General features: G+C 35.6%; 59 protein-coding genes and 1 pseudogene (1 of these 60 running past the window's edge). 39 read left to right on the top strand and 21 right to left on the bottom strand.

Annotation, left to right across the window (positions count from 1 at the left end):
- The 6 genes from metK to Q0P94_RS03175 form a co-directional block, all read left to right on the top strand.
- Positions 1 to 619 carry the 3' portion of a methionine adenosyltransferase gene (gene metK, locus Q0P94_RS03200; protein WP_295113737.1) on the top strand. It extends 554 nt beyond the left edge of the window, so 619 of the gene's 1,173 nt are visible here — the last part of the coding sequence; its start codon lies off the left edge, out of view; it ends in the stop codon at positions 617 to 619.
- A gap of 200 nt (positions 620 to 819) precedes the next feature.
- Complete coding sequence (locus Q0P94_RS03195) at positions 820 to 2,229, top strand: sodium:alanine symporter family protein (RefSeq protein WP_295113734.1); 1,410 nt, start codon at positions 820 to 822, stop codon at positions 2,227 to 2,229.
- A gap of 129 nt (positions 2,230 to 2,358) precedes the next feature.
- Positions 2,359 to 3,543, top strand: a complete 1,185-nt coding sequence (locus tag Q0P94_RS03190) for a coenzyme F420-0:L-glutamate ligase (protein ID WP_295113732.1) — start codon at positions 2,359 to 2,361, stop codon at positions 3,541 to 3,543.
- A 224-nt stretch (positions 3,544 to 3,767) separates the two neighbouring features.
- Positions 3,768 to 5,090: a UDP-glucose/GDP-mannose dehydrogenase family protein gene (locus tag Q0P94_RS03185; protein WP_295113730.1), complete on the top strand. Its 1,323-nt coding sequence runs from the start codon at positions 3,768 to 3,770 to the stop codon at positions 5,088 to 5,090.
- Positions 5,091 to 5,339: 249 nt separating this feature from the next.
- The gene (locus Q0P94_RS03180) at positions 5,340 to 8,027 is read left to right on the top strand and encodes a CDP-glycerol glycerophosphotransferase family protein (RefSeq protein WP_295113728.1); all 2,688 of its coding nucleotides are present in this window, start codon (positions 5,340 to 5,342) and stop codon (positions 8,025 to 8,027) included.
- A 280-nt stretch (positions 8,028 to 8,307) separates the two neighbouring features.
- Positions 8,308 to 8,598, top strand: a complete 291-nt coding sequence (locus tag Q0P94_RS03175) for a hypothetical protein (RefSeq protein ID WP_295113726.1) — start codon at positions 8,308 to 8,310, stop codon at positions 8,596 to 8,598.
- Here Q0P94_RS03175 and Q0P94_RS03170 read toward each other — a convergent pair.
- Complete coding sequence (locus Q0P94_RS03170) at positions 8,587 to 9,147, bottom strand: phosphatase PAP2 family protein (protein WP_295113724.1); 561 nt, start codon at positions 9,145 to 9,147, stop codon at positions 8,587 to 8,589. The genes Q0P94_RS03175 and Q0P94_RS03170 overlap by 12 nt on opposite strands.
- Positions 9,148 to 9,260: 113 nt before the next feature.
- Between Q0P94_RS03170 and mtrA the strand changes: the two genes are divergently transcribed.
- On the top strand, positions 9,261 to 9,824 hold the full coding sequence (gene mtrA / locus Q0P94_RS03165; protein WP_295113722.1) for a tetrahydromethanopterin S-methyltransferase subunit A: 564 nt from the start codon (positions 9,261 to 9,263) through the stop codon (positions 9,822 to 9,824).
- Between the two features lie 105 nt (positions 9,825 to 9,929).
- Here mtrA and Q0P94_RS03160 read toward each other — a convergent pair whose 3' ends face one another.
- Entirely contained in the window at positions 9,930 to 11,768 is a 1,839-nt protein-coding gene (locus Q0P94_RS03160) for a YhgE/Pip domain-containing protein (RefSeq protein ID WP_295113720.1), read from the bottom strand.
- A gap of 461 nt (positions 11,769 to 12,229) precedes the next feature.
- On the opposite strand from Q0P94_RS03160, the gene Q0P94_RS03155 reads away from it, so the two are divergent.
- From Q0P94_RS03155 to Q0P94_RS03140, 4 genes are read left to right on the top strand one after another with little or no spacing between them, the layout of a single operon-like run.
- Positions 12,230 to 12,592 (top strand): hypothetical protein, encoded by a 363-nt coding sequence (locus Q0P94_RS03155; protein WP_295113718.1) that lies wholly within the window; start codon positions 12,230 to 12,232, stop codon positions 12,590 to 12,592.
- Between the two features lie 21 nt (positions 12,593 to 12,613).
- Positions 12,614 to 13,006, top strand: coding sequence for a hypothetical protein (locus Q0P94_RS03150; RefSeq protein ID WP_295113716.1), 393 nt, complete (start codon positions 12,614 to 12,616; stop codon positions 13,004 to 13,006).
- 38 nt (positions 13,007 to 13,044) lie between these two features.
- Positions 13,045 to 13,611 carry a restriction endonuclease subunit S gene (locus Q0P94_RS03145; protein ID WP_295113715.1) on the top strand — a complete coding sequence of 189 codons (567 nt, stop codon included), beginning with the start codon at positions 13,045 to 13,047 and terminating at the stop codon, positions 13,609 to 13,611.
- Positions 13,604 to 15,262 carry an N-6 DNA methylase gene (locus Q0P94_RS03140; RefSeq protein ID WP_295113713.1) on the top strand — a complete coding sequence of 553 codons (1,659 nt, stop codon included), beginning with the start codon at positions 13,604 to 13,606 and terminating at the stop codon, positions 15,260 to 15,262. Before Q0P94_RS03145 ends, Q0P94_RS03140 begins: the two co-directional genes overlap by 8 nt.
- 3 nt (positions 15,263 to 15,265) lie before the next feature.
- On the opposite strand, the gene Q0P94_RS03135 is transcribed toward Q0P94_RS03140, so the two are convergent.
- The 7 genes from Q0P94_RS03135 to Q0P94_RS03105 form a co-directional block, all read right to left on the bottom strand.
- The gene (locus Q0P94_RS03135) at positions 15,266 to 17,206 is read right to left on the bottom strand and encodes a cation:proton antiporter (RefSeq protein WP_295113711.1); all 1,941 of its coding nucleotides are present in this window, start codon (positions 17,204 to 17,206) and stop codon (positions 15,266 to 15,268) included.
- Between the two features lie 69 nt (positions 17,207 to 17,275).
- Entirely contained in the window at positions 17,276 to 17,887 is a 612-nt protein-coding gene (locus tag Q0P94_RS03130) for an orotate phosphoribosyltransferase-like protein (RefSeq protein ID WP_295113709.1), read from the bottom strand.
- A gap of 9 nt (positions 17,888 to 17,896) precedes the next feature.
- Positions 17,897 to 18,853: a Gfo/Idh/MocA family protein gene (locus Q0P94_RS03125; RefSeq protein ID WP_295113707.1), complete on the bottom strand. Its 957-nt coding sequence runs from the start codon at positions 18,851 to 18,853 to the stop codon at positions 17,897 to 17,899.
- Positions 18,854 to 18,867: 14 nt separating this feature from the next.
- A complete protein-coding gene (hemC, locus tag Q0P94_RS03120) occupies positions 18,868 to 19,737 on the bottom strand; it encodes a hydroxymethylbilane synthase (RefSeq protein ID WP_295113705.1) in 870 nt (289 codons plus the stop codon).
- A gap of 124 nt (positions 19,738 to 19,861) precedes the next feature.
- Positions 19,862 to 21,280 carry a coenzyme F430 synthase gene (gene cfbE / locus Q0P94_RS03115; RefSeq protein WP_295113703.1) on the bottom strand — a complete coding sequence of 473 codons (1,419 nt, stop codon included), beginning with the start codon at positions 21,278 to 21,280 and terminating at the stop codon, positions 19,862 to 19,864.
- A gap of 8 nt (positions 21,281 to 21,288) precedes the next feature.
- A complete protein-coding gene (locus Q0P94_RS03110; protein ID WP_295113701.1) occupies positions 21,289 to 23,109 on the bottom strand; it encodes a bifunctional NADP phosphatase/NAD kinase in 1,821 nt (606 codons plus the stop codon).
- Between the two features lies 1 nt (position 23,110).
- Positions 23,111 to 23,572 carry a pyruvoyl-dependent arginine decarboxylase gene (locus tag Q0P94_RS03105; RefSeq protein ID WP_295113699.1) on the bottom strand — a complete coding sequence of 154 codons (462 nt, stop codon included), beginning with the start codon at positions 23,570 to 23,572 and terminating at the stop codon, positions 23,111 to 23,113.
- Between the two features lie 73 nt (positions 23,573 to 23,645).
- On the opposite strand from Q0P94_RS03105, the gene Q0P94_RS03100 reads away from it, so the two are divergent.
- The 4 genes from Q0P94_RS03100 (at position 23,646) to Q0P94_RS03085 (ending at position 26,246) form a co-directional block, all read left to right on the top strand.
- Positions 23,646 to 23,999, top strand: a complete 354-nt coding sequence (locus Q0P94_RS03100; protein ID WP_295113697.1) for a hypothetical protein — start codon at positions 23,646 to 23,648, stop codon at positions 23,997 to 23,999.
- Between the two features lie 122 nt (positions 24,000 to 24,121).
- Entirely contained in the window at positions 24,122 to 24,520 is a 399-nt protein-coding gene (locus Q0P94_RS03095) for a translation initiation factor IF-5A (RefSeq protein WP_295113695.1), read from the top strand.
- A 36-nt stretch (positions 24,521 to 24,556) separates the two neighbouring features.
- Positions 24,557 to 25,423, top strand: a complete 867-nt coding sequence (gene speB, locus Q0P94_RS03090; RefSeq protein ID WP_295113693.1) for an agmatinase — start codon at positions 24,557 to 24,559, stop codon at positions 25,421 to 25,423.
- A 1-nt stretch (position 25,424) separates the two neighbouring features.
- Entirely contained in the window at positions 25,425 to 26,246 is an 822-nt protein-coding gene (locus tag Q0P94_RS03085) for a 4Fe-4S binding protein (protein ID WP_295113691.1), read from the top strand.
- Positions 26,247 to 26,248: 2 nt separating this feature from the next.
- On the opposite strand, the gene Q0P94_RS03080 is transcribed toward Q0P94_RS03085, so the two are convergent.
- Entirely contained in the window at positions 26,249 to 26,527 is a 279-nt protein-coding gene (locus Q0P94_RS03080) for a winged helix-turn-helix domain-containing protein (protein ID WP_295113689.1), read from the bottom strand.
- Positions 26,528 to 26,731: 204 nt separating this feature from the next.
- On the opposite strand from Q0P94_RS03080, the gene Q0P94_RS03075 reads away from it, so the two are divergent.
- From Q0P94_RS03075 to ade, 6 genes are all read left to right on the top strand, one after another.
- Entirely contained in the window at positions 26,732 to 27,286 is a 555-nt protein-coding gene (locus Q0P94_RS03075; protein ID WP_295113687.1) for a hypothetical protein, read from the top strand.
- A gap of 3 nt (positions 27,287 to 27,289) precedes the next feature.
- Entirely contained in the window at positions 27,290 to 28,249 is a 960-nt protein-coding gene (locus Q0P94_RS03070) for a zinc ribbon domain-containing protein (RefSeq protein ID WP_295113685.1), read from the top strand.
- A gap of 10 nt (positions 28,250 to 28,259) precedes the next feature.
- On the top strand, positions 28,260 to 29,069 hold the full coding sequence (locus Q0P94_RS03065; protein ID WP_295113683.1) for a zinc ribbon domain-containing protein: 810 nt from the start codon (positions 28,260 to 28,262) through the stop codon (positions 29,067 to 29,069).
- Between the two features lie 142 nt (positions 29,070 to 29,211).
- Positions 29,212 to 29,673 carry a hypothetical protein gene (locus Q0P94_RS03060; protein ID WP_295113680.1) on the top strand — a complete coding sequence of 154 codons (462 nt, stop codon included), beginning with the start codon at positions 29,212 to 29,214 and terminating at the stop codon, positions 29,671 to 29,673.
- 99 nt (positions 29,674 to 29,772) lie between these two features.
- Complete coding sequence (locus Q0P94_RS03055) at positions 29,773 to 30,993, top strand: TIGR00300 family protein (RefSeq protein ID WP_295113678.1); 1,221 nt, start codon at positions 29,773 to 29,775, stop codon at positions 30,991 to 30,993.
- A 4-nt stretch (positions 30,994 to 30,997) separates the two neighbouring features.
- Positions 30,998 to 32,713, top strand: a complete 1,716-nt coding sequence (gene ade, locus Q0P94_RS03050) for an adenine deaminase (RefSeq protein WP_295113676.1) — start codon at positions 30,998 to 31,000, stop codon at positions 32,711 to 32,713.
- Here the strand turns inward: ade and Q0P94_RS03045 are convergent.
- Complete coding sequence (locus Q0P94_RS03045) at positions 32,710 to 33,336, bottom strand: DUF447 domain-containing protein (protein WP_295113674.1); 627 nt, start codon at positions 33,334 to 33,336, stop codon at positions 32,710 to 32,712. The two genes, ade and Q0P94_RS03045, sit on opposite strands and share 4 nt — an antisense overlap.
- Before the next feature lie 93 nt (positions 33,337 to 33,429).
- Between Q0P94_RS03045 and Q0P94_RS03040 the strand changes: the two genes are divergently transcribed.
- Together Q0P94_RS03040 and Q0P94_RS03035 are read left to right on the top strand one after the other, a co-directional pair.
- Positions 33,430 to 34,440 carry an SIS domain-containing protein gene (locus Q0P94_RS03040; protein ID WP_295113672.1) on the top strand — a complete coding sequence of 337 codons (1,011 nt, stop codon included), beginning with the start codon at positions 33,430 to 33,432 and terminating at the stop codon, positions 34,438 to 34,440.
- A 96-nt stretch (positions 34,441 to 34,536) separates the two neighbouring features.
- Complete coding sequence (locus Q0P94_RS03035; protein WP_295113670.1) at positions 34,537 to 35,016, top strand: hypothetical protein; 480 nt, start codon at positions 34,537 to 34,539, stop codon at positions 35,014 to 35,016.
- A gap of 31 nt (positions 35,017 to 35,047) precedes the next feature.
- Here Q0P94_RS03035 and Q0P94_RS03030 read toward each other — a convergent pair whose 3' ends face one another.
- A complete protein-coding gene (locus Q0P94_RS03030; protein WP_295113668.1) occupies positions 35,048 to 35,662 on the bottom strand; it encodes an Hsp20/alpha crystallin family protein in 615 nt (204 codons plus the stop codon).
- Between the two features lie 182 nt (positions 35,663 to 35,844).
- On the opposite strand from Q0P94_RS03030, the gene Q0P94_RS03025 reads away from it, so the two are divergent.
- The 4 genes from Q0P94_RS03025 to Q0P94_RS03010 all read left to right on the top strand — a co-directional run bounded on the left by Q0P94_RS03025 (position 35,845) and on the right by Q0P94_RS03010 (position 38,957).
- Positions 35,845 to 36,009 carry a hypothetical protein gene (locus tag Q0P94_RS03025; RefSeq protein WP_295113666.1) on the top strand — a complete coding sequence of 55 codons (165 nt, stop codon included), beginning with the start codon at positions 35,845 to 35,847 and terminating at the stop codon, positions 36,007 to 36,009.
- A gap of 318 nt (positions 36,010 to 36,327) precedes the next feature.
- Positions 36,328 to 37,071, top strand: a complete 744-nt coding sequence (locus Q0P94_RS03020) for a hypothetical protein (protein WP_295113664.1) — start codon at positions 36,328 to 36,330, stop codon at positions 37,069 to 37,071.
- Between the two features lie 29 nt (positions 37,072 to 37,100).
- A complete protein-coding gene (locus Q0P94_RS03015) occupies positions 37,101 to 37,586 on the top strand; it encodes a hypothetical protein (RefSeq protein WP_295113662.1) in 486 nt (161 codons plus the stop codon).
- Positions 37,587 to 37,613: 27 nt separating this feature from the next.
- Entirely contained in the window at positions 37,614 to 38,957 is a 1,344-nt protein-coding gene (locus tag Q0P94_RS03010; protein WP_295113659.1) for a hypothetical protein, read from the top strand.
- A 394-nt stretch (positions 38,958 to 39,351) separates the two neighbouring features.
- On the opposite strand, the gene Q0P94_RS03005 is transcribed toward Q0P94_RS03010, so the two are convergent.
- Positions 39,352 to 40,377 (bottom strand): NOG1 family protein, encoded by a 1,026-nt coding sequence (locus Q0P94_RS03005; RefSeq protein WP_295113657.1) that lies wholly within the window; start codon positions 40,375 to 40,377, stop codon positions 39,352 to 39,354.
- A gap of 176 nt (positions 40,378 to 40,553) precedes the next feature.
- Between Q0P94_RS03005 and Q0P94_RS03000 the strand changes: the two genes are divergently transcribed.
- Positions 40,554 to 40,691: a hypothetical protein gene (locus tag Q0P94_RS03000; protein WP_295113655.1), complete on the top strand. Its 138-nt coding sequence runs from the start codon at positions 40,554 to 40,556 to the stop codon at positions 40,689 to 40,691.
- Between the two features lie 315 nt (positions 40,692 to 41,006).
- Here Q0P94_RS03000 and Q0P94_RS02995 read toward each other — a convergent pair whose 3' ends face one another.
- From Q0P94_RS02995 to Q0P94_RS02985, 3 genes are all read right to left on the bottom strand, one after another.
- Positions 41,007 to 41,564, bottom strand: a complete 558-nt coding sequence (locus Q0P94_RS02995) for a TIGR00296 family protein (RefSeq protein WP_295113653.1) — start codon at positions 41,562 to 41,564, stop codon at positions 41,007 to 41,009.
- Entirely contained in the window at positions 41,564 to 42,934 is a 1,371-nt protein-coding gene (locus Q0P94_RS02990) for a TldD/PmbA family protein (protein WP_295113651.1), read from the bottom strand. The genes Q0P94_RS02995 and Q0P94_RS02990 overlap by 1 nt, the downstream gene beginning before the upstream one ends.
- A 135-nt stretch (positions 42,935 to 43,069) precedes the next feature.
- Positions 43,070 to 43,507: a hypothetical protein gene (locus Q0P94_RS02985; RefSeq protein WP_295113649.1), complete on the bottom strand. Its 438-nt coding sequence runs from the start codon at positions 43,505 to 43,507 to the stop codon at positions 43,070 to 43,072.
- A gap of 125 nt (positions 43,508 to 43,632) precedes the next feature.
- On the opposite strand from Q0P94_RS02985, the gene Q0P94_RS02980 reads away from it, so the two are divergent.
- Entirely contained in the window at positions 43,633 to 44,841 is a 1,209-nt protein-coding gene (locus Q0P94_RS02980) for a GMC family oxidoreductase N-terminal domain-containing protein (RefSeq protein WP_295113647.1), read from the top strand.
- Between the two features lie 4 nt (positions 44,842 to 44,845).
- Here Q0P94_RS02980 and pyrI read toward each other — a convergent pair whose 3' ends face one another.
- Genes pyrI through hisA form a run of 5 tightly spaced genes read right to left on the bottom strand, consistent with a single transcriptional unit; the run spans position 44,846 to position 48,083 of the window.
- On the bottom strand, positions 44,846 to 45,325 hold the full coding sequence (gene pyrI, locus Q0P94_RS02975; RefSeq protein WP_295113645.1) for an aspartate carbamoyltransferase regulatory subunit: 480 nt from the start codon (positions 45,323 to 45,325) through the stop codon (positions 44,846 to 44,848).
- A gap of 6 nt (positions 45,326 to 45,331) precedes the next feature.
- A complete protein-coding gene (locus Q0P94_RS02970; RefSeq protein ID WP_295113642.1) occupies positions 45,332 to 45,826 on the bottom strand; it encodes a flavodoxin in 495 nt (164 codons plus the stop codon).
- 18 nt (positions 45,827 to 45,844) lie between these two features.
- Positions 45,845 to 46,867, bottom strand: coding sequence for an N-acetyl-gamma-glutamyl-phosphate reductase (argC, locus tag Q0P94_RS02965; RefSeq protein ID WP_295113640.1), 1,023 nt, complete (start codon positions 46,865 to 46,867; stop codon positions 45,845 to 45,847).
- A gap of 11 nt (positions 46,868 to 46,878) precedes the next feature.
- Positions 46,879 to 47,340 carry an FAD synthase gene (locus Q0P94_RS02960; protein WP_295113638.1) on the bottom strand — a complete coding sequence of 154 codons (462 nt, stop codon included), beginning with the start codon at positions 47,338 to 47,340 and terminating at the stop codon, positions 46,879 to 46,881.
- Positions 47,337 to 48,083, bottom strand: a complete 747-nt coding sequence (gene hisA / locus Q0P94_RS02955) for a 1-(5-phosphoribosyl)-5-[(5-phosphoribosylamino)methylideneamino]imidazole-4-carboxamide isomerase (RefSeq protein ID WP_295113636.1) — start codon at positions 48,081 to 48,083, stop codon at positions 47,337 to 47,339. The genes Q0P94_RS02960 and hisA overlap by 4 nt, the downstream gene beginning before the upstream one ends.
- 262 nt (positions 48,084 to 48,345) lie before the next feature.
- Here hisA and Q0P94_RS02950 point away from each other — a divergent pair, with 262 nt between their 5' ends.
- The 10 genes and pseudogenes from Q0P94_RS02950 to Q0P94_RS02905 form a co-directional block, all read left to right on the top strand.
- Positions 48,346 to 49,050 (top strand): ABC transporter ATP-binding protein, encoded by a 705-nt coding sequence (locus tag Q0P94_RS02950; RefSeq protein ID WP_295113634.1) that lies wholly within the window; start codon positions 48,346 to 48,348, stop codon positions 49,048 to 49,050.
- Positions 49,051 to 49,054: 4 nt separating this feature from the next.
- On the top strand, positions 49,055 to 51,325 hold the full coding sequence (locus tag Q0P94_RS02945; protein ID WP_295113632.1) for an ABC transporter permease: 2,271 nt from the start codon (positions 49,055 to 49,057) through the stop codon (positions 51,323 to 51,325).
- A 79-nt stretch (positions 51,326 to 51,404) separates the two neighbouring features.
- Positions 51,405 to 51,626, top strand: coding sequence for a hypothetical protein (locus Q0P94_RS02940; RefSeq protein WP_295113630.1), 222 nt, complete (start codon positions 51,405 to 51,407; stop codon positions 51,624 to 51,626).
- A gap of 64 nt (positions 51,627 to 51,690) precedes the next feature.
- Positions 51,691 to 53,949 carry an ABC transporter permease gene (locus Q0P94_RS02935; RefSeq protein ID WP_295113628.1) on the top strand — a complete coding sequence of 753 codons (2,259 nt, stop codon included), beginning with the start codon at positions 51,691 to 51,693 and terminating at the stop codon, positions 53,947 to 53,949.
- A gap of 65 nt (positions 53,950 to 54,014) precedes the next feature.
- Complete coding sequence (locus Q0P94_RS02930; RefSeq protein WP_295113626.1) at positions 54,015 to 54,425, top strand: C-GCAxxG-C-C family protein; 411 nt, start codon at positions 54,015 to 54,017, stop codon at positions 54,423 to 54,425.
- 15 nt (positions 54,426 to 54,440) lie between these two features.
- On the top strand, positions 54,441 to 54,893 hold the full coding sequence (locus Q0P94_RS02925) for a hypothetical protein (protein WP_295113624.1): 453 nt from the start codon (positions 54,441 to 54,443) through the stop codon (positions 54,891 to 54,893).
- A 317-nt stretch (positions 54,894 to 55,210) separates the two neighbouring features.
- Positions 55,211 to 56,134: a hypothetical protein gene (locus Q0P94_RS02920; RefSeq protein WP_295113622.1), complete on the top strand. Its 924-nt coding sequence runs from the start codon at positions 55,211 to 55,213 to the stop codon at positions 56,132 to 56,134.
- Between the two features lie 123 nt (positions 56,135 to 56,257).
- A complete protein-coding gene (locus Q0P94_RS02915; protein ID WP_295113620.1) occupies positions 56,258 to 56,710 on the top strand; it encodes a hypothetical protein in 453 nt (150 codons plus the stop codon).
- A gap of 150 nt (positions 56,711 to 56,860) precedes the next feature.
- Positions 56,861 to 57,235 carry a helix-turn-helix transcriptional regulator gene (locus Q0P94_RS02910; protein ID WP_295113618.1) on the top strand — a complete coding sequence of 125 codons (375 nt, stop codon included), beginning with the start codon at positions 56,861 to 56,863 and terminating at the stop codon, positions 57,233 to 57,235.
- 18 nt (positions 57,236 to 57,253) lie between these two features.
- A pseudogene (locus Q0P94_RS02905) lies at positions 57,254 to 57,671 on the top strand (cation-transporting P-type ATPase); the annotation flags it as partial.

The raw sequence follows: 57,671 nt of genomic DNA, 5'->3' as shown, positions 1-57,671 counted from the left end.
ACTCGATGCAGTCGTACTGTCAACCCAGCATGATGAAAGCGTTTCAGACAATCAGGAAAAACTGAAAGAAGACATCAGAGAAAAACTCTTCAAGGCCGTCATTCCCGAAGGACTGATGACAGAAAACACCAAAGAGCACATCAACCCAACTGGCAAATTCGAAATCGGAGGACCTCATGGGGACGCTGGTCTTACCGGACGTAAAATCATCGTTGATACCTATGGTGGATATGCAAGGCACGGTGGCGGAGCATTTTCCGGAAAAGACTGCACCAAAGTGGACAGAAGTGCATGTTATATGGCAAGATACATTGCTAAAAACATAGTTGCAAGCGGGCTTGCTGAAAAATGTGAAATACAGCTGTCATATGCTATCGGTGTGGCTGAACCTACTTCCGTTATGGTAGATACCTTCGGAACCGGTGCTGATATAGGTGATAAGTCTTTTGAAGAGATTGTACGTGAAAACTTCAAGCTGACTCCTGACGGAATAATAGAAACCTTAAAGTTAAGGGACACACGTTACAAACAGACTGCCAAATACGGCCACTTCGGAATTGATTCACTTCCATGGGAGCAAACCGATAAAGCTGATGATCTGGCAAAATATATTCAATAAGTATTGCTTTTTGGGCAATATTTTTTTACTCTTTTTTTTTTAAACATTTTCTATACATTATTATACTATGAATGACAAATATTTATTCTATGTGTTCATTTTAATTAATTTTTATACTTTAAATCTGTGAAATTAAACATTTTTCAAAAAATATTGATAATACTGCTTATAAATGAACAATTAATTTTAAAGGTAGAATTATGTTGGATATAGTTAATATTTTAAATCAGATTGACGATGTCATGTACTTTCCTATTTTAATCATAGTCATGGTGGTGGCGGGGTTGTATTTCACTGCCCGAACCAGGGGAGTGCAAATCAGACTTTTTCCGGAATCAGTACGACTTCTTTTGGAGCCTTCAGATGACGATTCGGTATCATCGCTTCAGGCTATGCTTGTATCAACCGCTTCACGGGTTGGAACAGGAAACATAATCGGTGTGTCAACTGCATTGTGTATCGGTGGACCTGGAGCATGCTTCTGGATGTGGCTTTTGTGTATAATAGGGGCTTCATCAGCATTCATTGAAAGTACTCTTGCCCAGATTTATAAAAGAAAGGACTCCGATGGCAATTTCTTTGGAGGTCCGGCTCATTATATCGAGCAGGGTCTGAACATGCCGAAGCTTGCCGCATTATTTTCAATATTCCTGATTGCCACATATGCTGTAGGGTTCAACCTTTTGTGTTCATACAACCTCCAGTCAACATTCATGGATTATTCATTCTATAATGCCACAACACCGGTTATCATAGGCGCAATTCTTGCAATTCTCACAGGATACTGCCTGCTTGGAGGGGGCAAAAGAATAGTTAAAATTACAGGTACTGTCGTTCCGTTTATGGGAATATCCTATGTGATCGTGGCTCTTATTGTAATTCTTGTAAACTTCCAGAACATACCTGGAATGTTTGTCCTAATATTCCAGGATGCATTCAATTTCCAGGCAATCCTTGGAGCAGGTGTAGGATCATGTCTGGTTTTAGGAATCAAGAGGGGGCTATTTTCAAATGAGGCGGGTGTAGGTTCAGCACCTAACGCATCAGCATCAGCAAACGTAACACACCCTGCAAAACAGGGGCTTGTACAGACACTGTCAGTATATATTGACACTTTGCTTTTGTGTACTGCAACAGCATTAATGTGTCTTTCAACAGGCGTTGTAAGGGACGTTTCAGTTTCAGGAGCTCCATATGTGCAGAATGCAATCGCAAGCGTTTTCGGCTCAATCGGTCCGATATTCATCACTGTTGCAATGGTTCTTTTTGCATTCACAACACTTATCGGAAATCTCTATTATGTTGACAATGCGCTGATTTATTTGAACCGAAAGAGAAAACCTTCAAAAAGGTTCATGAACATATTCTACATTTGCGCAACAGTAATCGTTTTTGTAGGTGCTATCATACCTATGGATGCCGCATGGGCAATGGCGGACATCACTATGGGAGGAATGACTCTCATTAACCTTCCTGTATGTGTGCTTTTAGGTAAATTTGCCCTTGACTGTCTGAAGGATTATGAACGTCAGAAAAAAGAGGGAAAGAATCCTGAATTCAAGGCAAAAACAGTTGGATTAGCGGAAGGTGAGGTGGACTGCTGGCAATGAGTTTTCCGACAGAATTTTTAAGGATGTATGTTAATCTTAACTTTTATATATGTTGAAAAATATAAAGATAATAGGTTTTTTTGAAGATTATTCAAAAAGATTTTCATTTTTATTTGAGGAGTATCGAATATGAGATGTGTTGGCACAGTTGTGCGTGGTATAAGAACACCAATTATTAAGGAAAATGATGATTTGGCAACTATTGTGGTTGATTCCCTGATGGCTGCAAAGGAAGCTGAAGGATTTGAATTTAAAGACAAGGACGTTGTCGCAATAACTGAAGCTGTTGTCGGAATTTCAGAAGGTAACTATGTAACCGTTGATGATGTGGCTGAAGACTTGCAGAACAAGTTCCCGTCCAAAAGCATCGGAGTTGTAAATCCGATTTTAAGCAGAAACAGATTCTCCATTGTGCTTAAAGGTATTGCAAGAGGAATGGATAAGATTACTCTTTTAACTTCTTTTCCGTCAGATGAGGTTGGAAACGGAATTCTTGATGAAAGAATACTTGATGAAAGCGAGTTCAATCTTGCAAGCGTGATTTCAGAAGAGGAATATAAGGAAACCTTCGGCTCATGGATTCATCCGTTCACCGGAATCAACATGGTCGAATTCTACCGTGAACTGATTGAAAGCGAAGACTGTGAAGTGGAATTTGTATTTTCAAATGACATCAAAACAATTCTTGATTACACAAATGATGTCCTCACCTGTGACATCCACACAAGAGAAAAGTCCACAAAGCTTTTAAAGGATTTGGGCGCAAACGTCTACGGAATGCATCAGGTATTGGCCGAACCTGTTGGCGATTCAGGATACAATCCTGACTACGGACTTTTAGGTTCAAACAAGGCAACCGAAGAGAAATTGAAACTCTTCCCGAAAACAGGAGACAAACTTGTTCGTGAAGTTCAAAAAAGGCTTATTGACATCACAGGAAAACAGATTGAAGTAATGGTTTACGGTGACGGCGCATTCAAGGATCCTGTTGGAAAAATCTGGGAGCTTGCAGACCCTGTGGTTTCACCTGCACACACTGACGGACTTGTCGGAACACCTAATGAAATCAAACTGAAATACGTTTCAGACAACAAGTTTGCCGATTTGAAAGGCGATGAGCTTAAAGAGGCAATCAAGGATGAAATCAAAAACAAGGACAAGGATCTGACCGGTCAGATGATTACCGAAGGAACCACTCCAAGAAGATTAACTGATTTAATCGGATCATTATGCGATTTGACAAGCGGTTCCGGAGATAAGGGAACACCTGTTGTATTTATTCAAGGATACTTTGATAATTTAGCAAATGACTAAATTATCTTAACTTATTTTTTTCATTTATTTTATTTAATACTGTTTTTATTTTGCAATATTGCTTTAAATTTTAAAAAAGAATTTAATAAAATCTTATAAAATGTTAAATCAAAACTTTTTGCAGCTATCTTATAATATTTAATCTTTTTTCTCTGTAAAATTTAATACCTTTAAATATCTTCAAAACCTAATATTAAGTATTATTAAATTATTTTGTGATTATTATGAATATTACTGTTATCGGAACAGGTTATGTTGGACTTGTAACAGGCGCATGCTTTTCCAAAATGGGAAACAGAGTGTACTGCGTAGACATTGACGAGGCAAAAATCGAAGGACTTAAAAAGGGAATCCTTCCAATTTTCGAACCCCATCTGGGCACAATGGTCATAAACGGCCAGGAAAAGGGAGATCTGATTTTCACAACAGATATCCAGGAAGCTCTCGACAATACTGACATTGTTTTTATAGCTGTCGGAACTCCTATGGCTGAAGATGGAAGCGCAAATTTGGAATATATCTTTTCAGCAGCTTCAGACATTGCAAACAACATCACAAAGGATTCACTTGTTGTCATCAAGTCAACAGTTCCAATAGGCACAGGATTCAAGGTAAAGGACCACATCAACAAAATTCTGAAAGAGAAAAATTCAGATGTGCACATAGAAATTGCATCCAATCCCGAATTTTTAAAGGAAGGACGGGCAATTGAAGATTGCATGAGTCCAGATCGGATAGTGCTTGGGGCCGAAAAGGAAGAAGTCTTCGACACTTTAAAGGAACTTTACTCTCCCTTTGTAATCAACAGGGACAGATTTGTTTTGATGGATGTCAAATCATCTGAGATGACAAAATACGTTGCAAACGCAATGCTTGCAACCAAAATTTCATTCATGAACGAAATAGCAAACATTTGCGAGGTCACAGGTGCTGACGTTCAAAAGGTAAGGATGGGAATAGGGTCTGACAAAAGGATAGGATATCATTTCATATATGCAGGATGCGGATATGGGGGAAGCTGCTTTCCAAAGGATGTGCAGGCTTTAATCAATACAGCACAGACACACGGATACGAACCGGAAATACTCTCCCATGTGGAGCTTGTAAACAAAAGGCAGAAACTTGTTCTGGTTGACAAGGTCACAAAAAGATTCGGAGAAGACCTCTCAGGCAGGACATTTGCCATCTGGGGACTTGCATTCAAGCCAGGAACCGACGATGTGAGGGAGGCGACTTCACTGGTTGTTGCAGAGGAGCTGATAAAAAGAGGTGCCAAAATTCAGGCCTATGATTCTCAGGCAACCGAAGAGTTCAAAAGGGCAATTCCAGATGAATGTCTTTCGCAAATCACTTTCACGCAAAACAGGTATGATGCTGTTGAAAAGGCGGATGCACTTATTCTGATAACCGAATGGAAGGAATTCAGAACACCTGACTGGCAGTATCTTTCAGAAAAACTTAATCAGTCCATAATTTTTGATGGAAGAAACATATATGATAAAAAAATCAGGAAGTATGGCTTTGAACTGTATCAGATAGGATGTTAGGAAATATTTTCATTTCCTACCCTCATGATATCAGATTATGATTTTGCCAATTTTAATTTGAAGTGCACAAAATACTTTTAAATTGTACTTTTTTTGTAATTATGTTAAGAATGTGTATAATTTTTCTTGCCCATTTTTATTTTTTTTACAATATAACTCGATTAAAGTTCTTTATTTCATTTATAATTCAAAATGCTATTGATTTATATAATATGTAATACTAACATATAAGTTATAGGAGGCGAAAATTTGGCGTTTAAATTTTGTGTTGTGATGACTGCATACAATAGTGAAAACTATCTTTCAGTAGCTATTGAGTCAATAATCAACCAAAGCCTTGATTTTAAAAGAAACATCCAGATTATCATAATCGATGATGCAAGCAATGACCATACGCCAGATATTGCCCATTATTATCAGAATAAATATCCTGAAAACATTTTTGTTTTAAGCAACACAGAAAACCATGGTCCTGCATATTCAAGAAACCGTGGTCTCGGTCATGTACAGGCAGAATTCGTCAATTTCCTTGACAGTGATGATTTCATAACTGAATATGCATTCAACCAGGCACTGAACCTGTTTAAAAAGCATGATGAAATCGACATCGTTTCCATGCCAATCTATTACTTTGGCGCACGAAGGGGAGGTCATTCCCTAAATTACAAATACGATCAAACTCAGGTAATCAATCTGGATGAAAATCCGGAGTACATCCAGCTTTCGGGAGCATCATCTTTTTTCAGATTTTCAGCATTGAAAAACTACAGTTTCAACGAGGATTTGAGGGTTTCAGAAGATCCCCTTTTGATAAACCAGATGCTTCTGGACAATCCAAACATCGGATTTCTTGACGGCTGCGCATACTATTACAGAAAGCACATTAACCAGAAATCTTTAATAGGCAACTCAACAAACAACAAGTCCTATTTCACCTCAAGGGTTGACAACTACTTTTTAAAGCTTCTTGACTGTGCTCTTAAAAAGCGCGCCGAAGTTCCGAAATTCATCCAGCATGTGCTCATGTATGATCTGCAGTGGATTTTTGAAATCAGGCATGTCAGCCATCTTCTAAACAGCGAGGAAGTCATGGTGCTTTATGCCAAACTGATTAAGATACTTTCATTCATAGACACTGATGTAATCATTTTCCAGAAGTCAATTCCGGGAATATTAAAAACTCACATCCTGCTTTTGAAAAAGTATGACGTCAGATACCTTTCAGATAAAAATGACGTTGGAAACGACAAGTGCACACACATAGAGGAGCTTGATTTGGATAAAATCAACATAGACATCTGCCAAATCGAAAACGACAGGTTATACATTATGGGATACTTCACAACTTTCACTATGGAGCCGAACATTCAGGTGAGAATAAATGACTCAAGGACAATGCCCGTAACTCTCATAAGCTTTCCTCAAAGGGATAATTTTTCCCTCAATTTCAACTACGGTTTCAACCATAACTTTGAGGTATCCATTCCGATTGAGGAGAACATGAAAATAGAGTTCAAAATAGATCATCACAAGCTTATTCCCGAATACTCACACATATCAAGGCTTTCCAAGGTGTCAAAGTACATGCTTTCCGACAGATACATTGTTCAGGACATGGACAATCATATCATGATTCTTCCAAGAAAAACTTCAATCATCTTCAAAAATGAGATAAGGACAATGAGAAGAATTCTAACAAAACGTGAGGAGGGCTGGAGAACAGGTGTGCTTTTAAGATTTTTATATTTCTTCTTCTATCCTGCATACAAGGACCGGCACATATGGATTTTCATGGACCTGCCGTACCGCGCTGATGACAATGCATTCCAGCTTTTCAAATATGCGGTTGAGGCAAACGACAAGGATATAAACAAGTATTTTGCAATCTCAAAGCATGACTATGAAGTGCAGGATGTAGAGATAATGGCAAACAAGTACCGTTCAAGTTCAAAAATGTTTAAAATCAGAAGACTTTTGGGACTTGGAAACCCTAGCAGCGAATACCAGAAGGTTGCGGATATAGGATTTGACATTCCCTACAGATCCATTCGCCACAGACTCTATGCACTATTTGCAGAAGTGATAATTTCATCAAATCCCGACAATAACATAATATATCCGTTCTGGGGAAATTTCCCGTTCCTTTCAGGTCTTGTAAAGTCAAAGACAGTATTCCTTCAGCACGGAGTTACCAAAGATGACACATCATCATGGCTCAACAAGTACGACAAGAACCTTGACATGATTGTGACAGTTTCAGACAAGGAACGCCAGTCATTCATTGATAATGACTATGGATATCCTAAGGATTCCATAGAGGTTTTAGGTTTTCCAAGGTTTGACAAGCTGGAAAAACTGGAAGATGAAAAGGAAATAGTAGTAATGCCGACATGGAGGAGGCACTATACAAACCTGAGCGATGAGAACTTCTCAAAAACCACATTCTTCCATGCATTCAATAATCTCCTCAACGATACTGAGCTTATAGACTTCCTGAATTCCCAGGGATATAAGATGGTGTTCAAGCCCCATCCGAACATCTACAAGTTCATCCACCTGTTTGACAGAAACAGTGATGTGGAATTCATTGAAGATGATTATTCCGAAATTTTCAACCACTCTTCACTTTTGATTACAGATTATTCCAGCGTATTTTTCGATTTCGCATACATCGAAAAGCCGCTCATCTATTATCAGTACGGCAATGATTATCATTTCGATGTTGAGTCCGGATACTTTGATTATGAGACAATGGGATTCGGTCCTGTTGCACACACTCACGAAGAGCTTAAAAACGACATTATATCATATGTCCTCAATGGCTGCGAAATGGAAGACATTTATAAAGAACGTGTAAATGATTTCTTTAAGTTCCGGGACAAAAACAATTCAAAAAGGGTCTATGAAGCCATTCGCGAAATGGAATTCAATCGTTAATTTTGTTAATTAAATAACTTAATTTAGTTTATTTATATGTATATTTTTAGGAAATAATTTTAGCCATGATTTCGTGCCTCTGATTAGAGGAGGATATGTTATCCTTAAATTTGCTGAAGACTATAAGTATCTTGGTTCAGCATTTAAAATTACTTTCTAGGAATTTATTTCTCTGGAATTCTTTTTTTTACTACTTTTAACCCTCATAAAGTTACAAAATATTTAAATATACTTCAAAGATAATTAATATTAACTACTCTATTATGAAGGGGATCAGATTATGTATGTAAAAGAAGTTTTAGATGATTTAGGAATTCGTATAAAAGTACCTCAGCATTGGAATTCAACTGACATCGGACCGGAATTCGAAGAGCCAAAACTTGTCCGCAATGATGATATAATAAAAATAGAAGCCGAAAGCGGAGAAAATACAAAAGTCATTGTAATTGATGTAAATGACGGAATGAGTGTTGTCACAAGATTTGCCGACGGAAAGGTCATAGGCGTCAAGTATCTGGACAACAAGGACGATTTCGAATACATCGGAAAACCGTCAGAATTATACTTTTAAAAACTTCCATGCCAAAACACCACATACCATCCCTATCACCGAACCGGTTAAGACATCTAGCGGGAAGTGCATTCCTATATAGATTCTTGAAAATGCAATCACCACAAAAAACAGAACAGCTATTACATTGACCAGATTATACTTTTTAAAATACTCTTTTGACCTGAGGATTATGACTGATACAACAGCAGCGCTAGTGGCTGAATGGCCGGACGGAAATGAGTTCGGATCTTCAATGGACATGCCTCCAAAGGGTGCCGGCAGATTCACATGGTCAAGAATCATGAAGGGCCTTGGAGCATGGAATGCCAGCTTTAGGCAGGACACTATCATAACCATCAGAATCAGTGCCCCTGCAATTGTTTTGACAAGACCGTAATATCTTTTTGAGCTGAAGATGTCAAAACGTGTGATGATTAACAATGCCGCAATGAAAATGCCCATGAATGTAAACCCTCCAAGATGGGTAAAATTAGGCAGCACTGCATTAAATGCAGGATTTGCAAGGTCATTGTTTATGAAATAGAAAATCTGAGTATTTAAATCCATATATCTATATTCGTCAATCTGGTTAATACTTCTTACCCATTAAAAGTTACAAAACCTTTAAATACATTTTAAAATATATCCATCTTTATAGAATTATATGGAGGAATATCAAGATGGCTGATAAAAAAGCTCCTGCAGATGGTTGGCCAGTAATAAGTGGGGACTATATTGTAGGAGACCCGGAAAGTCCAGTAGCTGTTACAACTCTCGCTTCTCACATTGAAGCCGAATTGAGTGGAGCTGCAATTGCCGGACCATGTAAAACAGAAAACTTAGGAATCGAAAAGGTTGTTGCAAACATCATATCAAATCCAAACATCAGATTTCTGATTTTGGCAGGTGCTGAAGTACAGGGCCACATCACAGGTCAGAGCTTCAAGGCGCTTCATGAAAACGGTGCTGATCCTGACAAAAAGAAAATCATTGGCGCAACTGGTGCTATTCCTTTCGTTGAAAACGTACCTCTTGACGGTGTTGAACGCTTCCAGCAGCAACTGGAAATTGTTGATTTAATCGATACTGAAGACATCGGTGCAATTCAGTCAAAAATCAATGAATGTGTTGAAAAGGATCCTGGTGCGCTAGAAGCTGATCCGATTGTCATGGAAGTCGATGAAGAAAATGAAAAGATGGTTATTGTTGATAAAAAGAAAAAGGATAAAAAAGCTGAAGCTTAAATCTTTTTTTCTTACTTTTTTTATATGATAAACGTTTTCAGATTAAGATTATCATTGCTTCTTCTGTAATTCAAAAAAAAAATAGAATGAAAGCCGAGGCTTTCATTAAAATATTCCAGTTTTTTCTAAACGCTCTTCAATGTAGTGACTTTTATCGTCTGCCTTTTCCTTGATAATAACTGAAACAATGATGGTTGCTATAATCATTGCAGCAAGTATTATCAATGCTGGAAGGTAATTTGCCCAGACCACTCCAAGAAGTGATTCCCTTATAATGTTTATGGCATAGGTCATAGGCAGGTACGGGTAGAGGACTTTGAAAAACGGATCCATAATTTCAATAGGATAAATTCCTCCTGTACCGGATATCTGAAGCACCAGAAGGATTACTCCTATTCCCTTTCCGATCTGACCCAATGAAGATACTAGGGAGTATATCAATAGCATAAATGCTGTTGACACCAGCACGCATGAAAATACGAAGAGTGCAGGATTGTCCACTTTAATTCCAAGCAGGTATATTCCGGTAAGTGTGACTATACACTGCAGTATGCTCATTATCACGAATAGTGACTGTTTTCCGAAATACATCTCCAACGGGGAGTATTTTGTTCCGGAACTGTTTCCCGGTCTGATCATAACGCAGGTAATTACTGCACCTACCCACATTGAAAGGACAATATAGAATGGTGCAACGTTTGATCCGTAGTTTTCAACAGGATAGACTTCCTCTCTGTTTAGCTTGACTGGTGAGAAGAAATAGTCTCCAACCATACTTTCATTTACTCCGGTCACTTCAGACAATGTCCCTGCCGCTCCTGAAAGGGAGCTGGCTGCTGTAATTAATGCCTGTGCTGCGGAGTTGGATAAAAGTTCAGAACCTGCTGCAAGACTTAATGCCCCTTTTGCAAGTTCGTCAGTTCCGCTTGCAAGTTCACTTGCACCTCCTGCAACACCGGATGCTCCGTTTGCAAGTTCGGATGATTTTTTGGCAAGTTCGACAGAACCGTCAGCCAATGCACTTGAACCTCCTGCCAATTTGGAACTTGCATTTGCAAGGCCTTTTGACCCTTCAACAACCTGTTTAACAGGTCCGTCAGGCAATTGGGATGTGTCGACTGCTGAATCAAGCTGTGCAGCTGATTTTTGAACTTGTGATGAACCGGTTTTGATTTCACTTGCAGAGCTTGACACTTGGCTTGCACCACTGTCAATCGCCTGTGCGCCCTGACTTACCTGACTTGCTCCGTCATTCAGTTTGTTTGCACCATTGCTGATGCTTGCGGCTCCTGATGAAAGTTCACTTGCGCCTGCAGATACCTGACCAGCACCGCTTTGCAGCTGTCCTGCTCCTGAACTCATGGCACCGGCACCTGCTGCAAGGCCTGACTGCAATTCTCCAAGCTTGCCGTAAGCTGCAAGGTTAATGAATTCAACAATTTTTGCATTCATTGTATTATACACTGCCTTGGAACCGCTGTCGGTCAACTTATTTGCCACAGGATTGGCTTTGATGTTCACGACATACTGAAGTTCGGCTGAATGAGGATTGTCTGATGTAATTGAGATGACATTTTCACTCATATTTTTGGGTATTATTATTCCTGCATAATATTTTCCCGAATCAACTCCGTCCCGTAGTTCCTTTTCGGTTACAAATACCCAGTTAAAGTCATCATTGTCCTTCAGCTCCTTTACAAGTTCGTTGCCTACATTCAATCTCTGGCCTTCGTAGGATGATCCGTTATCAAGGTTGGCTATTGCAAAGTCAATATCTCCTGTATTTTCATAAGGGTCCCAACAGGCCTGTATATTCAAAAGAGCGTAAAGTGAAGGCAGAATTATAATTGCAATGATTACTATCATCGCAATAGGGCTTTTGCTAATGTTTTTAAAGTCTGTCTTCATTATTTCAAAGATATTTCTGATATCTCTTCCACTCATTTTTTCATCTTTAACTAATTATTTTTATAATGTCAAGGAAGTTCCGGTATATAATGTTTCTGGATAATCTGTTTTGTTTTTCTGATTTGACCAAAAGAATTTCTGACATTTTTAAAAACATTGTTTCAACTTCCTTGATGTAATTTTGTTTATACATGCATTTAAATGATTGTATGATTTTTCACTGAATAATTTTTTTGAACTTTTTTAAAAAAGATAAATTTTATATAATATATCGTATATATTCTTATTTGCACAAGGAATATTTTGTATTTTTAAAAAAAATATTTTACAAAAACAATAACTTTATATATTATGAGAGCATATGTATATGTGCGGATGTGTACTTTTACCAAAAAGTACACGGAAATATTATGTATATTTCCAAAAAAGATATCATCATTGTTCACATGTTTTATCTTTTAAGGTGGACATCAAAAAAATTATAGGATATGATAATTATGTATGAATTAGCAAAAAACTCTCAAATTGTAATCAACTGGTCTGAAAAAGTAAAAAACCTTGATGAGAATATCCGTCGCGAAATCGGAATCGAAGGTGAAAACGAGGCGAAGCACATTTTGATTAAGGTTCAAACCAAATCAGCAGAATCAATCGAACCTGCATTCATTGTCTCAGAGGATGACACATTTCTTGACCTTTTTGTTCTCTCACCTCAGGGCTCAGGCATAACCTCAACAGCCGTTTTGAAATCCAATATTCAAAGTGTGGGTGTAATCGGTGGGGTGTCTGCTGAGAAAATGGATGCCTCTGAAATTTCAGAGGATGCAGAATATGATGATCTTGGAGGTTTATACCAATAAACCCCATTTTTTGAGGATATCATGAAAAGAAGATTCAAACCAGGAAAAAGGCACAGGAATAATGCGTATTATGATAGGGAACTGCTTTTGAACAAGAAAATCAGACAGTTTCAAAACGATTATTACAATCTCTCCAATCCACCTCTTCCTGAGGAATACAGGAAAATGGATATATTGAGAAGGGACATCAAGTACCTTCTTCGATGTCAGGAACATTTGGTGTGGAAAAAATCATTCAACCGCAAGCATGCTTATTTCGACCAGCTCACCCTATTCAAGTCAATGTATATGTTGTGGAAAAGGAAAACCTTTTTCACCTACATCGAAGAATATCATAACGTACCTCACCACATTGCCCTTTGGGCGAAGACAATTGGTGCAACTTTGGTTCCAGAAAGGGTTTTTGGGACCTGATTTTAATATTTACAATCATAACTAACTAGAGGCAAAACATGAACAGGATAAAACTCGCAGACATTGCGGATGTAATCTCCGGAATGTCATATAGGAGATATCGGGATGAAAATGAAATGGAATATAATGTTGTTGTCCAGAGATCCATCAAAAAAGATGGGGTGCTGGATGATTTTGAAAAGATGAGGCTAAAAATGCCACGGCCTCGCTATTTCACAAGGCCAGGAGACATTCTGATGAAGATGCCGTATCCTTATGATGTTGTTTGTGTTAGCCAAAAGAACCTTGTCGTAAGCGACAGGATAGCCATCATCAGACTCACAGAAAACCACAATCCCTCATTCATTGCTCATCTTCTAACTAATGCCCATATAAAAAAACAGCTGTATGAGCTCGGAAGTACAGAAAAAATACCTCACACTTCACTTGGCCAAATCAAGGAACTGGAACTGGTATTGCCAGACAGAAAAACACAGGACATGTGCGCCGAGCTGTTGGATACAATAAACGAAAAGATTTCCAAGGATTTGGAAATGCTTGAATATGACAGAAATCTGAAAGAAGGTGTTCTTAATGAAATCTGGGAGCGTGAAGTAAATGATTAAAACAAAATCCAATAATCGAGCTATTCTTTCAGGGATGATGAGGAAATCCAGAAGGGGAAATTTGCCTTCAAACGTGAACTATCTGTTTTTATATGGATTTCTATACAAGTTCATGTCAGACAGACTCAAAAATTTCATGCTTAAAAAAACAGGTGAAACAGACATCAGACGGGTTTATTCCAATTTGGAGAGAGTATATGAGCTCCGGAAGATGTGCCTGGATGAGATGGGCTATTTCATCGAATCCGATTTTGCATTCATGGATCAGTATATTGACAACAACATAATTGAAGCCCTTGCGGGACCTGAATTTTACAAAATCCTTAAGGACCACATTACATTTTCCGATGGCAATCAGTCTGAAAAATACTTCAACAGGATATTTGAAATTCTCCAGAAGCAATATGGATCATTTTCATTGACCAGAGATGATGAGCTGAATCTCTTTGTAAGTAATTTCATGTATACCATTTCAAAATTGAACATTGATGAAAACAGTTTCACATTCAGACAGGTATATGATGCATTTGCATCTTCAAGACAGATTCATATTCCAAACACTCCGGAATACATCTCAAACATCATAACCTCCATTGTCGAATCCCAATTGCCGTCTGCTTCATCAGTTTATGATCCGTTCATGGGGGATTCATCAATTCTTTTCAATCTTGCGGAAAATATGCATGTTGGAAATATTGTTGGTAAGGAAAGCCGGGGAATAGGTTATTTTTACTCTGTTATAAAGGCTTTCATCCATGAAGTAAATTTAAATCGGATATTTTTCTTCAATGAGGATGCTATCAGCTCAATGTCTGTGAGGGACAGGACATTTGATGTAATAGTATCGAAGATTCCAACCCGCTTTCCAGCAATATCAAAAAGAAGAAAACAAAGCCTTGAAGCACCATCACCTAAAAATGTCAGTAATGAAAGGCTGCTTTCAAATGTTGATATGGACAGAATAAGCGATGACAAGGAAGCAATGGAAGCATTGGAATTTTTGCAAAACCGCATCGTTGAGCTGAAAAAAAGAGAAATGATTCATTTTTCAGGTGAATATGAAAGTCTCAAAGACAGTGAGTTTCTGTTTTTAATCAACATGATTAATTCCCTTGATGGGGATGGGGTGATGGTGGTGTCCCTTTCACAGAACTTCCTTTTCAAGAATTCACTGACCCTTTTGAGAAAGTTCCTGACTTATGAAAACAACTACATAGATGCAATCATTTCACTTCCCGAAGAGCTTGGAAGGTCTGTAAGGCCTGAAGTGATTATAGTATTCAGGAAAAACAAACAAAGTGGTGATATTGTATTTATAGACCTTTCAAAGGAATATGGAACGGTTCCTTCCAGAAATGCAACAGGCGGACTTTTGAGGCGCAATCTGATTTTGGACAATGCCACTACATCCAAGATTATAGATGTTCTTAATAACCGAAAAACCATAGAAAAATTCTCGAATGTGGTTAGGTTAGATGAACTTAAGGGAACAGACTTCAACCTGACGGTTTCAAGATATGTTGATACGTATGAAGGGGAGTTCATAAGGCTTGCAGACCTGAAGATGAGCAAGACAGACATGGAATATGGGATGGCCAAGCTCAACGATAAGATAGATAATCTGCTTCATGAATTGGACATGTATTTTTAGGTTTCAGATTGAGTCAAAGAACTTGTTGATGTTTTCCCTGTGTCCGACAAAAACAATAAGGTCGTCTTCAAGGAATTTGAATCCTTTTGTCACGTCTATGAATGTGTCCTTTCCTCGAATTACTCCTGTTACTGTAAGACTGTTCTGCTTGAACGGAAGGTCTTCGATATGGACATCTTCAGATACTCTCAGAGAGTCAACTTCCAAATCTGTGTATTTGTAGTTTAGATATGTAGATATATCTTCTGAAGTTACGTTACGGAATGCATCATAGTTGTTAGATCGAAGATCGTTAACAGCATTTGTAATGTCATCGACATCCTTGTTATAATAATCCATGATTCTTGTAAACATCATGATACTTGTTTCGAACTCCTTCGGAATTACCTCATCAGCACCTGCCTCTATGACATCATCAATGTTTTTGAGATACTTTGTACGGACAATGATATGAATGTCGGGATTAAGTCTGCGGGCAGCATCGATTGTTTTGATGGTTTCATCATAAGTTGAAGCGGATATGACTATGCACAAAGCAGAGGTAATGCCCAGTTCCTTAAGCACGCTTTCGTTTGATGCCTTACCGTATATGACTGGAAGTCCCAATGCCTGCTGGTTTTCAACGATAACAGGATTCATATCCACGATGCGGTATGGGATGTTGAACTTCTTGCATGCACTTGCCATGTGCTTTCCGTTACGTCCTAGACCGACCAGTATAACATGATCCCTGATTTCCTGCGGGTCCTCTATTTCTTCAGGCAGTGTCAAAAGCTCATCGTCAATGCTGAAGTAGTCGATGCGTGTAAAGAGCTCGGTGATTTTTGGAGTAAGCTTTTCCAGAAATGGTGTTGCAGACATGGTAAGGATGCTCACGCCCAGAAATACGCTGAAAAACTCATTGGTCATAAGGCCATAATTCATACCTTCACTTGCTAAAACAAAGGAAAATTCTCCGATTTGACTTAATAATAATGCAATGCTCACCATTACTTTTGTAGGCAATTTTAAGACTGTTCCAGTAATCATTGTTGCTGCGAAGTTAATTACTAGAATAGCTGCAGTAAGGGCTATGATGATGCCTATATTTGCTAAAAAGAGATGCAGGTTAACCATAAGCCCGATACTTATGAAAAATATGCTCATGAACACGTCCTGGAACGGCTGAATGTATCCGAGAGTCTGGTGGGAGTAGTCAGTATTTGAAATCAGAAGTCCTGCAATGAATGCTCCAAGTTCAGGTCCTATTCCGATAAGGCTGGTTCCGAATGTTGTTCCCATACAGATGAAAAGTGTCAAAAGCAGAAAGAGGTCTCTGTTTTTTGTCTTTGCAGCATCCTTCAGCGCAAGAGGGATGAACCATTTTGCTCCTACATACAGAAGTATTATCAGACCGATTACTTTAACCGCAACTGACGGCAGGCTGTTTAGGGCAAGTTCCTCTCCACCCAAAAGAGGTGTTATCAGTATCACGATAATAACTGCAATGTCCTGAAATATCAGAATACCTAGTGTTACCCTTCCCTGAACTGAGTGGGTGATGTGCCTTTGCTGCATTATCTTCATCACGATAGCGGTACTTGAAAAAGCCACCAGAAATCCGAAAAATAGTGCTGAGTTTAATGGCAATCTCAGTATGAGTCCCAGACATGTTATCAAAACTGTGGTTAGGCATACCTGAAGGAGACCTCCAATCAGTGCGTAATGCCTTATTGCTGAGAACTTCTCTGCGGAAAACTCAAGACCTATGATAAAAAGCAGGAATATTACTCCCAGTTCGGAAACGGTTGAAATCAGGGTTGTGTCATTGATTGCATGACCAATCACTATTCCCGTAATGAAAAGCCCAATCATTGTCGGCAGCTTAAGTTTGTTGAAAATCAGTAATACTATTACTGCAGTAATGAGAATTACTGACATGTTTCCAAGTAGTGCTAAGTCCATATTATTCCTTTTATTGATGGTAAAATTATGTTACTTTAAAAAAATTTTAAAAAAATATAAGTAGACTGGTTAGATTCTACTTACTTTGATTAATGATTCTACAGGAATTCCTTCGATTTCGGAAAGACCTGCTTTGTCAATTAAAACGACTACACAGAGAGGTTCTCCACCTAAATCCTTTACTGTGTGGATAACTTCACGGGCTGTTTTTCCGCTTGTGATGACATCGTCGACAATGACGACCTTCTTGCCTTCGACTGTTCCGAAGTTGGTACTTATGGTTCCTTCGTCATCGCTGTCATCTGTGTCTTTTCTGTGTTTGTGAGGGTGGAAGATTGCAAGTGAAGTGTCAAGGCCTGTCATATCTTCCAATAGGTCAGACATCATTGTAGCAAATGGAATTCCACTCACTGCAATGCCGCAAATAACATCAGCTTCACCATGAGTCAATGTCATGTCACTTAATGCGCTGGAAACATATCTTAAACGTGCCGCATTTCCTCCAATACTTTTCCAGTTGATTGCAAAGTCTGTTGGGGCTTCTGTTTTTACTTCAGCCGCCTTTTGAAGGGTCAGCCATCTTGCAGTATCCATGCTCACATTTAGTTCATCTGCAATTTCACCGGTAGTAAATCCATGCTGTCTGAGTTCTTGAGCTTTTTGAATTAATTTTTGTTTCACGTATCTCACCTATTCAAGTTCATTTAAGCTAATCGGTCTATGTTCTTTGGATGATCTGTTAGCTGCGATAACCATTTTAAGAGCTTTAAGTCCATCTTCACCAGTTATCTCAGGTTCTTTTTCTTCAACAACTGAATTGAGGAATGATTTTAATTCACCTTTTAGAGGTTCTTCATGTTTGATTTCAATATCTTGAGCAAATTTACCGTAAACTTCTATGCTTTGCTGGATGTAGTCTACAGAAATGATTCCTGCTGTTCCGGTAAGTTCCAGTTCTCTACGTTTGTATGGGGTTAACCAGTTCACTTCGATGATTCCTGTTGATTCGTTGTCGAAACTTACCATGATTTCTGCGTGGTCTTCAAATTCGCTGTCATCAAAGCTGCTGTTCATTGTTCCGTAAACTTGGGTAATGTCCTCTTCAAAAAGATAGTTCATAATGTCCAAATCGTGAATAGCTAAGTCGATTGATACACCAACGTCCTTTATTCTTGGTGGTAATGGTCCTACTCTTTTTGCAAAAGCGGATACTATGTCTCCAATTACTCCATCATCAATAAGCTCTTTAGCTTTTTGAACTGCTGGATTAAATCTTTCCACATGTCCTGTTGCAAGTGTTACTCCCGCCTCTTTTGCAGCGGCAATCATTTCTTCAGCTTCGCTCAATGTAAATGCAATTGGCTTTTCAACCAAAACATGTTTCTTGTGTTTTATTGCTTCCATTACAACGGCATGGTGGAATGTGGTTGGTACACAAACACTCACTACTTCAATTTCTGGATTTGAGAGTAATTCACAATAATCGGTGTAACCTTTCGCACCATATTTTTTCTCTATTTTTTTAAGTGCTCTTTCGCTAACATCAGAAACCGCAATTAAATTTGCTTCTTCCATTTTATGGTATACACGAACATGGTTTTCACCCATTGCTCCGACTCCAATTACTCCTACGTTTACAGTTCTCAATTCAATTCCTCCGTTTAAACATAATCCTCGAAAAGTTTTCCGATGCGTTTACCAAGTTCAACAGCATCTTTGATGGAACCCTTTTCGCTTTGCTCTTTAAGGATTTCGCCATCCTTAGCTAATAATATTGAATAAATATTAAATTCTTTATCGTTCATTCGTGCTATCGCTCCGATAGGCCATTGACATCCAACGCCTAACTCTTCAAGCACCATTTTTTCTGAAAGCACTTCCTGCATTGAAACATAATCATTCAGTTTGGAAATCTTGTCCTTAACATCAGAGTCTTTTCTGGTAATTATTGCCAAAGCTCCCTGTCCTGCAGGAGGAGTGATGTAGTTAAGCGGAAATACAGTTTTGATGTATTTTGTCAGGTTTAACCTTTTCAGTCCTGCCTCAGCCATTAGGGTAGCATCAAGGTCGGTTTCAAACACCTTGTTGATTCTGGTTTCAATGTTTCCTCTGATTGGCATAAGTTCAAATTCCTTGTGATAATGGTTGCAGAATGCTTCTCTTCTAAGGCTGCTGGTACCGAGTTTTGAACCTGGTTCCAATTCATCCCAGCCTTTTTCAGAAATTAATGCTTCATGTGGGGATTCACGTTTTGGAACGGCTACAATTTCCAAATCTTCATCAAGTTCTGTAGGTAAATCCTTAAAACTGTGGACAGTAAAATCAACTTCCTCTTCAAGCAGTGCAATATCCAATTCTTTGGTAAAAAGACCTTTTGAATCCATATTGTATAATTGTGAAGATGTGATTTTATCTCCTTTTGTTTTTATGATTTCCACGTCAATAGGTTCTTTGGTTAACTTTGATAAGTCTGCACATACCTGTCTGGTTTGCGCCAAAGCCAATTGACTGCCTCTAGTTCCAACTATCATTTATTATCCCCATTTTAAATTTTTTCATTGCTGTGGCTGATAACCTCAACAAATTTTTACATTTTTAATTTTTATATCTAATAATAATTAAATGTTTCAATTTTTACTGGAATTACTGGAAAAATTATCTTTGGGAAAGTTTTCTGTAATCGGACCTGTAGATAAAAAGAAGGTTTTTATTGTTTTTTATGGCCAAATCGTAGCAGTCGTTGTAATTTTCGATAAACTGTATATTTTCAGACAGTCTTTTTGAAAGGGATTTTCCTACATCTCCGGTCAGTATGATATTGCACTCGGCAGTGCCTAAAAACTGTGATAGTTTTTCCTCGTCAATCTCTTCGCATGTGATTCCGTAGTCTCCGCCAATGGCGATGTAGAAATCTTTGGGATTGGTAATCATATTGATTGATTCCTTTATTGCCTGTGTGTTTATTCCGGGATTAATCTCTTCGATGATGATTGAGTTTTCAATTAGTTTCATATTTGTTCGTCCTGCAATTCCCCTGTAGTTTTCAAGACCATTTATGATTTTTTCATGAGGAATTTCAAGACATAAGCTCGCAAGCACAACACCTAAAACGTTTGACACGTGGTGCGGACCCGGTGCAAAGCATTTGAGTTGAATATCTCCACTTAAGACATTGCCTTCATTAGTCTTCACATCACTATAGCTTATGTCGATGGAGGTCTTGTCAAGGGAATATATGATTCTTTTAGCATAAAGATTTGCCTTGGAATCATTTAAAGAAAATGTATTCAGCCTCTCGTGGCTGATTTGTGAGTAGTATTTGTCATATGCTTCCTTTTGACATGCAACTGTCTTGCATCTGAAAACCTGTGCTTTTGCACTGCTTGCAGAGCTTTTGGCCTTGGCTATTGGATAGTCTTCAGCAATGTTTGTCAAAAGCCCCACATCACCTATTCCAGTAACTCCCAGAGAGCTTTCAAAAATTGCTGAAGAGTATTTTTTGAGGTTTTCGCTTTTGAGCTTACCTTCAGCTATCAGACACACGGGATTTGCAACTTTATATGCAAGATCTATTGTTTCCTTTATGTTTGCAGGGGTTATTGAAATGTCCTTTTTCAGGACAAGTTCTCTTTTATTGTCATAAAGTATTGCTCCCAGGCTTGACAGTATAAGTGGATTTTCATCGATTAAAATCTCTTTCAGCATGAATACTGAACTTGTCTTTCCTTTCACCCCTGTGACTTCAATTTTAGGAATGTCTTCACCCCAATTCTTAAGAATTTTTGCAACTGCTTCATGATGGGTTAAAAATTCGCAGTTCAAATCGGGATTGTACTCCTGGATCTCGTCTGATGTGAGTGGAAAGTGTATAGGAGCTATCACGCAGGCTTTTCCTTTGAAGTTTGAAAGATTTTCCAGGGAAATAAGATTGATGTCATAAACCTCAAGCATTTTTGTGTCTATGACATTCAGCGTATCGTAATAGTCGATTGCATGGACAACCTTTCCCTTTTTGGCAAGGCTTATTGCAATCTTCACTCCTCCGTGTGTTAAATCGATGACAATGTAGTGCATGTTACCATCTAGTTTAACTTGTCCTTTACCTTTTTGTAGAAGTATTTGGTTGAGGTTCTAATCAGATAAACGTTTTTGTCGGATTTCTTGAATTTGATTTCCTCTTCATATTCTGCCTCTTCGTTTCTCTGACCGTCCATTACAAACACTGCAGTCTTACCTTTTTTAAGCAGTTTGACTGTAATTTCACTGTTGTCTGACACAATGAACGGTCTTGCGCTGAGTTTGTAAGGACAAATAGGAATTATTATGAATCCTCCGACTTTAGGATCAACAATAGGTCCTCCTGCAGACATTGCATATGCTGTTGATCCGCTTGGGGTGGAAACGATGAGTCCGTCAGCTCGGACCTCTTCAATGATTTCTCCGTCCACCTTGATTTGGAAGTGCTGCATCTTTGCAGGCTTGTTGGTCATTATAACCACTTCATTCATTGCGGTATACTGGTGGTTTTCGTGTGATACGACAAGCTTTGACCTTTTTTCCTTGTAATAGTTGCCTCTAAGTACTTCATCCAATGCTTTGAACGCATCTTTTGCTTCGATTTCTGTTAAAAATCCGACGGTTCCCATGTTGATACCGAATATTGGTGTTTCAGGTTTCATTTTTCTTTGAGCTCTTAAAAGGGTTCCGTCACCTCCAAGAACGATTGCCATATCGCAGTCAAACTCGTTTATGTCGCAGGCAAGCTGCTTGTAGTCGATTTTGAAGTTGATATATTCAAGAATTTCGGATAATTCAGGGTACTGCTTTATTGTTTTTTTAATGATTTTGTCCAGTTTAGGATTTTCCTTAAGCTCTTGAAGCTTTTGAGCCACCCTGGTTTCAATGACAACTTCCCGTCCGTTTGTAAGAAGAAAATCAACAAGCTGTGCTGTAAAAAGTATTGGGCGGTCCTGGTCGATTCTGCTTGCGATTCCTATTTTTCCGATGAAATCAGTCTGGTTGTCGTTGAGGATATCAATCATCTGCTTGTGGAGAATATTGTTGTTTGCTGCAATAACTATTGTCTTTTCGTGGATGCTTAATTTGTTGTTCAGTTTTTCTCCATACTTGTCGGTGATGATTCCTCCGGCTTCTTCCAGAATCAGTTTGGATGCTGCAATGTCTATTATTCTGCTTCCCCTCAAATCTATGAATGCATCATATCTTCCGCTTGCAACATATGAAATCTCAAGCACTACGCTTCCAAGCACTCGCATTCTTCTTGCATTGTCGACCAGTTTTGAAGCTGCAGAGGTTCCGCTTTTTGTAAATCCTCCAAGGGTTATATCGCTTATGTTCACGGTATTGCTTGGATGAACTTCTTCATTGTTCAACCAGCATCCTTTTCCCTTTTCAGCTTCAAAAAAGTTTCCGTTTCCGAAGTTACTTATGAATCCCAATTCAACATCGTTGAGTGTAGCCACTCTTCCTTCGGGCACGTTGGCGACAGCTATTGAAATTCCGAATGCTGGAATTTCCTTGATTGCGTTGCTTGTTCCGTCAACAGGATCGACAAGGAATATGAATTTTGGCTTTTCGTCTTCATCAATGTCGTCTCTTCTAAGTTCCTGAGTCAGAACAATACTTCTTTTGGTACCTTTACCTAATTTCAATTCTCCAATTTCTTCACTAACAATGTATGAGAGGACTGGAGCGTTTTTCAGTATGTTAATAACTTTTTCTTCTGCTATTATGTCAATCAGTGATGTGGGTGTGCCGTCAGCTCCCATCTTTACCTTTTCGCCGGATTCCGGCTTTCCTACATATGGCCTTATTGCCATTCCCACTTCTCTTATGATTTCATAGCAGAGGTCTGTTGCGATTTTTTTGTCTTTGGCATCCATGTTATCCCTCAATAATTTCATCTTTTAGGTATACAACCGATGCGACAACTGATGCGATATTTTCGACAGTTGCTGAGGATGATTTTATAATCATGTCTTTAATTTCCACATTACGTTTTTCCATCATGTATCGGACCATGTATTTGGCTTCATTTTTCAGGTCTTCCAATTTTTTATTGATTCCTGTTGTTTCAACAACACAGCCCAATTCCTCTCCAATTGCAAGTCCAATCACTGCACTTATTTCATCTCCTGGGTTGTCTGATGTGACGCTTGATAAAACACAGTTCACCATGCTTCCCGCTTTAAGGGGTGGCAGTTCGCAAATCTCTGCATTGCCTGCAAGCATGCTGGATACTTTTATAAGGTTTACATCACCGATTCCGGCATCGCTTAGTGCATTATCGAAGGCATTCAGTTTTGTTGGTCCTTCATCTTTTCCAGTCACAATAGCTATTTTCATTTTATCACTTGCTTTAATATTTATAATAAAATATTTAAATGATTTACTCATAATAATAATTTAGGTGTACCTAATGATTTTGAACAGAAATTTGTCTTTAGTCTTATCACTGTGTTTCATGATTTTGCTGATACTGATTTCATCATCTGCAATAATGATGTTTGTGCCTGGAGGAACCCTTCCCTTTGCAGGAATAATTCTTATTGAGGTATTTTACTTTATCACAAGAGCTTTTTACAATTATTTGAGAAATGATGAATTTTATAAAAATAACAGGGATTATCACAGTGACAAGAAAGGTGAAAGATACCTTTACAAGGGAGCAAAAGATAATAAAAAATTATTCATTGTAATTTGGGTAATTGTCATTTTGGCTCTTGCGGCAGCTTCTATGTGGTTGAATTTGATAAATAAAGGTTTAATTTAATTTTTTTAAAATCCATATAATCGAATAATTTATATAAAATAGAAAATATACTTTATATTAATCTAATAATATTCCTTATTATAAGATTATAAAAACCGGTTTTTATTTATGGAGGAAAATTAATGTCAACAAAAGTTGTAGAAATTAAAACATTAAAAGTTGGAAAATATATCGTTTTAGGCGGAGAAGCTTGTAAAATTATCAGTTATACTACTTCATCACCTGGTAAACACGGTGCAGCAAAAGCAAGAATTGAAGCTGTAGGTGTTTTCGACAATCAAAAAAGAAGTCTCGTTAAACCAGTGGACAACAAAGTAGATATTCCTATTATCGACAAAAGATTAGGTCAGGTTATTTCAATCCAAGGTGACAATGTTCAATTGATGGATATGGAAAACTACGATACCATCGACTTACCAATGCCTGAAGACTTAAAAGATGACATCGTCGAAGGTATTGAAGTTGAATACATCGTCGCTTTAGGAAACATGAAAATAATGAGAACTAGAGGATCTGCTTAAGTCCTCTAAAATTATTTTCATTTTTTTAGATAAATTATGCTTTTAAATACTTATGAACCATGGAAATTCGCGTTTTCAGCGGAAAATGAAAATTTTAAGGAAAATTCATATGGGATAATCGGAGTTCCCTTTGACAGTACTACTTCTTATCACTCCGGTGCACGTTTGGGGCCAATTGTTGTAAGAGAGGCTTCATTTGGTTTTGAAAAATACAACACTGTTTTTAATAAAGATTTGACAACTACTTTTTATGATTTCGGTGATGTCAATGTAGTTCCCGGAAACTGTAAAGAGACCTGCAGGATAGTTGAGGATACAGTAAACGAACTTTTGGATTTGGGTCTAAAGCCAGTTATAATTGGTGGAGAACATTCCGCATCAATAGGAGCCATCAAGGCATTAAGTGAAAGGCTGGAAAAGTTAACCGTAATCCATCTGGACGCTCACAGAGACCTTGCATTTGAATTCATAGGTGAGAAATACTCACACGCAACCGTAATGAGAAGAGCTCATGAGGATGGTGCAAATCTGGTTCAAATAGGAATAAGGTCATCATCTCTTGAAGAGGAGGAATTCGTAAAGTCAACATATAATATCCAGACATTCAAGAACAGGGATGTACACAAGCACATGGATGCAATTGAGTATTATCTTGTAAACATCGACGGACCAATCTACATTTCAGTGGATATGGATGTAGTTGACCCTGCTATTGCACCTAATGTTGGAAATCCAACCCCTGGAGGACTTTTTGTATCTGAAATCGAAACAATATTTGAAACATTGTGTCACAAGAATGTTGTCGGTTTGGATGTTGTGGAAACAGCAAGTGACAGGTTGGGGGACAACACGGCGGTTGTTGCGGCAAAAATTATTTATGACTTTTTGACCTTAATAGATTAATATGGATGTTAAACCACCAATTATTATGGAGATAATTTTTGTAGTTATTGCAGGTTTGATGTATTTTGCAACATCAAATACTTTTTTTATATTTAACTTCTTGTATATCGGAACTGCCATTTCAATAGGATTGTTCCTGATGGCAAAGGGAAACAAATATGCAAGAAACGTGATTCTGCTTGCAGTCGGTTCATATATCTTATTTTACGTTGCCATTATGGGTCATGAAAATATGCTGATGAGTGGATTTTGGTATTATCTGTTTTTAGGCGTTTTTGAAGCGGCTGTAGTTCACTTTCTTATTGCAAAAATCGCAGGGCCATTCATATTTGGCCGTGGATGGTGTGGATATGCATGTTGGATAGCTATGGTACTTGATTTGCTTCCATACAGAGTTCCGCAAAATCCCAGAAAGAATTGGGGATATTTAAGATATGTTCTGTTTGGCGTAATTTTACTGAGTGTATCACTATTATTCCTGTTAAAGATTGCTGATTTGGATTTGATTATATTTTATATGTTTATAATTGGAAATATATTGTATTATAGTGTTGGAGTTGCTCTTGCATATTTCCTAAAAGACAACAGAGCATTTTGCAAATATGTTTGTCCAATAACTGTATTTTTAAAGCCGACCAGCTATTTTTCATTGATAAGAGTAAAGGTTGATAAAAACAAGTGTGTTGACTGTGGTGTTTGTACTCAAAAATGTCCTATGGATGTTGATCTGCTTGATAATTCACGCTCAAGGGAAAACGGAACTGAATGTATTTTGTGTACTGAATGCATTAAGAATTGCCCTAAAAATGCAGTTAAATTGTAAAATTAGTCATTAAAATCTTTTTCTACTCTGTCAAGATAATATTTGCCTTTGTCAGTGATGCTGTAGAATCTGTATCTTTTGTCATCTTCATTTAGACATTCCACTAGATTTGCTTCTTTTAAAGTTTTCAGATATTTTGAAACATGATTGCTGTTGTCGTCAATGTCTTTGCTTATTTTTGAAGGAATCTTGTTCTCCTTTTCAAGGGATTTCAAAACCTTGATTCGTTTTTTCGAACGGGCCAGCAGTGATACAATACTCATATCATCTTTTTTACTCATAATTTTAACTTTATACTTTAGCTATATAGTAGATATCTATATGATATTAGCATGCTAATAGCAATGTTTATATTATGTGTGTAACAAATTTAACAATTATCTTGAGGTTATTTCACATCAAAAAAATAATCGTTAAATCCATTTTAACTGAATCGGCTTTGTTGTGGGATGACCTACAGTCATTGATTGTAAGAAGGTGGTAAAATGTTAGTGCGTAATTTGAATTTTTTATCAATTCCTAAAGAATTTGCGAAAGTAGAACTTGAAATATATGATAATAAATCAATTTCTTTAGTATATATTGAAAACAAAGGATATTCATTAGTTTTAAAACATGGGGATGAAATCAATTCAGTATTTTTACTAAAAACTGATATTATTCCAAGTAACATAAACACTCACTCAGATAGGGAAGATTTTATCAACGTAATCAAGATGCTTTTGGATAACATTTACAGTGTTGCGGATATCAAGGAATATGAAAAACAGCATCAGGAACATGTATTTTTAAGATTGATGGACATGTTAAATGAGGGAACTGAAGTGGAAATGATTTCCGAGGAAACTTCCAAAACATACACAGACATTGAAAAGGGATTCATGAAACTGGAAATCGATATCATGGACAATAAGATTAATGCGCTTAATTCATCAATTTCAGATGTATCCACTAACCTTCAAAGTACTGTTGACGAAATTGAAGAGAACAAGTGGGGAAATAAAATAAAAAAAACAATAGATCAGAACAATTGGGGTTAAATCATGGTTAAATGTCAAAACTGCGGTGCAGAGGTAGTAGGTTCTAATTTCTGCTTTAATTGTGGAGAAAAAGTGGAACAATTTGAAAGCGATTCTGATATCTGCCCTAAATGTGGTGCTAAAAACAGTAGGAATACTACATTCTGTAAGGAATGCGGCAATAAATTGCACACTGAAAACGGTCCATTCATGTCATCAGGTCAAAGGGAATGGAACCAAAAGAGAAACGAGGTAATTGAAAGATATGACAAGCTTGCAGAGGAGTTCGGAATAAAAGATGAGGATTATTTTTTAACAAGTGTCAAAAGATTCAATAAGCTTGAACAGTCAACAACAAAGCATCAGCTAGCAAATGATGTGGTTGATGTAGCTGTGTTGGGTTTTCCTTTAGGAAGAGCAAGAAGAAATTTTGTAGGTAATGAAACAATCATCGACGGATTTTTCTTGATTAAGGAAGATAAATTTGTTTTCATGGAAATTGACAATAGGGACTTTGAAAAGGTCAATGCAGGAATAAACAATTTTTATTTCGATAAAATCGTATCCATGAGAGTAACCAAAAGATTGGGTGATGAAAGCAGATATGAAGACATCACAAAAAGGGAATTCATTTCTCCGGGCGCTATCATGAAAAATATTCACAATGACATTCAGTCTCTTAAGGCAACCAGATTCAAGGACATGATTGCAAATAATGACAGTGCAGACATGTTTGACCGTCTGTTAATAAAACTTGTTGACAATACCTCCTATGAAATAAGGCTTCCAAGTTACAAGTTTGGCCAAAACTTAATTGATCTATTTGAAACATTAAGATCAAAGCCTCAAACGGTTGTTGTTGAAAATCAGTCCAGCCAACCTACAAAAGCGCAGCAATTAAAGGAATTCCAGGAATTGCTTGAAAGTGGTGCAATTACACAGGATGAATTTAACCAATTAAAACAGGATTTGCTGTTTAACTGATGGTGTAACTATGGTTAGATGCGGTAATTGCGGATTGGAAATTGCTGATGGTCTTGAAAACTGTCCAAACTGCGGAAATGAAGTTTCCAAAATGGAAGAAACATCTCTGCCTCAGGATGAATCTTCGTTGAAATGCGATAACTGTGGAGCTGATTTAAAAAAAAGCGATGCATTCTGCCCAATCTGCGGAAATAAAATAAATAATGAAGAAGTTTCCATTAAATGTGAAAATTGCGGGTCACAACTTTCAGAAAATTCATTATTCTGTCCGACTTGTGGGGCAAAGAATTCTAATAGAAAAATTGACTTGACCAAAACTTGCCCGAATTGCGGAACAAGGATAGACGCTAATGCAACATTCTGTGATGAATGCGGAACAAATTTATTCACAGGTGTAAAATCCGCTTCAGATGCTCATATTCAAAATTCATTTTCCGATAAGCTTAACTTGAACATGATAGTGAAACCTTCAGTAATTGCCCTTGCGTTATCTGTTATATTGGCGTTAATAGGATTGCTGATTGGATTTTCATGGTTTTCTTTTATCATCGCAATCATATTGAGCGTCGGATTGTTTGCTGCTAAAATCAACAATGAGGTTAATGCAATTGCTTTCGGTTTTGTAGTGGGTTTGGTTTTAGGATTGCTTGAAAATCCGTTGGTTGAATTTATGTATGGTGCATTTATAGCCGGATTCTATGAAGGTTTTTTCGGAGGGCATCTTATTATCCTTATCGTTTTGGGAATTGCTGTAGCATACATTTCAAATGTATACTTCAAGGATAATATACAACCGATATTCGATAGATTCAACTTATGAGTAATGATTATAAAAAGAAAGTAATTTTCTTATTTTTCTCTTTTTTTGTTTGATTATGTAAATGTTTATATCTTGTGTTCAAAAGAATTATTATTACTGATGGGGTGTTATCATCAAAAAGAAAATAATTATTGTACTGGTTTTGATTATAATTGCATTAGTTCTGGCAATGCCTGCATTGTGTTTAGCACAAAATTTTGACGGACTTTTTACTGTTGATGTTCCTGTCGGCCAGCATTACAGTAATGTTGCCTGGTGTTTGCCAAACGGAAGATTGGGATGTGCAAATGAATACTGGGAGGATAATGCGGACTGTGAAATTGATGGAAATGAAATTGTTATCTATTACTATGATAATTCCTTGCTGGTTGAAGGTGAATCCAATGCATTGCAGCATGCGCTTCATGGATTAAATACTTCGTATTTATATAAGATTCATGGCAGGGATGGAAATCTATTTGTGCTGTCAAATGACATTGGAATGAGAAATATGCCTCCATATCTTGTAGGTGTTGCAAATGATGAAGGAAGTGAGGTTGTATTTGTAGGTGGAAACAATCTCAATGACCTGAAAAGATATGCCAGTTCTGTCAAATTTGTTTAAAATTCACTATTTTTTCTATTTTTTTTAAACCCTAACCATACCATTAAATATCATAGTAACATATATTTATAATATTAACTAAAATGGAGCATGAATATTATGAATAAAAGAATAATTGAGCTTTCCGGCCATATTATTGATTCAATGACCTTAACCAAGACAATGGCAATAATTATGGACAAGGGAGGAGAATTTGACATATTGGAAATCGATGTTGGGCGTAAAAAATCAGATGCAAGCTATGCAAAAATTGAAGTTCAGGCTGATTCTCCCGAATTATTGAATTCCATTCTGGATGAACTGTCTGTTTTAGGTGCATCAATCAATGAAATCAAGGAAGTAAATCTTGTAGCGGCCACTAAAGATAAGGTAGCTCCTGAAGGCTTTTATTCATCATCCAATCACACAACACATATTTATTTTGATGGCAACTGGATTCCTGTTGAGGATATTGAAATGGATTGTCTGGTTGTTGTTGATGAGAAAGAAAAACGGGCATTCGTAAGGCCAATCGCCGACATTAAGGCTGGTGATAAAATTGTAGTTGGTCTTGATGGTGTTAGGGTAACCCCTCCTCACCGCTCCAGAGAAAAACAGCAAGTGTTTGAATTCATGAACAGTGATGTGTCCTCTGAAAAACCATTGATGAACTTGATTAATGGAATTGCAAAAGAAATGAAAGAAATCAAGGCTCAAGGGGGAAAAATAGGTGTTGTTGGAGGACCAGCTATTGTGCACACGGGATCCGGCAAATACCTTGCAGCTTTAGTTAAGGAAGGATACATTGATGTAATCATGGCAGGCAATGCTCTTGCAACTCACGATATTGAATCAAATCTCTTCGGAACCTCTCTGGGAATTGAAGTGGAAACCGGAAAAATCGTAGCTCACGGTCATACTCACCATATGAGGGCAATCAACAGAATCAACAATTCAGGCTCTATCAGACAGGCGGTTGAAGACGGAACTTTGACAGGCGGTATAATGTATGAATGTATTAAAAATGATGTTCCATTTGTTCTTGCAGGATCAATCCGTGACGACGGACCTCTTCCGGATGTCATGACTGATGTTATTGAAGCCCAAAAGGTCATGAGAAAATATGCTCAGGAAGTTGACATGGTGCTTATGATTTCAACAATGTTACACTCAATTGCAATGGGAAATCTCTTGCCTTCAAGGGTTAAAAGTATCTGTGTAGATATCAACCCATCTACAGTTACCAAATTGTCAGACAGGGGAAGCGCACAGGTTGTCAGTATCGTTACTGATATAGGCACATTCCTGCCACTATTATATAATGCTCTACATGAGGAGTGAGAATATGGCTTTTACATCTTTTATACTTGATGTTATATCCAATTCCGTTTATCCGGCAAGAATTACAATTGAAAATGGTGTTTATACAAATATTGAGCCAATTTTAATTAATGAGAAAACTCGGATGGATATTGATGGTTTGATGATTCCGGGTTTTATAGATTCTCATATTCATATTGAAAGCAGCATGCTTACTCCTGCACAATTCGCCCGTGTTGCTGTTCGCCATGGAACCACTGCTGTTGTCTGTGATCCTCATGAAATAGCTAATGTACTGGGTGTTGCAGGTGTGGAAGCAATGATTGAGAACTCTAAAAAAGTTCCTTTCAATTTCTTTTTTACAGCACCGTCCTGTGTTCCTGCAACACCATTTGAAACTTCAGGAGCTATTTTGAACTCTCCTGAAATTGAATATTTGCTTAAAAAAGAGGAAATTGTCGCTCTTGGAGAGATGATGAATTTTCCGGGTGTAATCAATGGTGATAAGGAAGTTTTAAGCAAATTGTCATTGGCAAAACAGTACGGTAAACCGATTGACGGTCATGCTCCGTTGCTTACACGTGAAGAACTGGATAAATATCTTGCTGAAGGTATAATAACAGACCATGAATGCAGCAACCTTTTGGAAGTCATTGAAAAGAAGATGAAAGGTATGAAAATTATGGTGCGTGACGGATCGTCTGCATTGAATATGGAAAACCTTTTCGATTTGGAAGGTGGTGAAAAGATGGTGGAAGATCCTGATGCATTGGGAATGATTTATAATGAGATATTCGGCCAAAAAATTTTCTCACCACTGTTTGATTTTATTGTTAGTGATGACAAGCACCCTGAAGATTTAATCAAAGGTCATTTGAATCTTTCTGTAAAAAAAGCGGTCAATTTGGGAATAGACATAATCAAAGCCATTCATATGGTGACAATTAACCCTGCATACCATTACAATTTAAATTGTGGAGCAATTGTTGAAGGTGCAAGAGCAGATTATCTAATTGTAAACAGTTTATCAGATTTAAAAATTTTAAAAACATATATTGGGGGCAAATGTGTATTCGATGGTGAAAATGTCTTATTTGATGCTCCTGAAATTGATGCTGAAAATTCAATCAACACTTCCAGAAAAACCGCAGATGATTTTGAGATATATTATGAAGGGGATGAAGCTGAAGTTAATGTTATAGAATGCTTTGACGGGGAGCTACTGACCAAAAAAGCAACTGCAAAACTTAAAACAGTTGATGGAAAAATACAATCAGATATCACTCAGGATGTATTGAAAATTGCTGTTGTGGAACGTTATGGTGGAAACAAAATCACTAACGCATTCATTAAAGGTTTTGGTCTTAAAAAAGGTGCAATTGCATCTTCCATAGCTCATGACTCTCACAATATAATTGTAATTGGTTATAATTCGCAAAGTATGGCTGAAGCTGTCAACAGAATAATAGATGATAAGGGTGGAATTTCCGTTGTCAGCGAAGACTTCACAGACTCCCTGTCTCTTCCTATTGCAGGACTTATGAGTAATGATGATGCCTATGCAGTTGCACGCAAGTTGGAAACATTGCATAATATGGCGGAGGTTTTAGGCTGTCAAATTGAAGCTCCATTCATGACAATGGCATTTATGGCACTTCTGGTAATTCCATCTATCAAGATTTCAGATATGGGATTGTTTGATGGAGATAACTTTGAATTTATGGATGTAATAATAAATTAGGGTTCATAGCCCTTTTTTATCAATTCTTTTTTTATTTCGTTCATTGTGAGTCTTTCTGTTTTTCCGCCGACTTTGTTTACAACACGGCTGTTTTCCTGGAATCTGCTTAGGTAATATTGCTTTGTTTTCTCATCCACTATGTCAAAGCGGGTAAGATTTGCAAGAGTCTCTATAATGCATGCAAATGCTCTGTTAGCTGCTTTAATGTCATTATTGATGACCATTTCAGTCACTTTTGACTTAATGACATTGGCCTCGTCTTTTTTCTTTATCGGATCGCTTTGCTTGACTGCCTCCTTGATGGAAATTACTTCGCATTTAAAGTAGGCGTCAATATCTTTAATGGAATTGTCTTCATTGAAATAGTCTTTAGGGAGATTTCCGAGAGTTGACATTGTAAACAGTTCCGGATTGTGTGTGATGTTTACTGTAAACTCCTTTTGAGAGATGATGTTGTCCAGGGTCTTTCCGCCTTTGAAAATCCTGCTTAAAACAATGTCTTTTCCCGCACACAGTACTCCAATAGGTGCGGCATTTTGAACATTCTGTGCGTTTACTGTAGTGATAATAGTCTCATATTGCTTTCCTTTTTCCATTCCGATTAATCTTAAATCAATTTCCATAATTATCATTATTTATAATTCTTTTAAAAATATTTTTATATATGTTTTAACTACATATTATTATTGTTAATAAATTTTAAAGGAGTTTGGCTTATGAAATATAAAATGTATGATGAAATGATGGAGCAGCCGGATTCACTCAGAAAGACTTTTGAAAGTGAATTTGCCACATTAAGGGAAGTTTCTGATTTGATTGCTGATGTGGACAAAGTCTATTTAATCGGTTGCGGAAGTTCTATTTCAACCTGTTACAGTGTTAGGGATGCAATAAGAATGTCCAGCACTAACATCAACATTGAAGTTTACACAGGTTATGAATTTTACTATAACAAGAAATTACAACAAAACGAAAATGCCATGGCTATTTTTACTTCCCAGTCAGGCGAAACCGCAGACACTTTAGCATCCCTTAGGAGGGCTAATGATTTCGGTATTCACACTGTTTCAATTTCAAATGAACCTGATAGTTCAATGATTAAAGAAGCTAAAACTCCAATAGTTACTAGGTGTGAGACAGAAACAGCTATTTTAGGTACTAAAACTTACATCACCCAATTAGCTTGTCTTTACCAGATATTGTTTAGCGCTTCTGATTATGAAAATAAAACTGAACTATTGGCTCAACTTGCCGAAATGCCGAAAATGCTTGAAAAACTGTTGCTCACCACAGAAGATGAAAACAAGGCTTTGGCTGAAAAATACAGTGATGAGGACATATTTTACTGCTTAGGCAGTGGTCCTAACTTTGGTCTTGCATATAAATTGGCAATGACAATGCTTATGGAAGGAGCAATAAAACATGCATGTCCGGAATATTCCGCTGAATTCAGGCACGGTTTGATTGAAAGGGCTGAAAAGGATGTTCCTGTAATATTTTTAACATCTGATTTGGAATCAGATGAAATCACCCAAAAGGCCATTGACTTTTGCGAAAATCTTGAAGCAAAATCAATTATATATAAACTCAATGACTATGCTGATGTTGACAAGTTATTGTCCCCATTTATTTTAGTGATTCCTCTTGAATGGTTTGTATATTACCTGGCTCACTTCAATGGTGAAGATCCTGGTGCTACAAGACACATCGGAAAAGTAAGATATTAAAGTAGATTATTCTACTTTAAACTATTTTTTGAGGAAATAAATTTCTTTATCCTATTTATATATTTTTTAAATAGAATATATTAATAGGTGATAATAATGAAAAAATTTTTAGGTATACTATTTTTAATTTTGATTTGCACAATTGTATGCGTTAGCGCTACAAATTCGGTCAATCATGATTTCGGTAACTTTACTGCGGATATTCCTGCAGATTCAGATATTAAAGCTTATTATTCAGCAGTGGTGCATAATGTGGATTCCAGATCTCTTTCATCAAGCAGCATTCAAAGTGCGGTATCCAATGCTCGTGACAAATATGTGTCATATGAGGATGGAAAAAATGATATTACATATAAATTTTTGAATTCCACAGCTAATGGAAATTACTCAGAAAATGTAATTGGTGATGAGATAAGCAATGATAATGGTCTGATTTGCTTTAATGATACTGGTGATTATTATGTGGTAAAACAGCAGGATGGATTTTTGTTTTGGCCGGGTGAGTGTTACGTAATAATTGAAGGCTCAGACTTGAATCTGTTAAAAGAAATAGGTCAAACAGTTAAATTCAAATAAAATTTTAAAAAAATAGTGTGGTGTAGAATAGTTATTCTACATTCACTTTATGTTTTGGTATGATTAATTTTGGAATGTTGATGATAACCATTCCGTTTTTGAATTTCGCAGTAATGTTTTCTAAATCGATGCTGTTTTCAAATCTGATGGTTTTTACACATCTTCCTGATTTTAAAGAACTGACGATAACTTCAGCGCCGTCTTCTTCATCGAATTCTTCGATGTATGGTACGAATGTGGCTTCAATGCTGATGTCATTGTCTCCAGCTTCGATTAAAATGTCTTCTTTTTCAATTCCTGGAACTGCTGCTTTGATGTAGTATACATCATCAGTTTCAATCAAATCAACATCCAAACTTTTTACAGTGGTCTTTTTGTAATCGTTGTATCTTTGATCAGCAGCTTTTTGAACGTTTTTGAGATTTTCTTTAAATTCATCAATGCTTTTAGAAATATCGTTGATTACGCTATCAGCCATTACTTTGCGTTTTTCTTTTTTTTCTTCGTATTTTTCTTTTGTTTCATCAATTTTTTCTTCGTATTTTTCTTTTTTTTCTTCGAATTTTCCTTTTGTTTCATCAATTTTTTCTTCAAATTCTTCTTTTTTGTCGGAAATTTTGGTTTCAATAGTTTCGCTATCTACCATTTTTTCACACTCCTTATTTGATGAATCATATCTATTGTTTTTTATTTACTTTATGTTGGTATATATAGTTTTCTATTAAATTTACTAAAAGTTATTAAAAGATAATACTATTGGACTTTTATTTTATATGTTGTTGATGTTTTATTTTAAGAAATTGATGAATTACTTTATTGATACTTATAATGGAGATCGTAAAATGGTTTAAAATCAATGAGGTTATTCTTGTGTGGAGTGGACATAAATCAGAAGGTGTAAATCCTGTAAACACTAAAAATGCAACCGATACAACAATGCTTCAGTTACAATACAACACTCTAATGTTACCTCATGTGCTTCATCTCCAATGACGGTTATTGATGAATATGGTGAAAGGGAGTATTATGCTACTATATGACTAATAGTAATGGTGTTTAATTGCTCTCTTTCACTTTTTTTTAAAATCTGCGGGTATTTATTCAAAAAACATTCATACATTAACTTAAAAATATCTATGTTGAAATTCAATAAATAACAGAATGTTTACAATCAAATAAGTTATCCAAACACTCTTTTTTCTTCATTTATCTTCCATTAAAGTAAAAACTTTACTTGACTTATATACTTTTTTTTAGAGATATTATTTTATACAAATATATTATTCAGTTTTAGAAGAAAAGGTGTTGAAAATGTCCAGAACACGAATTGAAGTTGAAAGCAAGGATAATCATTATTTGTCACAAGTCATTGATGAAATTTTAAATTCCCATAATTATGATTTCAATGATAAGGGTGATGAACCGTACTGGCAACAGGGTATAGGGGTCACTGCATCCCCTAAGTTTATTCGCTATTATTTTGAGGGAGACAAGGTAATCCTGGAAGGATGGGTGAAGAATTTCGGAAGGGATAGTGAATTGAAGGGAGCTGTAGGAGCTCTTCCAAAAAGGTCATGCAAACAGGTGCTTGATGAAATAGTCGAAGCGATAAAGCAAGCCAATAAAAATGCAAAAATTCCCTCTTCAACGGAGAATAGCCAAACTATCGATGTTCAAACTGGAGATGAGGATTTAACTGATCAATTATTTGCCTATATGCTAAATGATGAAAAATCAGATGCCAGTTCAGGCAATGTTTCAAAAGTTTCCAGCATGGCATCTATAAAAAAAGATTCAAAATCATCTAATGCGAATTCACAGAATTCAACAGTTTCAGATAAATCAGCTAATAAAGGCATAATTCCAAGAAAATATAGGGGAAGTAAAGTTCAAAATGTGTTTGAAATATTGATTGCAATTTTTTATATTATTGGTGCATTGAGTGGAAGAATGGTGCTTAGATTTACTGACAGCAGTGAACTGCTTTTAATTGTTGCATTGATAATCCTTGTTCATGGAACTCTCTCTTTAATTTCAAATATGATGGATAATTAATTATTTTATTTAAATGGGGGTGAAAATGTATGGTTGATGGAAATGATGAAAATATTCCTCTGGAATTTGAAAAAAGGGTAAATAGGGATAAAAAAATCATTTATGTTGCAATTGCTCTTGTAGCTGTCATAATTGTTTTATATTTGCTTGCTATCCCTGTAATTCAGGATGGTGCAGGTAGTTATCCAACTTATGATTTAAGTGGATATCCAGATATATCATCCACATCGGGCATCAACGTTCAGCTGACTGATGTTCGTCAGGACAGTGATGGCTGGTGTTGGGTTTATGGTAAAATTACTCCTAAATCAATAAACACTACTGATTATCGGGTATTTGTAACTTATAATGATAGAAATGGATATGAAATAACAATGGATTTCAATTACTTGGAAGATGATAATGGAGAAATGAGATTTAGTGGAACTTCAATATCCGAAGATGTGGGAAGCATTGATGTAAACCTTATTGATGATAAGGACAACATCGTGGCTAAGACCAGTTATAATCTTTGATATTGTAAATGAGTAGGAGGTGAAAATATGTATGTTGGTAATGGCGAAGATTTATTAAAGAGTCTCATGAAAGTTCAAAGCAAATGCCCAAATTGCGGCACTACATTAATATTTGAAAATTCTGCACGTCTTGCAAAGGATAATGGAGTTAGTGAAAATGCCATAATGTGCCATGAATGCCGTAAAGTGTTTAATGTAAACATCACTCCAAACAATATGAGTATTTTAGGTGAATTGACAAAATATAATTTCTCAAAGGATACTAAAAAACAAGCAACCAAGCCGTTGTCTACACGAAAAAGCAGTGAAAAACCAGAAATAAAGCCTTTATCTACAACAACTGCTTCAAAAAAACAAACAAAACCAAAAGTTACACAAAAATCGAATGTAAATGAAACTCGTCAGCAGGATTCATCAGGTAAGGGCATTGTAAATATTCTGTTTTACAAAACTGATGTTGAGTTCGGCCTTTTAAGATTGTCCAAGACTAAAATATTCTCTGAATTGTGGTTTATTTTATTGCTGTCGATATTTTTAATATCTTCATATGCGATTTTGGGATTTGCTGATATTATTTCTTCTTTAATTATGGCATTCATATTAACAATTCCAGTATTCGTTATCGGATGGGTTATTTCCAAGTTGATTGCAAAACCAAAAGTTCCCAATGAAGTTTCAAATCCTGTAACTGTCTCTTCAGACACTATGAATGCACCTCAGCAGGAATTAAATCAAAATGTTGGGAGAGGCATAGATGTTAAAAAGGAAACAGTTTCAGAAAGTTCCGATGAAAAATACTTAGAAAAGGATAATATGGGCACTCGCCATGATGATGTAAATAAGGCAAATGCCTATTGGTTAGGTGAAAGGATGGCAAAAGAAGAAAAAGATCCATTTACATTATATTCATTCAGCTCTGCTAAAGATGCTGAGGACGCATTGCTTGAATTGCCATACATTCACAAGGCAGACGATACTGGCAGTTTGATTTGTGATGATGTGTACATTTTCGGATTTTATGAAGTCAGCACAAACAACTATGAAGCGATTGTCTGTGGTAAGGACTTGACATATGATGACTTCAAACTTGCTGAAGACTCATTTATAAGTCATGGGGGCACTCGTAAAAATAACTTGGAACCTGATAAATCCGTTAAAAAAACCAAATCAACTAAAGCGACCGGTGAAGTTAAATTCAGAGAAAAATTCAACCACAATCAGGGAATTTATGAATGTTATGATGCAAAAACAAAAGCTGATGCATTGGAATTCCTAAAACAAAAGGAAGTATCTGAAAGATTGTATTATGTCTGTGTATATACTCCTGAAGGAGATTATGGGAGGGACATTGACGGTATTTATCAGATGTAAGTAATTTAACCATGAGGGTTATTCCACACCCTCTTTTTTTTCTTCTTCTTTTGCACATTAAAAATGTATGCATTTACAGGTCAATACAAATTCAATAAATAATGATTCCCACAAAGCCATTTTTTCAATATAATTTTTACCAAAATTTTTATCCATTAAATAATTAATTTCAGCATTGATTAAATCATGTTAAAATATGTTACTATTAGTTTTTTTCATTGATTTTTGAATTAACTGGAATGATATTAAAGAACAATTTTATTTTAATATTTGTATATACATGCTTATTTTTAAAAATATCTTTTCTTTAAAAAAGAGGAGGTTAATGTAATTCAATATTTGTTTCAAAAAATAATAAAATAAACCCCAAAAATCATTGAGGTTCAAAGTTTAATTAATAATAGTCATCATCGTCATCTTCAACAGGTGTTCTGTCTATCTTTTTAATCGAACGGATGACTTTATTGATTTCATCAATACCTTCTCCTTCAATTGCTGAGATGAAAATGGAATTGTCTTCATTGTCAATATATTCATTGAGATATTCTGTATCTTCAATTAGATCCATTTTATTGAAAAGGTAATATACAGGTATTTCAGAAAATATCTTTTCGATTTGCTTTAAAAGGTTATACTGATTTTCGAGATGGAAACCGCAGGTTTCAGATGCATCAAAAATAAAGAGTATGGCATCGGCCAAATGTTCAAGAGCTACAATAGCGTTCATTTCAATGTCATTCATTTCAAGAACAGGTCGGTCCAATAATCCTGGTGTGTCGATAATTTGTATGCTCCTCCAGTGCATTTCAGTATGTCCAATTTGAATCCCTTTTGTTGTAAAAGGATAATTTGCAACCTGAGGGTCAGCACCTGTAATCTGTCTTAGGAGAGTTGACTTTCCAACATTCGGAAAACCTGCTATTACGATTGTTGTTGCATCAAAATCTATGGTTGGCATGTTTCTTAAATTTTGTTTTGCAAAATCCAAAAAGTCCAAATCTTTTTTGATTTTATTCACAACAGAGGATATTCTCCCATAAGCTTGTTTTTGGATGGCTGTTGATCGTTCAGATGGATTTTTCCTAATTTTAGCACCATATTCCTTTTCAAGTTGGGTAATAATTCCATAAGCCCAGTTCAATGCTCCTAATGACTGTTTCAAGTCATCCACGCCGACGGTAATGTCAATATAATCTTGATAAAATGGATGGAGTTCTTCTATTTCAGGAACTGCATCGATGATTGATTTTAATTTGTCTTTTATAACCTGACAGGAAGTGACAACTCTTCTTTCTTCAATTCTTTTACCTTTCAAGTGTTTAGGTATCTTCTGACTTCTGATTAGGTCCGCCTGTTTCTTTCCCCTACTGAATCCCTTGTCCAATAATTCTTCGGGCGTAGGTATTGTTGGTATCATCATTCTATCACCAAAATGTAAATTATTTTAAAAATCATTATTATGTTAAGTTATGATTTGGATAGTTAATTAAATTTATGGAAATTTTGATGTAAAATTAAATGTTAATAGATATAGTAATCTAATTTTAAATTCTTTAAGTAATTGGTGGTGATTATTTCATTTTTTTGGTGATTGATTTGCAAAGAGTATCATCGTTTGTTTTAGCGTTTTGTAAGGAATCAATTTCCGCATCTAGTGATGTTAGATTTTCATGTCATAAAGTTTGCATCAGCCGAGTAATGTACTTGCGCATATTAAAGCAAGTGATAAAATAGTTAATGATATAATAAATTTTTCCATTATTTAACCTCCTAATGGATTAATTTAATTGAGTATTTTCTATCAAATATATTTGAAAGAGAGTATATAAATTTTTTCGAGTGTAAGTGCTTGCTTGCATCTTAAAAAGTTAAAATGATTGTAATCGTTTAAAATAAATTAAAACTATTTTAATGAAGTTTAAATATGATGTTGATTTCATAAAAGATTAGTTTGATATGCTAAAATTTTTTTCAGATGATTGGATGGAAATATTCTAATGGAATATTTTGTTTAAAAAAAGAATTAGAAAATCAGTTATAACTGATTGTTTATTTGAAAATTTGTCCTTGGAATTTGTAGACATCGCAGCTTTCATCCATCCAGCTGTCTGCACTGATGCCCGCTTTCATACAGGTATGTTCTAAAAATTCCTCTTCATTAAACATGTTCTCTGTTGCCACTTGGGGAAGCAACAGGCCTCTTGAATATCCCTTTTGAACAATCAATCCGTCTCTTCCAATCTCAATTTCATTAAAGTATTGTTTTGGATGAGCTACATAAATTACTTCGGGTTTTGTCAAGACGGTAACTTCAAAGTCCAGGTTTTCAAATTCGTCTTTGGTCAATGCGGGAAATCTAGGATCATTGAAAGCTGCTGCAATTGCAACTTCAATTGTTGCATTAATTGCAGGTTCGATAGGTTCTGCATATCCTATGCATCCTCTTAGAGCATTGTTTTTATTCAATGTAACAAAGACTCCTAATTTTTCATCAAGTTCTATCGGATGATTTTCAGGAATTTCTAATTTTTTTCCTGTTTCCAAGTAATGCATTATTGTCTCTTTTGCAAGATTTACCAAATATTGTCCGCCATTTTCACTTATCATTATCCCATTCCTCCAACTAGTGCATTTAAAATTTTGGTATGTGGACCTCCATCTCCCACAGGTACGGTTTGTCCGTCTTTTCCACAGAATCCGACACTTAACTTAAAGTCATTTCCAATCGCATCAATGTTTTTTAAGGTTTCTAGGATATTTCCTGATAGGGAAACGTCTCTGAGTGGTGTGGAAATTTCACCGTTTTTGATAAGGTATCCTTCTGCTGCATTGAATTGGAAAATACCTTTTCCGGTATCGACTTGTCCTCCTCTGGATCCTTTGAGATAAATTCCATCCGGAATGTCTTCAATCAATTCTTCAAATGTATTGTCTCCAGGTTGGAGGTAAGTGTTGCTCATTCTCACTATTGGTTTGTCTGCAATGATTGATCTTGCATTTCCTGAGGATTTCATTCCAAATTTGGATGATGTTTCTCTTGAATTCAATAGTGAAATTAATTTTCCGTCTTTCACTAATTGGTTCGGTTTGGTTCTGACTCCTTCAACATCATATGGGTAGTACCCGAATCCGTCCTTTTTGCTGGCATCATCAAATATGTTCACAATATCTGATGCAATTTTTTCTCCTATTTTGCCTTTGAGTATGGAATCGTTTTGCAAAATCAAATCTCCCTCCGCAGCATGACCTAATGCTTCATGTATCAGTACTCCGGTAAGTTCCGGGTCAGCTATTACTGGGAATCTGCCTGATGGTGCAGCTTCGGCATCAAGTAGTCTTACTGCTTTTTCACCGATGTTGCGTCCAAACTCTTCGATATCAGCATCAGCAATTACTTCAAATCCTTTAACGCCTCCAAGGCTACCATGTCCAAACTGAATTATTTCTCCATTTGTTGCAGATGCGTTTAGAGCCATTCTAACTTTGCTGGTTTTGGTTTGTATTTCACTGCCTTCGCTGTTCATGAACAATTCGTTTATTTCCCCGTCAGAGTAGCTAACTGTGGTACTATTGACTTTTTCGATTGTTGCGGCGTCATTGGCTTCTTTTAATATTTCTTTTTTCTCCTCGATTGAAATGTCCTTGAATGGAATCCTGACGTCAACTTCCATTTTATCCTTTATCACTTCACTTTCACTCAGTTCAACATCTCCTGTAAGTGAATTGGATAATTTGATTGCGGTATCGGTGATTTCATCCAATTTTGATAAATCGGTAGTATATGCAAAACCCCAAGCTCCATTATTTAACACTCTTATTCTTGCTCCTAAACTCATTCCGGTGTTAATTTCATCTACATTTCCATCTTTCATCAATATGGATGTATTATCGCTCATTCCAGCTCTAATATCTATGTAGTCTACATTTGGGATTGTTTTTTTAATTACATTTTCAAATAAAGAAATATATTCTTCCATTTTTATCCCTCAAAATTTTATTAATGTTATATATGTTAGTTTCAATGTTAATAAAACTTTTTTAATATTAAGGGTTTGCTTTTATTTGTAATTTATTTTAAAAAAAGAAAAAGAAAAATGCGAAATTCGCATTATTTACCAGTCTATGGTTGCAGGGTCGAGAGGTTCAAATTTATTTAATTTGTTTACTTCCGTTAGTGCATCATTAAATCTTTGAAGGTCGCTGCTATTAGAACCTGTTTCTGTCCAAAATGTTATGACTGTCGGTTTGTTATTGATTTTGACTATTTCAAGTACTCCAGTTTCGTTATTGATTCCGTCAGTAAAGTTGAAAGTGTTTTTAATTTTACCCGGAACTACGGTATAGTTAATTGAAGTGTCATTTTTTACACTATTTTCGACGTCTTCTACAAAAACATCGATTTCAACATCATCAACTTCACTTCCATAACTTCCATCACCTAAATTCATGTAGTTTTCAGGCATTTGTAATTTTGTGATGTCAGTTGCGCAAACAACGCCCATGGCACAAATCAATATTAATGCTCCAATAAAAATTTTTGATATTTTCATTTTTTTCACCATATTAATTTTTTAGGTACTCCTAAATAAAGTTATTGGGTTTGAAATATTTTGCCAAGTTTTTTATATTATAAAATAAAATATAACAATTGATATATAAAAAATTGGGTGATTTAATGATAATTATTGTAGGTACGGGTGCAGGTGGAGGAATTTTGGCTTATGAACTTGCAAAAAATAAAATTCCTGTTACTATTCTGGAAAAGGGGCCTTATATAGATTCAAAAGATGCATTTAATTATTATGATAAATATTCTGAAGATGTGGATTTGTTGACAACCACTTGTATTGGTGGAGCAACCATAGTTTCAATGTCCAATATGGTAAGGGCACTTGATGAGGAGCTATTGGAATATGATGTTGATTTGACTGAAGCTTATGAATATGTTGAACAGCTTGTTGGTGTTCATCAGCTTGATGATTCTCATATTGGAAAAGGTACTCAGGCATTTTTGGATGCCGGACGTGAATTGGGTTTGACAACTTTAAAAATGCCTAAAGCGATTAGGGAGGAAGACTGCATTCAGTGCGGAAGATGCGCATTCGGATGTCCGGTTAATGCAAAATGGTCTGGAAAAGATTTTGTGGACATGGCAATTGAAGCGGGAGCGGAATTGATTTGTGACGCTGAGGTAATTGAAGTTTTAAGTGAAAACAATAATGCAACTGGAGTAAAATACATTAAAAATAACAATGAAAAAATCATTTCAGCCGATACTGTTGTTCTAGCTGCAGGGGCTATAGGTTCCACTTTAATTTTAAGAAAATCTGGAATTGAAGAAGCAGGTCGCCAGTTATTCTTTGACCCCTTTGTTTCAGTTGGAGGATATCTAAAGGATGTCAATTTCAACACTGAAGTTCAGATGGCGGGTTTGGTTATTGGCGAAAACTTTGTATTGTCTCCTCACTTTTCTTCATTCATTAGAGCAAATATTCCTGATGATTCAGTAGCTGACGGTGACATATTGAGTATCATGGTAAAGACTCCTGATGAATGCAGAGGATATGTCGATGATGAGGGGGATGTAGTTAAAATTAACACTATTCATGATATTAGATTTTTAGCTGAAGGAACAGCTACAGCAGGATTTATCTTAGAAAGAGCAGGAGTTGACCCAAGCACAATCGGTTCAACAGTTTACAGGGGAGCACACCCTGGCGGAACCGCACCGATAGGAAAAATAGTAGATTCAAATCAGCAAACAGAAATAGAAGGTTTGTATGTTAGTGATGCAAGTGTATTGCCAATATCACCTGGAAAACCACCAATATTAACAATACTTGCATTGTCTAAACGATTAGCAGATTATTTAATCAATAAATAGAAGATTATTCGAATTGTTTGTCGATATCTTCTGTTTTTATTAATTTTTCACAATAATGGCATCTGACAACCGGAGGATACTTGTTTATTACATTGAAAATTGGTGTAATAGGTTCATTTTCATAATTTGTAATACATTTCGGATTGGTACATTTAATAATTGATGTAATCTTGTCCGGAAGTATAATCTTATCTTTTTTAATAGGTTCAAAGTTTCTGATAATGTTAATGGTAGCTTTGGGAGCAATTAAAGCAACTTGATTAAGTTCTTCATGATCCAATTCCCTATTTTCAATTTTTACAATGTCTTTTCTGCCAATTTCTCCAGAAGAAACATTCATTGCTATTGTAACGTTCTGTGTTTCATTGTCTGGAAGCCCTAATATTTTAAGAATGTGCAATGATTTATTGGCAGTAATATGATCGATTACAGTACCATTTTCAATAGCTTTAATTTTCAATTCAGATTTTTTATTTTTTGTCAATTTAATCTACCTTTTATACATTTTCAAGTCTTTCATTTCGATTATTGCTTCAGTATCGTTAACTAATTGTTCTGCACTTTTGTTTTTTGTTGCAATGGTAAAGCTTTCAATGACTCTGGCTCCGCGCATCTTAACTTTTTCTTCAAGTCTGTTTATGTTTGTATCTCCACGATTGCTGTCCATTGTAGCAAACAAAACAACATCTTTGCCTGTAAAATTGCACCTGTCGATAATTGTTAGTATTGCGGGTGTTGGATTTCCAGCCCATGTTGGAGAACCGATGTAAACTGTATCATAATTTGTCAAATCAATTTTAGGGGGGATGATGTCAGTTTTTTCTTCCCTGAATGCACTGATTGTTGAAAACAATCTGTTTTTAAATCCTTCACGATTTTTTAAATCCTGAATTCTAATCAGACTTCCGTTTAAGTTTTTAGCTAATGTTTTTGCAACTAAATCTGTTGTTCCTCTTTGTGAATAATAAATAATTAAAGTTGCCATTTCATAATCTCCTTATATTTAAGGATGAAGACCGAAGTGAGTTAAACCTGCTTGCTCGTTAATTCCTAAAATAATGTTCATGTTTTGTATGGCTTGACCTGATGCACCTTTAACAAGGTTGTCAATGCATGACAACATCACTATTCTTCCGGTATCGTCTATTTCAAATCCGCCAATGTGAACAAAGTTGGATCCTCTAACAGAACTCAGGTGAGGTATTTCTCCTTCATCCATTAGTTTAATAAAGTATTCTTCACCATATTCTTTTTCATATAATTTTCTTAATTCGTCAGGTGTAATATCTATATTTTCATCATTTAAAAAGCTGTGGCTTGTTGTTTGGATTCCTCTGATGACTGGAACCAAATGAGGAGTGAATGAAACTTTCACTTCATCAAATCCATGTAATTCCTGTTTGATTTCAGAAGAGTGTCTGTGTGTTGAAATTTTGTATGGGTTAATGTTATCTGCAATATTTGGGTAATGGGTAGTTGAAGATGCATTTACTCCGGCTCCGCTTACTCCAGTTTTTGAATCGATTACAATTCTGTCAACCAATCCATTTTTAACAAGAGGGTATGAAGATAAAATTGCACCTGTTGGGAAACATCCTGGGTTTGCAACAAGGTCTGCTTTTTTGATTTCGTCCCTATATATTTCCGGAAGTCCGAATACTCCTTCATTTTCACTGTCAGTATGTTCCATGCCATACCATTCTTCGTACACTTTTGTATCACGGTATCTGTAATCTCCACTTAAGTCAACCACTTTCATTCCAGCATTCAATAGTTCTGGAACTATTTTCATAGATGCTCCGTGAGGTGTTGCGGTAAATGCCACATCAGCATCCAAATCAGACGGACTTTTGTTGGTGAATACCAGTCCTGAGTCTCTTATGTGGGGGTGGATCTTATGTGCTGGAGTTCCGTCATACTGTCTTGATGTAATGTCTGTAATTTCTACTTCAGGGTGGTTCAATAGCATTCTTAAAAGTTCTCCACCTGTATATCCGCTTGCTCCTATTATTGCTACTTTAAACATTTTTTCATCTCCTAATCTTCACAATGGTCCATTATTTTTCCTTTAAAATCTGTATTTTGTATTTTACGAATAATTTTACAGCTGCTGTCGAGTTCACAGTCACGATATTTTTCAATACGGACTGCTTTTGCTTTTAAGCCTCGTTTATCGATAGCTTGCTGTAGTTTGGTTACATCATGATTTTGATCTGCTCCTACGGTGATGATGTCGGGGTCTATTTCACGAACGATTTTAAACACGTCTCCATTTGCATCACCCAAAAAAGCATCTGTTACGGGTTTTAACATTTTTATTAATTCCAACCGTTGGTCTTCTCCAACAATGGGGACTCGTTTTCTTCTTTCTACTGTTGCATCACGTGCAACAACTACATAAAGTTCAGCATCTTCTCCCCCAAGCTTTTTTGACTCTTCAAGGTAAACTCCATGGCCTGGGTGGAGTATGTCGAATGTTCCAGTCGCCATTACTTTCATTTTATTGGCCTCTTTTGATATTTTAAAGCTTCAGTTAAATCAATTTTATCTTTATAAAGTGCAGAACCGATTACAACTCCTTCCACACCACTTTCATTTAATTTTTTAATGTCTTCAATAGTTGTTATTCCTCCAGAATAAACAATAGGTAAATCCACGGACTTTTTTAAATTTTCCACAGGTTCTGTGTAAAATCCGCCTAAAAGCCCTTCAACATCCACATTTGTAAATAAAATACTTCCAGCACCATGGGCTTTAAACTCTTGGGAAAGTTCTACCGGACTTTTATCTATTTTTTCCTGCCATCCTTTAATGACTACTTTGTTATCCTTGCTGTCAAGTGAAATCATAATTCTTTCAGAACCATATTCATTTGATAATTCTGTAATTGTTTCAGGGTTTTGTATTCCCATTGTTCCAATTATGAGTCTTTCAATGTCAAGATCCAATAACTGGCGTGCATATTCAACGCTTCTTATTCCTCCGCCTAATTGAATTGGAACTGAAACTTCATCTAATATTTTTTTTATGATGTTAAAGCTGGCTATGCCATTTATTGTCCCGTCCAAATCAATAACGTGGATATTTTTTGCTCCTAAATCCTGCCAGTGTCTTGCAACCTTTTCGGGATTTTCAATTTCGACCATTTCACTTCCAGGTTCGCCCTGCACAAGTTGTACGCACTTGCCGTTTTTTATGTCAACGGCAGGCATTATTAACATTTCATCTTTTTTAAATGACATTTGGATTTTCCTTAAACATTTTATTATAATATAATTATATGTTTTGAAATGTTTTATATGTATTGTTAATTGATATAATTTTTTACAAGAATGAAAACTCTATTTATTGTTTGAGAATATATTTTGACATTTGACTTCAACATTCATTCAAGTCATTTTTTTTGAATCAATTTAATTTAAGTAAAATTTAGGTATGCCTAAATTTAAATACTAAAATTAATAAATATATTCTTAAATAATTATTATAAAGAAGGCAATAATAATGTGTACAATTATTGAATTTAAAAATGTGAATAAAGAGTATAAATCTGGGGATCACATTTTAAAAGCTATGAATAATGTGAATTTCACTATTGATAGTGGGGAATTTGTAGTTATTCTTGGTCCGTCAGGAGCGGGTAAATCTACTCTGTTAAATCTTTTAGGGGGTTTAGATTCAGTCACTTCCGGTGAAATCATTGTGAATAATCAGCATGTCGAGTCATTTGATGATAATCAGCTGACTGAATACAGAGCTAAAAATGTTGGTTTTATTTTCCAGTTTTATAACTTGATTCCTAATTTGACTGCATTGGAAAATGTGGAATTGATGAAAGATATTGTAAAGGTTAATATAGATGGCTTAAGTGTTCTTGATTCAGTAGGTCTTAAAGACCATGCTAATCAGTTTCCTGCACAATTGTCTGGAGGAGAACAGCAAAGGGTGTCTATTGCAAGAGCTGTTGCCAAACAACCTACAATGCTTTTATGTGATGAACCAACTGGTGCACTGGACTCAAAAACGGGAGTTTTGATTTTAAACCTGCTTCAAAGCATGAGTAATAATCAAAACACAACTGTTGTAATTGTAACTCATAATGCAATACTTGCTGAAGCTGCTGATAAGGTAATCAGAATTAAAAACGGTCAGATAGAAAGTATTGTTGTTAATGAAAGCCCAAAAATGGGCACTGATTTAGACTGGTGAGTATATGCTTGCTAAGAAGATGTTGAGAGACATCTCAAAGCACAAAGCTCAATTCATATCTATTTTTTTAATGGCATTTTTAGGAGTATTTGTGTTTTCAGGTGTCGGAGGGGAATCAGTGGGTCTTGAAGTCAATGTCAATGATTTTTATAATGAAACTAATCTGGCTGACGGATGGATTTATTCATATGGTATAAATGATCTTTTTTTAGACCAGATAAATGCATTAGGTGCAACTACTGAAATGGAAAGGCAATATGTAGTGGATTCGGTGGCGAATTTTGACAATGATCCTGACGTAACACTTCATTTTGTGGAAAACAACACAATATCAAAATTCTATTTGCTTGAAGGGGATAAATTTGATATTAATGATGAAAACGGGGTATGGCTTGACAAAAGTTTTGCCGATGCAAAAGGATTGAAAGTTGGCGACAACATTAGTTTTGAATTTGAAGGTCATGTAATTGAAAAGGAAATTCGAGGGCTGGGATATTCTCCTGAATATGTTTATCATGCATCAAGCGCATCAGTAATTCCGGATTTTAACAAAATAGGTTTTGCATATTTGTCAAATAAAGCATTTCCTGGTGATAATATTTCATATAATGTTTTGGAAGTCAAATTTGATGGAACTTCTGAAAACTACAATGATTTGCTGTCTTATCATATGGACGGTTATTACAGTTCATTTGTTGAAAGGTCACAGCATTCCAGTGTTAGTCAATTTGCAGATGAAATGAATCAGCACAGGATGATGGGGGATATTTTTCCTGTTGTATTCATATTGATTGCAATGCTTATTCTTTTAACAACAATGACTAGAATTATTACACATCAGAGAATGCAGATAGGTATTCTAAAAGCCAGTGGATTTAAAAATCATTCTATAATTTTACATTATGTGTCTTATGGTTTCTGGCTGGTTTTAATCGGATCCATTTTGGGATTGATTTTGGGGCCAATGACTTTGCCTCAGCTATTTTATCCGTCAATGAGTGCTACATATAAACTGCCTTCATGGAATCCTGCATGGAGCATGAATTTTGTTTATGTGGCTGTATTGATGGTATTGATGTCCCTTGCGGTTTCATATTACTCAGTTAAAAGTATTTCCGATGAAAAGCCTGCGGATACAATTAGACCAAAATCACCGAAAGTATCCACTTCAGGTTTTATTGAAAAATTAGACATTTGGAAGCATCTGTCATTTAATGCCCGTTGGAATTGGCGTGATGCTAAAAGGAATAAATTCAGAGCATTAATGACAATTATTGGCGTAATAGGTTGCAGTGCACTTTTGGTATGTGCATTCGGAATGTATGATGGCATGAATGATTTAAAAGAGTGGGAATATAATCAAATTAATCATTATGATTCAAAATTGGTGATTGAAGAAAATGCAACTGATTCTCAAATTGATGAGGTTGCCGAAGCAGTTAACGGTGATAAATTAATGGAATCTGCAATTGAAATTGAATCGGATAGTGTTAAAAAGTCGGGTTCGCTTACAGTATTGAACAATACTGATTTGGTGACACCAACTGATTATGATTGGAATAAGGTTGAAATTGCAGATGATGAGGTTTCAATATCTCAAAAAATGGCTGAGATGCTAGACGTAGGTGTTGGCGATAAAGTTAAATGGCATATTATGGGTTCTGATAAATGGGTAAATACAACTATTGATAAAATCCATGCAGACCCAATTTCACAAGGATTCATAATGTCTGCAGATAAATTGGAGGATTTGGATTTAAACTACACTCCAACAAGCATTGTTACTGTGGAACATGTTGTAAATGATTATGGTGGCGTTAAAGCTGCTAATTCAATGAAAAATATGACTGGCAGTTGGGATGAATTGACTGAATCCATGTGGCTGTTAATATATATTTTAATATTCTTTGCATCTCTTTTAGCAGTGATTGTCCTATATAATTTGGGATTGCTCTCATTTACAGAAATTGAAAGGGAAATTGCTACACTAAAAGTTTTAGGATTTAAAACTGGTGCTTTAAGAAAGCTTTTATTAACTCAAAACTTATGGTTTACGGCTATTGGATTTATATTAGGTCTTCCAGTAGGTTATATAATCTTGGATATTATGTGGAAGTCATCAGGAGATTCATTTTATATTCTGCCTTCCATATCATTATCAAATTTCCTATTGGCTGCAGCTATAACATTTGCATTATCCATATTGGTTAATTTAATGTTTTCACGCAAAATTAAAAAGTTGGATATGGTCGAATCACTAAAAAGTGGAGAGTAGGTTCAAACCTACTTTTTACCCATTAATTGTGACAAAATCTTTAAATCTGATTAGAATTAATTGTTATTTGGGTGATATTATGGTTGAAGTTACAAAGGAATCAAAATATATGGATTTGTTAAATGAGTATCCTTTATTAAAAACAGACCTTGTACATAGAAATCATCAATTCAAGTTTTTAGTTACTCCTATGGGCAAAATTTCCTTATGGGAATCTAATCTTGAGGAAGTTAGCAAACGCGCTGATATGAGTGTTGAAGAAACAGTTTCACTATTTCAAAATTTGATTGATTCTTACTGATTGTGACATTAACACACAATTTAAATGATGAATTTTATATCCTATTTATTATAAACATTGTATCATGTCACTTACTCGAAAAATGCTGAGGGATATAAAAATCAATAAAACACAGTTCATTGCAATATTTCTGATGGCATTTATAGGTATTTTTGCATATAGTGGAATTTATGGGGAGTATTACGGTTTAATTCAAACTTCAGATGAATTCTACTCTCAAACAAACCTTGCTGATGGGTGGGTTTATAATTCTACTTTTGATAATTTGTCAGTAGATAAAGTAAGTGATTTTGCAACACAAACAGATAGGCAGGCGGTTGTCAAATCTGTTGCAGATCTTGAAAGTAAACCTGACATTACTCTGCATTTTGTTGAAAATGGAACGATTTCCATGTTTTACACGACTGAAGGGTCTCAGTTCAATGCATCTGATGATTCTGGTGTTTGGTTGGATGCAAGATTTGCTGACGCTAGAGGTTTGAAAGTCGGAGATAACATTACATTTGAATTTGACAATCAAACAATCGAAAAGGAAATAAAGGGTATTGGTTATTCTCCGGAATATGTATTTGAAGTTTCGCCTGCTTCAATGACTCCTGATTTTGCCCAAATGGGATTTGCATATCTGTCAAGTAAAGCATATCCTGAAGATTTGGAATATGATACATTACTTGTCAAATATGATTCTTCAGACACCAAATTCAAAGAAAAATTGGATGATTCCATTTCATATCTTTCATTCACTAAAAAAGAGGACCATCTCAGTGTATCCAAGTTTGCAGATGAAATGGCACAACATAAGATGATTGGGGATGTATTTCCCATAGTTTTTGTTTTAATCACTTTTCTAACACTTCTGACAACAATGACTCGTATTGTATCGCATCAAAGGACACAAATTGGAGTTTTAAAAGCGGTTGGATTTAAAGACAAAACAATCATACTTCATTATATTTCTTATGGATTTTGGCCGGTTTTGGCAGGTGCTGTTTTAGGTTTGATAACTGGGCCTATGATAATTCCTCAAATGTTTTATCCAACAATGGCTACAAACTATAGTATGCCTTCATGGCATCCTGGCTTTGACATGAGTTTTGTATACATTGCAATATTTATGGTTTTGTCTTCAGTTTTTGTAACCTATCTTTCATGTAGGAGAATATCAAAAGAAAATCCTGCAAATACAATGAGATTAAAATCTCCGAATGTTTCAACCAATGGATTTATTGAAAGGTCAGGAATCTGGAAATATCTGAACTTTAATATTCGTTGGAACTTAAGGGATGCAAAAAGCAATAACTTTAGAGCGTTAATGACTATTGTAGGGGTTTTAGGTTGTGTGGCATTGCTTATTGCAGCATTTGGGATGAATGATAGTTTAAATGAATTGAAATCGTGGGAATATGATGACATAAATCATTATGAATCTAAACTTGCATTTTCCAATTCTCCAAATCCTTTGGAATTGTATTATGTTTTGAACGAAACCAATGGCAGTTTCATAATGCAGCAGTCTATTGAACTGAAAGCAAATGATATGGGAGATACGGTATCGCTTTTAGTTTCAAACAACACTGATTTGATATCATATACAAACAGCAGCAGAGATTCGATTAAAATTGGAGAGGGGGATGTTTCAATTTCTCAAAAACTTTCTGATAAATTTGATTTAAACATTGGCGATGAAATCCGGTGGCATATTGTGGGCAGTGATGATTGGGTAACCTCAAAAATAGGTCAAATTCACGCAGAACCAATTTCACAAGGTTTGATAATGTCTCCAGACACTCTTGAAGACCAAGGTCTGAACTTTACTCCTACCAGTATTTTAACTAAAGAAAAATTCGGTGAAAACTGGGAGTCCATTAAATCGGTCACAACCCTTGAGGATATGAGAGAAAGTTGGGATATTATGACTTCTGCGGTAATGATGATGGTTTATGTTGTAACAATCGTTGCGGGTGTACTTGCCATTTTAGTTTTGTATAATCTGGGCATATTATCATTCACCGAAATGGAAAGAGAAATTGCTACATTAAAAGTTTTAGGTTTCAGGACAAATGTTTTAAGAAAGTTACTTCTAACGCAAAACCTGATTTTCACTGCGATAGGATTTGTTTTAGGAATTCCTGTAGGATTTTATTTCATGACATTGATGCTGAATGCCGCAGGGGATTCTCTTTATTATGTTCCATCCTTAACATGGGGTAACATTTTATTGTCTGCATTCATTACATTTGCAATATCTATAGGGGTTAATTTAATGTTTTCAGATAAAATCAATGATTTGAATATGGTTGAAGCACTAAAAGATGTTGAATAATTGCAGTGTAGGTTATTTTAGACGTTCAGATAATTTAATATGGAAGCTCGTATAAATAATTAATCATGAATTCAATTAAGGATGCAGTTCAACTATTTGAAGACGGTTATATGTGTTCTCAAGCTGTTTTTGCAGCATTTTCTGAGGATTTGGGTCTTTCAAAAGAGCAAGCATTAAATATTGGGGCTTGTTTTGGAAGTGGAATGCGCAAAGGCGAAGTCTGTGGGGCTTGTACTGGAGCTCTTATGGTATTGGGTCTGAAGTATGGGGACAACAAAGCCAAAAGTGGTGAGGTATGTGACAGATTTTTAGATGAATTTAAAAACCAAAACGGATCATATATCTGCCGTGATTTGCTTGAATGTGATATTGCTACTGAAAAAGGCGTCAGGTATGCAAGGGATAATAATTTATTCAAAGAATTCTGTCCGAAGATGGTTGAATCTGCTGCAGAAATTCTAGAAGCAATGTTATGAGTGGAAGGTGTTTTTATGCCCAGCAAAGGAATATATGTTATCGTATCTATTTTGATTGCAATGATTGGCCTTGTGGCGGCTTATTCAATAACAGAATATCCTGCGGATAATTCCAAAGTTGTATCAGTTTATTCTGAGGGACCTATTGAATTGGGTGAACTCATTATGAATATAGAAAATTATTCTTATTACCAGGGTTATGATAATGACACACTTAATTGGATGAAGACTTTGGGGAAAAAACAGGTTTTCAGCGGAAATGGGACATTTGTTATAATGGATTCCAACGATGCAGATAAAATTCCGTCAGTGTATGCAACAGATGTTTTCATAATTGAAGATTTTAAATGTCATGTTTTGGAAAATCACTCTTTGGGTAATATGAAATATCCAAGAGATGTTTTGCTTGTAGGAGATGTTGAATATATGGGTGAAAAAATTATTGATATTCCGGGAGGTGGAGCCTGAATTCCATTTCATTGATTTAGATATTGATGATGCTTGCAGGTATTTTCGCGGAATTCATTAATAAGAATTACTAATCAAAGTTATTTTGATATTTTTATCTGAAAATATCTTGTCATTTTTTTTATTTTCTCACCTCTTTTTTTTCATTTTCTACTTTATATTATTGATTTCAGTTTATAAAATTTACACATAGTTATAAAATTTATTTAACTATTTAAAATTGATTTAATTTACAACTGGTTGTTTTATATTCTGTTAATTACTAATATATTCTTGTGTATGTCGGCATACCATAATTGAAATATTATGGTGAGAAAATGTATATTCCTTTTGCTAAAGATACATTGCAAAAACTATCACTCATTACATTTGCACAGGCAATATTAGCAGTCATGGGGGATACCAGAAAAGTCGTAGGTTTTTACCCTACAGAATTGATTATTCCAACATTTAGGAAAAGATTGATGGATGGAGTGTTGGAGCTTGATGACGGAACGTTAATGAACATAGAGTTTCAAACTGGAAACATAAATGAAAAATTTCTTTTGAGATGTGCCCAATATGCGATTAATCTCAGGATTGTCAGCGGAAAATATGTTGAAACAAACGTATTTTCCACAGGTTTGAAAATTAAATCTAAATCAATCGCATATGTCTCTAAAATTTTTCATTTTAAACCAAGGTTATTTTTCTATGCAGAATTAGATGGTTTGGAAAAATTAAAATATATTAAAAATAAAATTAAAAATCATGAAGAGTTAACCCAGATTGACAGGTATAATTTAGTGTTCATACCATTAATGGGAAATGTAAATGGTGTAAAAGTAGCTTTTGAAGTCTTTAAGATAGTTAATGATAAAAAATTTTTCAGTGAAGATGAACAGGCTGAAATTAAGCAATGTCAATACATTGTTGCACAAATTATTGCAGATGATGATGAAAAATTGTTTAATGAATTTTGGGAGATTATTAAAATGAATAATGATTTTTTAGTTAAATATGAAACTGATTTGATAAATAGAACTACTGCAGAAGTTACTAAACAGGTTACTAAACAGGTTACTAAACAGGTTACTAAACAGGTTACTGAACAGGTTACTGAACAGGTTACTAAGCAAGTCACTGAAAAGGTGACAAATAATGTCAGTAGGAATATTGCAAAAAACCTAAAAGATTTTCTTTCAGACATGGAAATAGCTAAATGCACTGGATTGTCTCTTGAAGAAGTTAAAAATCTTTAAAATATTCTCATTAAGTAAATTAGGAATATTTGTTAATCTGTGTTATTGTTAATTTTCATTAATAAACAGTTATATAATGTGGTTTTCATATACTATATTAATATTCTGGGAGGTATTTTTTCCATGAAGTATATTAAAGGTAAATTTGCAATATTGGTATTGATTTTAGCTATTTTATCAATTAGTTGTGTTAGTGCTAGTGTTGATGATGGCAACAGGACCAATATGACCGAGTTAAATGTTTCTTCTGCAGGACCAACTGATTTAAATAAAATAATTCATGAAATAAGATCCAATCAGTATTATAAAGGTTATAATAATGATACTGTAAATTGGATGGAATCATTGGGTTCAAAAGGTGTTTTCTCTTCTCCAGATGCACTTATAGTAATGGATTGGGATGATGCAAAGAAGCTTCCTTCTGAACATGTCACTGATTTATACATTGAACTATTCATTAAGTGTGAAGTTGTTGGAAACCACTCTTTAGGAAATGGGACTGTTTTTAAAGATGTTTTAGAAGTTAAAAATGTGACTTATCAAGGAAAAGAAATTCATGATTTACGTAGCAAGTAATTAATTGTGAATTTTAATCTATTTTTTTTATTTTTTTTTCTCAATTTTTGAAATAATTTTTTCCATTAACATATCATAATATCATGATATGACAACATTTAAATACATAAACATATCATAATATGTAAATATATAATATATGTGATGGAAATGAAAGAAAATAATCTTGAAAATAAAGATGAAGGTCTGTGTGATGTGTTCAACTCTCATGAAGATGCTGTTGAACGTGTTAAAGGACGCATGCCTGCTGAAGAAGAATATGCTGAGCTATCTGAATTCTTCAAAATATTTGGAAATCCTACAAGATTAAAAATTATTTCCCTACTGACTGTAGAAGATTTATGTGTATGTGATATTTGTGAGGCACTTGATTTAAATCAAACAACTGTTTCAAATCAATTGAGGATATTACGTGCAAATAATATAGTTAAATTTCAAAAAGAAGGAAAAATGGCAAGATATTCATTAACTGACCTCCATATTGAAATGATTTACAAAGTAGGATTGGAACATATATTAGAATAATTTTTAATTGGTGATATTATGGTAGAAAATAGATGTTATGATGCTGATTGTGCAGATGAAAACTGTCACAATCCTGAACATTATAATTACATCTGTTTTGATCCAAATTGCGATGATATTCGTTGTACTGATACAAATCATTATGATAAACAGTTGTTAAAAGACTTTCAAGAAAGTTCAGATTTAAGTATATATGACCATAGAGAAGAAATTGATTATGATGAAGATGTTAATATAAGTATTTGTGGTTGCCCTGATTGTGCAGACGACCATGATCATGACCACCATCATCATGAACATGAAGATTCTTGTTCTGATTCTGATTGTGGTTGTCATGATGAGCATGAGCACCATGAGCATCATCATGATTATGACGTTGAGGATTCTTGTTCTGATTCTGATTGTGGTTGTCATGATGAGCATGAGCACCATGAGC

Origin of the sequence: uncultured Methanobrevibacter sp., from assembly GCF_946184425.1 — an archaeon.
In the GTDB taxonomy this organism is placed as follows: Archaea; Methanobacteriota; Methanobacteria; order Methanobacteriales; family Methanobacteriaceae; genus Methanocatella.
The sequence above is the reverse complement of the archived record's forward strand: the minus strand, read 5'-3'. Positions and strand labels throughout refer to the sequence as shown.

Excerpts from the sequence above, each read along its gene's own strand:
- Q0P94_RS03195 (WP_295113734.1), top strand. The coding sequence starts at position 820 with ATGTTGGATATAGTTAATATTTTAAATCAGATTGACGATGTCATGTAC.
- Q0P94_RS03190 (WP_295113732.1), top strand. The coding sequence starts at position 2,359 with ATGAGATGTGTTGGCACAGTTGTGCGTGGTATAAGAACACCAATTATT.
- Q0P94_RS03185 (WP_295113730.1), top strand. The coding sequence starts at position 3,768 with ATGAATATTACTGTTATCGGAACAGGTTATGTTGGACTTGTAACAGGC.
- Q0P94_RS03175 (WP_295113726.1), top strand. The coding sequence starts at position 8,308 with ATGTATGTAAAAGAAGTTTTAGATGATTTAGGAATTCGTATAAAAGTA.
- Q0P94_RS03170 (WP_295113724.1), bottom strand. The coding sequence starts at position 9,147 with ATGGATTTAAATACTCAGATTTTCTATTTCATAAACAATGACCTTGCA.
- mtrA (WP_295113722.1), top strand. The coding sequence starts at position 9,261 with ATGGCTGATAAAAAAGCTCCTGCAGATGGTTGGCCAGTAATAAGTGGG.
- Q0P94_RS03160 (WP_295113720.1), bottom strand. The coding sequence starts at position 11,768 with ATGAGTGGAAGAGATATCAGAAATATCTTTGAAATAATGAAGACAGAC.
- Q0P94_RS03155 (WP_295113718.1), top strand. The coding sequence starts at position 12,230 with ATGTATGAATTAGCAAAAAACTCTCAAATTGTAATCAACTGGTCTGAA.
- Q0P94_RS03150 (WP_295113716.1), top strand. The coding sequence starts at position 12,614 with ATGAAAAGAAGATTCAAACCAGGAAAAAGGCACAGGAATAATGCGTAT.
- Q0P94_RS03145 (WP_295113715.1), top strand. The coding sequence starts at position 13,045 with ATGAACAGGATAAAACTCGCAGACATTGCGGATGTAATCTCCGGAATG.
- Q0P94_RS03140 (WP_295113713.1), top strand. The coding sequence starts at position 13,604 with ATGATTAAAACAAAATCCAATAATCGAGCTATTCTTTCAGGGATGATG.
- Q0P94_RS03135 (WP_295113711.1), bottom strand. The coding sequence starts at position 17,206 with ATGGACTTAGCACTACTTGGAAACATGTCAGTAATTCTCATTACTGCA.
- hemC (WP_295113705.1), bottom strand. The coding sequence starts at position 19,737 with ATGATAGTTGGAACTAGAGGCAGTCAATTGGCTTTGGCGCAAACCAGA.
- cfbE (WP_295113703.1), bottom strand. The coding sequence starts at position 21,280 with ATGCACTACATTGTCATCGATTTAACACACGGAGGAGTGAAGATTGCA.
- Q0P94_RS03110 (WP_295113701.1), bottom strand. The coding sequence starts at position 23,109 with ATGGATGCCAAAGACAAAAAAATCGCAACAGACCTCTGCTATGAAATC.
- Q0P94_RS03105 (WP_295113699.1), bottom strand. The coding sequence starts at position 23,572 with ATGAAAATAGCTATTGTGACTGGAAAAGATGAAGGACCAACAAAACTG.
- Q0P94_RS03100 (WP_295113697.1), top strand. The coding sequence starts at position 23,646 with ATGATTTTGAACAGAAATTTGTCTTTAGTCTTATCACTGTGTTTCATG.
- Q0P94_RS03095 (WP_295113695.1), top strand. The coding sequence starts at position 24,122 with ATGTCAACAAAAGTTGTAGAAATTAAAACATTAAAAGTTGGAAAATAT.
- speB (WP_295113693.1), top strand. The coding sequence starts at position 24,557 with ATGCTTTTAAATACTTATGAACCATGGAAATTCGCGTTTTCAGCGGAA.
- Q0P94_RS03085 (WP_295113691.1), top strand. The coding sequence starts at position 25,425 with ATGGATGTTAAACCACCAATTATTATGGAGATAATTTTTGTAGTTATT.
- Q0P94_RS03080 (WP_295113689.1), bottom strand. The coding sequence starts at position 26,527 with ATGAGTAAAAAAGATGATATGAGTATTGTATCACTGCTGGCCCGTTCG.
- Q0P94_RS03075 (WP_295113687.1), top strand. The coding sequence starts at position 26,732 with ATGTTAGTGCGTAATTTGAATTTTTTATCAATTCCTAAAGAATTTGCG.
- Q0P94_RS03070 (WP_295113685.1), top strand. The coding sequence starts at position 27,290 with ATGGTTAAATGTCAAAACTGCGGTGCAGAGGTAGTAGGTTCTAATTTC.
- Q0P94_RS03065 (WP_295113683.1), top strand. The coding sequence starts at position 28,260 with ATGGTTAGATGCGGTAATTGCGGATTGGAAATTGCTGATGGTCTTGAA.
- Q0P94_RS03055 (WP_295113678.1), top strand. The coding sequence starts at position 29,773 with ATGAATAAAAGAATAATTGAGCTTTCCGGCCATATTATTGATTCAATG.
- ade (WP_295113676.1), top strand. The coding sequence starts at position 30,998 with ATGGCTTTTACATCTTTTATACTTGATGTTATATCCAATTCCGTTTAT.
- Q0P94_RS03045 (WP_295113674.1), bottom strand. The coding sequence starts at position 33,336 with ATGGAAATTGATTTAAGATTAATCGGAATGGAAAAAGGAAAGCAATAT.
- Q0P94_RS03040 (WP_295113672.1), top strand. The coding sequence starts at position 33,430 with ATGAAATATAAAATGTATGATGAAATGATGGAGCAGCCGGATTCACTC.
- Q0P94_RS03035 (WP_295113670.1), top strand. The coding sequence starts at position 34,537 with ATGAAAAAATTTTTAGGTATACTATTTTTAATTTTGATTTGCACAATT.
- Q0P94_RS03030 (WP_295113668.1), bottom strand. The coding sequence starts at position 35,662 with ATGGTAGATAGCGAAACTATTGAAACCAAAATTTCCGACAAAAAAGAA.
- Q0P94_RS03025 (WP_295113666.1), top strand. The coding sequence starts at position 35,845 with ATGGAGATCGTAAAATGGTTTAAAATCAATGAGGTTATTCTTGTGTGG.
- Q0P94_RS03020 (WP_295113664.1), top strand. The coding sequence starts at position 36,328 with ATGTCCAGAACACGAATTGAAGTTGAAAGCAAGGATAATCATTATTTG.
- Q0P94_RS03015 (WP_295113662.1), top strand. The coding sequence starts at position 37,101 with ATGGTTGATGGAAATGATGAAAATATTCCTCTGGAATTTGAAAAAAGG.
- Q0P94_RS03010 (WP_295113659.1), top strand. The coding sequence starts at position 37,614 with ATGTATGTTGGTAATGGCGAAGATTTATTAAAGAGTCTCATGAAAGTT.
- Q0P94_RS03005 (WP_295113657.1), bottom strand. The coding sequence starts at position 40,377 with ATGATGATACCAACAATACCTACGCCCGAAGAATTATTGGACAAGGGA.
- Q0P94_RS02995 (WP_295113653.1), bottom strand. The coding sequence starts at position 41,564 with ATGATAAGTGAAAATGGCGGACAATATTTGGTAAATCTTGCAAAAGAG.
- Q0P94_RS02990 (WP_295113651.1), bottom strand. The coding sequence starts at position 42,934 with ATGGAAGAATATATTTCTTTATTTGAAAATGTAATTAAAAAAACAATC.
- Q0P94_RS02985 (WP_295113649.1), bottom strand. The coding sequence starts at position 43,507 with ATGAAAATATCAAAAATTTTTATTGGAGCATTAATATTGATTTGTGCC.
- Q0P94_RS02980 (WP_295113647.1), top strand. The coding sequence starts at position 43,633 with ATGATAATTATTGTAGGTACGGGTGCAGGTGGAGGAATTTTGGCTTAT.
- Q0P94_RS02970 (WP_295113642.1), bottom strand. The coding sequence starts at position 45,826 with ATGGCAACTTTAATTATTTATTATTCACAAAGAGGAACAACAGATTTA.
- argC (WP_295113640.1), bottom strand. The coding sequence starts at position 46,867 with ATGTTTAAAGTAGCAATAATAGGAGCAAGCGGATATACAGGTGGAGAA.
- Q0P94_RS02960 (WP_295113638.1), bottom strand. The coding sequence starts at position 47,340 with ATGAAAGTAATGGCGACTGGAACATTCGACATACTCCACCCAGGCCAT.
- hisA (WP_295113636.1), bottom strand. The coding sequence starts at position 48,083 with ATGTCATTTAAAAAAGATGAAATGTTAATAATGCCTGCCGTTGACATA.
- Q0P94_RS02950 (WP_295113634.1), top strand. The coding sequence starts at position 48,346 with ATGTGTACAATTATTGAATTTAAAAATGTGAATAAAGAGTATAAATCT.
- Q0P94_RS02945 (WP_295113632.1), top strand. The coding sequence starts at position 49,055 with ATGCTTGCTAAGAAGATGTTGAGAGACATCTCAAAGCACAAAGCTCAA.
- Q0P94_RS02940 (WP_295113630.1), top strand. The coding sequence starts at position 51,405 with ATGGTTGAAGTTACAAAGGAATCAAAATATATGGATTTGTTAAATGAG.
- Q0P94_RS02935 (WP_295113628.1), top strand. The coding sequence starts at position 51,691 with ATGTCACTTACTCGAAAAATGCTGAGGGATATAAAAATCAATAAAACA.
- Q0P94_RS02930 (WP_295113626.1), top strand. The coding sequence starts at position 54,015 with ATGAATTCAATTAAGGATGCAGTTCAACTATTTGAAGACGGTTATATG.
- Q0P94_RS02925 (WP_295113624.1), top strand. The coding sequence starts at position 54,441 with ATGCCCAGCAAAGGAATATATGTTATCGTATCTATTTTGATTGCAATG.
- Q0P94_RS02920 (WP_295113622.1), top strand. The coding sequence starts at position 55,211 with ATGTATATTCCTTTTGCTAAAGATACATTGCAAAAACTATCACTCATT.
- Q0P94_RS02915 (WP_295113620.1), top strand. The coding sequence starts at position 56,258 with ATGAAGTATATTAAAGGTAAATTTGCAATATTGGTATTGATTTTAGCT.
- Q0P94_RS02910 (WP_295113618.1), top strand. The coding sequence starts at position 56,861 with ATGAAAGAAAATAATCTTGAAAATAAAGATGAAGGTCTGTGTGATGTG.